The organism is Paraburkholderia piptadeniae (assembly GCF_900007165.1).
GTDB lineage: Bacteria > Pseudomonadota > Gammaproteobacteria > Burkholderiales > Burkholderiaceae > Paraburkholderia > Paraburkholderia piptadeniae.
In genome coordinates this window covers 1-50,421 of sequence record NZ_CYGY02000051.1, presented here as the reverse complement: position 1 = coordinate 50,421, position 50,421 = coordinate 1, and the positions used below count along the sequence as shown (strand labels likewise).

Below are 50,421 nucleotides of genomic sequence, written 5' to 3'. Positions count from 1 at the left end.
GGTCATGTCCTGCGGGCCGCTGGCCGTCTGGGTTGGGGTCTTTTCGCTCATCAACTGTCTCCGGTTATCGTTTGACGGAATGCCGTATCTCGAATGCTATTCGGTGCCCCATGCGGGTCAAGGGATACCGTCTTCGTTGCATGAATTTGAAATGAAATGGAACGTTTTGTTTCAAAATGACCGGCACTGGCAACCGCCGATGCACTCGGGTCAGGCGGGCTGCTGAAAAAGCCGGTGCCGTCCGTCAAACGAGAAGTCGCGCGCGGCACGGTATATCGACACGTTAGGTTTTGCCCGTCGAAGGCGGTAGCACCAGTGCAAAGCTTTCGCCTGGGCCAGCACGCGGATCGTTCTGCAAAGACTCAGCCAGGTTGCTGTTGCCGCACGACCCTGCGCGCACGCAAGTCGGGTCCGTCATGACGAAATCGCGCGTCTGTGCGAGTTCAGGAGCGCCCGGCGGTGCCTGGTCGGCATGGTGGCGGTGGTTGGGACGGGTGGCTCGGCGTAACGAACAGGTAATCGCAGCGAGCGAGAGAGAGTCGCAAAACTGTACACGATCCCATCGCCTTCGATCGGCGATCGAGAAGAACGATTGATCGACCTGGCCGTAGATGAAGGAATATGCGTAGTTCTGCAAATTGGCGGGACGTTTGTGAGACTGGTTATCGGCCAGTCAATCAACGCCCGGTATTCAATACCAGCCGCCCGAGTCGCTCAGGTAAATTTCAGACTGACTGTTGGCGATGAGACAGTCCGTACAGCAGCTTCGGGAACAAGCTCAACACGAGCGCGGGCGTCGTGCCCTTGCTGCGGGCAGCGCGGCCGTCGAAATAATCGGAAGAAACCGGGCTGGGTTTCCCGCGACACCGCGAATGACCAAGAACGATGCTCATCGGGCACTGGACCCATCGGATCTTCTCGCCTGGTACTACCCCCCGCTTTATTGATTGAGAATGCTTGACTTAACGAGCGAGATCGCAAGTGCGAAATGCGAGAAGCTGAAATCTGTCCTGGTAGCCGCTGACTATACTTGAGACGGAACCAAAACAGGACGCGGAACTTCAAGTTGCCGATCGGCAGTTCAACGCCGAAATCGTACGCCGCGCGTGCGAATTGGGTGACAAAGGGCGTTCCTTGGCGTGCTCATTGTTTTTCAACTTGAGGAGACGGCGGTGAGAGCCTTACCCAGACTAGCAAGGACGATGAAGCATCCCGCTGACTCGACAATCGAGCCGGTGATCAAGATCCGCCGCGACCGCGGGAAATGGAATTCGTACTGGTTGACGACTGCCGTACTCGTAGTATCCGTCATGCTTTGGCAGGCGGTATCGATGGCGGGAATCTTCCCTGCGTTCGCGCTGCCCTCGCCGGTGGCGGTGTGGCAGGCCTTCGTCGAAATTGTCCACAATGGATATGGCGGGCAGACGCTCATTAGCGACGTTCTGATTAGTTGCTTTCGCATCGTCATCGGCTTCGTTGGCGCGATTGCGATCGGCGTTCCCATTGGACTCCTGATGTCGCGGAACAAGATCATTTTCGACATCATCGATCCCTTGCTGCAGTTCGTCCGGCCAGTTCCGCCGCTCGCCTATATCCCGCTGCTGGTGGTGTGGTTCGGCATCGGCGAATTGCCTAAAGCCATCCTGATTCTCGTTGGCACGATTCCGGTCATCATCATCGGCACCATGTCGGGCGTGAAAAGCACGCCGCCTTTGCGCATCTCGGTCGCTCGAACGCTCGGTGCGAGCAACGCGCAAATCTTCCGCAAGGTCGTGCTGCCTTCCGCGATGCCGGAGATCTTCACCGCGATGCGCGTGGGGATCGGCGTGGCCTGGACGTGTCTTGTTGCCGCGGAACTGATCGCGGCGAGCAGCGGGCTGGGCTGGCTCGTGCAGTTCGCCGGACAGGCGCTGCAGGTCGGCATTGTGATCGTTGGCATCGTGATCATCGGGTTGATCGGGTATGCAATGGAGCTGGTGATTCGCAAGATCGAGAATGTGGTCGTTCCCTGGCGCGGACATAACTGATCGGGTTATCGGAGGAGACGAAAAATGAAAAAGATGCAATGGGTCTATGGTGTCACCGCGGCTATGCTTGCCGGCAGTTGTCTTGTTTCGGGCGCGGCTTACTCGCAGAACAAGCCCGAGGTCATCATCGGCTACGAGGATAACGGCGCCGATCCGTACATGGTGTCAATGGCCGAGCATATGTTCGAACACCAGATGAACGCTGACGTTCAGTACAAGCTCTTTAGTTCGGGCCCGGCGGCGATGAGCGCGTTGGCGTCGAACAGTCTCACGTTCATGTGCGGCCTCGGCGTTCCGCCGCTCGTCACCGCGATCGCGCAGGGCTTGCCGATGACAATCGTGTACAACCAGGAGCGCTACACGGACGCGGCCGGCATCGTGGTCAAGCCCGACAGCGGCATCCATGATGTCGCTTCACTGCAAGGCAAGAAGATCGCGATCGTGGCCGGCTCGCAGGCCTCCTTCGAACTGGCGACTTTCCTCGCGGCTGCGCATGTGCCGTATTCGTCGGTCACGCAGATCAACATGGCGCCGCCGCAGATGCGTACGTCCTGGGTGACGGGCGCGATCGATGCGGCGATCGTCTGGGACCCGGTATTCAGCGCGCTGCGCGCGGCGGGCGGCAAGGCAATCAAGACCGATGGCGATCTGCCGCGAGAAGCCTCGAGCTACAACGTCTGTATTGCCAACTCGGAGTGGGCGAAGGCGCATCCGGATCTGGTCCGCGGTTTCGTCGCGGCTCTCGACCAGGGCTATCAGGTGACGATGAAGAATCGGGACCAGGCGCTTGCTGAAATGGCGCGCGCGACGGGCGTAACCGTGCCCGTTGCGACGAGTGAACTTGCCGGTTACGAGCTGTTCTCCGGCGCCGACCAGACCACGCCGAAAGTGATGGGCCTCGACGCAGGCGTCAAAACCTCCGCAACTTATCTGACGCTGGTGAATACAGCCAAGGTGCTCAACATGATAGGCCGCATTCCGTCAGTGCCGGCGAACTTCGACTCGAATGTCGCGCCACAGTACTCCAAATCTTTCGCACATTGATCCATTGACAGTCTGACCTTCAAGCAGGAGACGAACTTGAACATCGTCATCGATTCCCTGTACAAGACATTCGGTGCCACGTCGGCACTGGAAAACATCAATCTGCAGTTTCGGGGCGGCGAATTCGTCACCGTGCTCGGCGCCTCCGGCTGCGGAAAAACCACCTTGCTGCACCTGCTCGCCGGTCTGACGTCACCCACGCGGGGCAACATCTATATCGATGGCGAGATCAAGGACCAGCCTGGTGCCGACCGCGTCGTGGTGTTTCAGCAGGCCGGTTTGTTTCCGTGGCTCAGCGTCCAGGAAAACATCGAGTTCGGGCCGTCACTGCATTCGGTGCCCAAGACGCAACGCCGAAAGGACTCGGCCGACATCCTGCGGATCATCGGCCTCGAGTCTTTCGCCCGGCACAAGACCTATGAACTGTCGGGTGGCATGCAGCAGCGCGTGGCGATCGCGCGGGCACTCGTCATGAAGCCGAAGGTGCTGCTGATGGACGAGCCCTTCGGCGCATTGGATGCGCAGACGCGCAGTTCTATGCAAACCTTTCTGACGGAGCTGTGGGATCAGCTCCACTGCACGGTCGTGTTCATCACCCATGACATCGACGAAGCGATTTTTCTCGGTACACGTCTTGTCGTGCTTTCGGCGCGGCCGGGGCGAGTCGCGCTCGATGTGCCCATCGAACTGGAACGGCCGCGCACGCCGAAGGTCGCATTCGAACCGCACTTTCTGGAGCTGAAAAAGCGCGCGATGGGCATTCTCGCGCATTGATCTCAGGCGCGAAGGGCGTTGTCATCGATGGCAGCAGGTTGACTGTGTGGTGCAAGAATGGTTATTCGTATCAGGTAATTGCATCGACTGCGGAAGAGACAGTTCAACCATGCTCTATGTGCCGAGGCATTCTTTGAGTATGGCGGGGTGTCGTGCAGTTGCAGCGTTCATCCGATGTCTGGAAAGCGCGATGTGCTGACCAGATCGGGCCGAAGCATGAAAGCAATGCCTGCGTGCGACGCGCATCGCGAAAGCCGGACAACTCGCGTCGCACCTGCGGGTCAGTTCGTGGCGTTCTCGGCGCGGCTATCTTTCGGATGTTTTCGATCTGTTTCACGTCGGACATCTGAACTTGCTGCGAGCTGCGAGGAGTCGCTGTGATCTCCCGATCGCGGGGACCCGATCCGACGATTCAGTTGCTCGACCACGCACACTGTCAGTTCAGCCGGAAGATCGATACAGCGTTGCGCAACACATTCGCCTGGTCGTCGAGTGACGCCGCGGTTGCGGCCGCCTCTTCTACCAGCGCAGCGTTCTGTTGCGACACTTGATCCATCAGTGACACGGCGACGCTAACCTGTTCGATGCCATCGCGCTGTTCGTCGGACGCGTTTGCGATTTCCCGCATGATCGTCGCGACACGCGTGATCGAATCGCTAATCTCCTGCATCGTCTCGCCCGCGACCTTGACGAGTTTCGAACCCGAAGCCACGCGCTCGGCCGAATCGTCGATCAGTGTTTTGATTTCCTTTGCGGCTGTACCCGCGCGCTGCGCGAGCGAACGCACCTCGGAGGCGACCACGGCGAAGCCGCGTCCATGGTCACCGGCGCGGGCGGCTTCCACTGCGGCATTGAGCGCGAGAATGTTAGTCTGGAAGGCGATGTCTTCAATGACGCCAGTAATCTCTCCGATCTTCTGCGAGCTGCGGTCGATTTCCGTCATCGTATTGACGACATCGCTCACGACCTTCGAACCGCGCGCGCTCATGTTATGCGCGGATTCGGTCAGCGTTTGCGCGGTGCGCGCGTTGTCCGCGTTCTGCCGGACTGTCGCGGTGAGCTGTTCCATGCTGGCCGCCGTTTCCTGCAGCGATGCCGCCTGCTCCTCGGTGCGCTGTGAGAGGTCGTTGTTGCCGGCCGCAATCTGGCGTGTGGTGGTGGCGATGGATTCGGCGCCGCGCGCGACCTGCCGCACCGTCGCGTCGAGGCCGTCCTGCATCTGTTCGAGTCCTTCGACGAGCTGTCCCATTTCGTCGCGCGTGCGCGCCTTCAGCGGCACAGTCAGATCGCCTCGCGCGATGCGCTGGAGCGCAGCAAGCAGGCTGGCGAGCGGCACCGCGATCGAACGGCGCAAGCCGTACGCGCAGCCCACGCAGACGATCAGCCCGAATGCGATCAGCGCCACGCCAGCGAGACGCAGCCGCGCATTGAACTGCTGCGCGGCGGCAAACGCCAGCTTACCGTGCTCGTTCTTCCAATGATCGAGCGCGTCGGTAGTCGTCGAGAGCACAGTCGAGAGCGGCGACATCGTCTTCGTTGCGATCCTGTCCGCCGTCTCGCGGTCGCCCTGCTTGAGCGCATTGGCCAACGGCACGATTCCACGTTGTGCCAGCGCAGAGCGCGCTTCATCGACGCGGTTGGCGAGTACCTGCTCGTCGGGCGCAAGCTGGATGGCCCGATAGGTGCGCCACGCGCGATCCGAGTTCGACAGATGGCCGAGCGCCTTCGCGACTGCCTCCGACACCTCGGGGGCCTCGGGGTGCATCAGCGCGCGATCCAGCACCACGCGCGCGATCTCCAGCTCCAGATTGGCTCGCCCCACGGCAATCGATGCCGCCAGCTGGTTCGAGTAGGCGTAGTCCATCGCATCGTTCGAACGCTCGATGGCGAGCTGGCCGAGTATGCCGATCGCGAGGATGAGCACGCCCAGCACGCCCATCACGGCAGACAACCGGCTGGAAATGGAGAGACGAGAAAACATGTTGCCCCCGATGTTTCAGTCTGGTTCTGAAAGACTTTTTTATCGTGCTGCGAAAGCTTAGCTATCTACCCGATCAATGACGCTGCATGACGGCGCAGCTTGTCTGTTCATTCATCGCGATATCCAGCGTCGCTTTAGCTTCTTCAACCCGGAATTCGTTCGGCAACGCCACGCCGTTCTTGACCGCCGTGATCTCGGCAAGTATCGACACGGCGATCTCCGGCGGAGTACGACTGCCGATATAAATCCCGACTGGCCCGCGCAACCGGACGAGTTCGCTTTTGTCGAGATCGAAATGCTTTTCGAGCCGCTCGCGTCGTGCGGCATTGTTCCTGCGCGAACCCAAGGCGCCGACGTAGAACGCCGGCGTTCCGACCGCCTCCATCAACGCGAGGTCATCGAGCTTCGGATCGTGCGTCAACGCAATGACGGCGCAGCGCTCGTCGAGCTTCATGTCGAGCACGGTGTCGTCGGGCATCGTCCGCACGAGCGTCGTGCCCGGTACGTGCCAGGTGTCGGTGTACTCCTCTCGCGGATCGCAGACAGTCACTTGATAGTCGAGCCCGAGCGCAATCTGACAAAGATAGGTCGAGAGCTGACCGGCACCGATCACGAGCATCCGGTAACGAGGGCCGTGAACGGTCAGCAGCCGGTCTCCGTCGAAATCGACGCCGTCGGTCGCGTGCGCGGGCACGAGTCGCGCCGCGCCGCTCTTCATGTCGAGCGAACGTGCAACGAGCTGCCCGGCACCGACCCGGCGACACAGCTCGTCGATGCCGCTCGCGCGCGTCAGCGGCTCGAGTACCAGTTCGATCGTGCCGCCGCACGGCAGTCCGAAGCTATGCGCCTCTTCGGCCGAGATGCCGTACTTCATGGCTTCCGGGCGCGTCTGCTCGATACCGAGCTGGCGCACGCGGTCGATCAGATCGTCCTCGATGCAGCCGCCGGATACCGAGCCGACCACCGAGCCGTCTTCGCGGATTGCGAGCATCGCGCCTTCGGGCCGCGGCGACGAGCCCCACGTCTTGACGACGGTGACGAGCAGCACACGACGTCCGCTTTCGATCCAGCGAACGCTCGCTTTCAGCACTTCGAGATTGACGCTATCCATAAAACATCGAGGGGTTGCCTGAGCATGATGTGGGCTTCGGAAGAAGTCCGTTAATGGCGCGATAGCGCCGAGCGCAAGGACATTTCTCGCGCTGCTTCCGGCGTGATAGCCCTGTTGAGCATGAAGCAGGCAACACCGGCCGCCAGCAACGGCAACGCACCGAGAAGAAAGATCGTCCCGATCGGCGTTCCGATGGCGATCAGGACACCGGCGAGCAGCGGGCCGACGATAGCGCCGATCCGCGCTACCGCGAAGGACGCGCCGGTCGCTGTCGAGCGGATGAAGGTCGGATAGATCATGCTCGAAATTGCATTGAGGCCGATATTCCCACCCAGAACGAGCAGACCCGAGAGCAGCGCCATCGACATGGTGAGACCGGCGCCCGTGCCGACGGCCAGCCCGAGGGCCGCCACAGGAACCGCGCCGAGGATCATTGTCAGCGTCATCACCGATACGCCCTTCTTGTCGATCATCCAGCCGAAGAACCAGCTGAAGCCGGCACCAAGCTGGAACAGTGCCTGGCTGCGGGCTGCATTGGCATAGCCAATTTGATCGGTCAGCAGCGTCGTCATCCACTGCGACAGGAAGAAGTGCGTGACGAAGGAAAGACCGAGCCCGAGCCACAGGAAGGCGGTCATGGCCGAACGGCCCTCGGTGAAGAGGTGCCTCACGGGAACACCCGTGCGAGCCTTCTCCTGGATGATGAAGCGCGTGTCGTCCGCGAATTGCGCGCCAGGCTTCAGCCTGCGGGCATAGCCCAGGATGCGTTTGCTGGCAGGGTTGCGCAGCGTCAGGTAGCGGATCGATTCAGGCAGGCCCGCGAACAGGATGATGCCCACGACCACGGCGCCCGCGCCGCCCACGTAGAAGACCGAACGCCAGCCATAGGCCGGGATGATCTCTGCCGCGAGCAGGCCGCCGCCGGACGAGCCGGCGGTGTAGCCGAGGTAGAGGAGGGTAATGATCAGCCCTCGCTTACCCGAGCGGGCGTAGTCCGTGATCAGCGAGACGGCCATCGGCATACCGCCGCCGATGCCGAGCGCCGCGCAGAAACGCAGGATCGACAGTTCGACCAGGTTATGGGCGAAGGGCACGGCGAAAGTGAAGACGCCGAACAGCGCGGTCGCCAGCAGGATCGCGCGCCGTCGGCCGATACGGTCGGCCAGCATGGCGAAGACGACGGACCCCACCATCCAGCCGACGATGCTGATGTTGAACACAGGCGTCATCAGGGCCCGGTTGATGCCCCATTCCTTGATGATGCCGGGGGCGGCGTAATTCAAAGCCTGGTTGTCGAAGCCGTCCGCCAGCATCACGAGGGCGCACAGAATGAAGAGGCTCACAGTGAACCAGCTTCGCTCCTGCGTCTCGACGACCTGGGCGATATCGACGGTATTGTTTTGAGTCATGGACGTCTCCAAATGCCTCTGCTCCACGGGTTGTTGACTTTCGGCGAGCGCGTTCGCGCTTATTCGCCGTGACCGCCCGAGGCATCGCGCACCGGCGTTTCCGGCTTTACGCCGCCGCGCCGGTTGGCCCACGTACGTTCACCCGTCTCGCGCCAGCCGCCCGAGGTCGCCGCGTCTGCATACTCATCCCAGCGCTTGTCCCAGTCGCCCAGGTGATAACCGTGCCATGGCGGCTGCGGCGTGAGGCTCGGAAGCTTCAGCTCTTCCCAGATCTTGCGTGCCGCGGTCATGTATTGCTCCTTCGGCAGCGCCAGCGGCGGCATCGCGTGCTTCAGCGTCGCGTCGATCAGCAGCGTGCTTTCGAGCGGCGCGCGACCGGACTTGGGACCGTGGCCGCTGGTGCGATAGGGCGTCACATGCAGGTCGTGCGTGAAGTCGGAGCGATAGGCCAGCGACCAGAAAATCGCATCGGCATTTTCCGGGTTGATGTCCTCGGAAACCGCGATGACGAGCTTGCCGCACTGCGCCTGCAGCGTCGCGGCGCCTTGCAGGCCGCGCCAGACTTCCGCCTGCTGCGTGCCGCGCGCAAACTGCAGGAAGATCACCTTGCGCAGGTTGGTCAGCGGCTCGTGCATCACTACGCGCTTGATGCCGCGCACGCCCATCACCTTGCTCAGATGTTCGAGATACAGGGGCTCATAGGCAACCTTCTTCAGCACTGAGCTTTCGCTGGGCGTCACCTGGCTGATGATCGAGACGAAGACGGGCTTCTTCTTCATCGTGATCGCGGTGACGTGCATCGACATGTTGTAGTCTTCGAGCGCGATGTGGCCGTGGCTTTCACCGAACGGGCCTTCGGGTTCCAGCGCATCGGTGTCGATCAGACCTTCGATCACGATCTCGGCATCGGCGGGAACGACGAGATCGATGGTCTTGCAGCGCACCACTTCGACGGGCGCGCGCATCAGGCCGCCCGCCACTGCCATTTCATCCTGATCGATCTGCAGCTTCTGCGGGCCGGTGAACAGCACGGCGGGCGCGCAGCCCAGCACGATCGCGCAGGGCATCTTCTCGCCCTTGGCGCGATATTTTTCCCAGTGGAGATAACCGCCCGCACCCGACAAACGGCTCGCCATGCGCACACCTAGCCGGTTCTCCGACTTCAGCGCGGCGCGGTACGTACCCATGTTCTGGACGCCGCTTTCGGGATCTTTGGTCACGCAGAGCGTCGCGGTCAGATAGGGCGCCGCGTCGAAGCCGGGCGTGGAAACGGGCACGGGCAGTCGCGACAGGCCTTTTTCCTTCAGCGTGTCGCCGCTGATCACCACTTCCTGGCAGGGCGCCTGTTCGACCATGACGGGCGGAACCGGCTCGGCGATCGCCTCTGTCCATGCCTTTCCGATCTGCTCGACGGGCAGACCCAGGCCGGTAGCGTAGATTTCCGGCGAAGCGGCGAGACCGCCGATCAGCACCGGGATGTCATAAGTCTGGCCGTCGCCGTCGACCACGTTGGTGAACAGGAAAGCGCGGCGCTGATCTTCGTGCAGCCCGCCCTGGAACTGCCAGCGCGCGAGCGGGTGCAGCTCCGTATCCTTGTTGATCGGCCGGTCGATGCGGGTCAGCAGCCCCTTGGCCTCCAGCCGGGCGATATGGTCCTGCAAGTCGCGCGGCGCGCCGTCGGCGGTTGCCGTTCGCGAACGATCGTGAGGAGTTGATGACATTCCGTCTCCTAAATGTGAGTCCCAGCGGTTGGGTAAATCGGTGTGATTGTATGATTGCATGTCAATATTACGACTGTCAACGCGGCTTTACCGACTCACGCACAGCGCCCTGGTGCGTCCGGATGCCGTCGAACAACGGCTGGGCGTCGGGTTTGACGCGATGAATCCGGCTGGAGCCGGCTACTGAAGGGGCATCATTCAGATGCCGCCCATGCACAGGTATTTGATTTCGAGATATTCCTCGATGCCGTACTTCGAGCCTTCGCGACCGAGAGCGGATTGCTTTACGCCGCCAAACGGCGCGACTTCATTCGAGATCAGGCCGGTGTTGATGCCGACCATGCCGTATTCGAGCGCCTCGATACGCGCCAGATCCGGCCGATATCGCGGCTATAGAAGTAAGCGGCGAGACCAAACTCGGTAGCGTTTGCGGCCGCGATGGCCTCCTGCTCTTCGTGGAAGCGGAAAAGCGGGGCGACGGGGCCAAAGGTTTCCTCCGTCGCGAAGCGCATCGACGCCGTGACGCCGTCCACCACTGTCGGTTCGAAGAAGAGCTTGCCGGCCGCATGACGTTTGCCGCCCGTCAGCACGCGCGCCCCGTGAGCCACGGCGTCGGCGATATGCGCCTCGACCTTCTCGACGGCGGCCTCGTTGATGAGCGGGCCTTGCGTGACGCCGCTCTCGAAACCGTTGCCGACCTTGATGCGGGCGACGGCTGCCGTGAATTTCTCGGCGAACGCGTCGTATACACTGTCCTGCACATAGAAGCGGTTCGTGCAGACGCAGGTTTGACCGGCATTCCGGTACTTCGAGGCGAGTGCACCCTCGACTGCGGCATCGAGATCGGCATCGTCGAACACGATGAACGGCGCGTTGCCGCCGAGTTCGAGCGAGAGCTTCTTGATGGTCGGCGCGCATTGGCTCATCAGCATGCGGCCGACGGGCGTCGAGCCCGTGAACGAGAGCTTGCGCACGATCGGGTTGCTGGTCATCTCCGCGCCGATCGAGCGCGGATCGCCGACCACGACGCTGAACACCCCCGCCGGCACGCCCGCGCGATGCGCGAGCTCGGCCAGCGCGAGCGCCGACAGCGGCGTGGCTTCGGCGGGCTTCACGATCATCGAGCAGCCTGCGGCGAGCGCCGGTGCGACCTTGCGCGTGATCATCGCAGCCGGGAAGTTCCACGGCGTGATCGCAGCGCACACGCCGATCGGCTCCTTCGTCACCAGCATCCGCTTGTCGGCGGCGGGCGACGCGAGCACGTCGCCGTCGATCCGCTTCGCCTGCTCGGCGAACCATTCGATGAACGACGCCGCATAACCGATCTCGCCTTTTGCTTCGGCGAGCGGCTTGCCTTGTTCCGCCGACATGATCGTCGCGAGATCGCCGGTGTTCGCGATCATCAGCGCGTGCCAGCGCTTCAGAATGGCAGCCCGCTGTGCTGCCGTGAGCGCGCGCCAGCCACGCTGCGCGCGTTCGGCGGCTTCGATTGCGCGGCGCGTTTCGGCGCCCGTCATGAGCGGGACGTCGGCGATCTTCTCGCCGGTGGCGGGATCGTTGACAGCGAAGGTGCGCGCATCGTCGGCGCCGCACCATGCGCCGTCGACATAGGCGAGCGTGCGCAACAGGCTCGCGTCCGCGAGCCGGGAAAGCAGGTTGGATTCGGTCATGGTCATCGCAATAGCGGGCAATAGGCGGCAAAGGGCGGTCCGCCGCGCTTGCGTCGCGGCAGACCTGAGGAGGGTGAAAGCGGAACGGCGCGCGCGTTATGACTCTTGCGGCTCTTGCGGCGGCTCTTTCCAGCGCTTGACCACGCCCGTCTCGATATCGAACAGATCGAGCATGCGGCCAATGGTGTGATCGACGATGTCGGCGATCGTCTGCGGCTTCGAGTAGAACGCAGGGACGACGGGCGCGATGATCGCGCCCATGTCCGACAGCTGCACGAGCGTGCGCAGATGCCCGCCATGCAGCGGCGTTTCGCGCACGCCGAGCACGAGACGCCGGCGCTCCTTCAGCACGACGTCGGCGGCGCGGCTGATCAGCGAACTCGTGATGCCCGTCGCGATCTCGCTCATCGAGCGCACCGAGCACGGCACGATCAGCATGCCTTTCGTCTTGAACGAGCCCGACGAAATGGCCGCACCGATATCGCCCGCCGCATACCACTTCGACGCACGCGCTCGCAGGTCGACCGCGCGGAAGTCGGTTTCGTAGGTCATCGTCAGCTCGGCGGCCTTGCTGATCACGAGATGCGTCTCGACGCCCGCCTCGGCGAGCAGTTCGAGTGCGCGAATCCCGTAGATCACGCCCGACGCGCCGGTGATGCCGACGATGATCCGTTCCGGAGTCCTGTTATTCGTTGCCACGATCGCTCTCGACGCCACGTACCGGCGAATTCGGCTCGACGCCGCTACGGCGCCGAGCATGGTAGGACGCGTCGCGCTGCATCCATTCGCCGCGCGTCGCCTGCTCGGCGTTGCGGTCCCATTCTTCCGTCCAGTCGCCGAGCGAGTAGCCGTACCACGGCGACTCCGGCTTCAGCTTCGGCAGGCCGAGGCGTTCCCACAGCGCCTTCGCGTTCTCCATGTATTCCTTCTTCGGCAGCGCGAGCGGTGGCATCGGCGCTTTCATTGTCGCGTCGATCAGCATGGCCGAATCGAGGCCCATATCGTGGTCCGAGCGCGGACCGTGGCCGTGCTCGCGGTACGAAATCAGCTTCACGTCCTCGACCGGGTTGCAGCGATAGCCCATCGCCCAGAACACGGCGTCGGCGTTGTCGGGATCGATGTCGTCGTCGATCGCGATCACGAATTTGCCGATTGCAGCCTGCAACGACATCGTGCCGTACAGCGCCCGCCAGATTTCGGTCTTCTTCGAACCGCGCTCGAACTGCAGGAATACGAACCGACGCAGATTCGTGAGCGGCTCGTGCAGCGACACTTTCTTGATGCCGCGAATGCCGAGTTGGTCGCGCAGATGGCGCAGGAACATCGGCTCATACGCGAGACGTTTGATGACGCTCGATTCGGACGGCGTGACCTGCGAGATGATCGACGTCAGCACGGCATCTTTGCGGCGCGTGATGGCCGTGACTTCGATCGAGAGGTTGTAGTCTTCGAGCGCGACGTAACCGTGGCTTTCGCCGAACGGACCTTCTGGTTCGAGGTATTGCGGATCGACGTAACCTTCGACGACGACTTCCGCTTCGGCGGGCACCAGCAGATCGACCGTGCGGCCCTTGACGACGCGGATCGGCGCACCGGCGAGGCCGCCGGCGACACTCAGTTCATCGACGTTCGGGCGCAGCTTTTGCGGGCCCTGGAACGCGACGAGAGGCGGTGCGCCGAGCACGATGGCGACGGGCATCTTCTCGCCCTTCGCCGCGTACTTGCGCCAGTGATCGAGACCGCCCGCGCGCAGGTTCACGAGCATCATCATGCCGAGGCGCGTGGCCGACTTCAGGTGGCCGCGATACGTGCCCATGTTCTGCACGCCCGTTTCCGGATCGCGCGAGATAACACCCGTCATCGTCATGTACGGCGCGGCGTCGAAGCCCGGCGTCGAGATCGGCAGCGGCAGCGATTCGAGGCCGTTGCCGGGACCTTCGAGGTCCTTGCCTTCGATCACGATGTCATGCACGGGTCCGCTTTCGACCACGACGGGCGGCACGGGATTGTCGATCGCGCGATTCCAGGCGTCGCCGATATCGTCGAGCGACGAAACGTTCATGCCGATCCGGTAGATCTCCGGATTCGCGGCAATGCCGCCCACGATCACGGGGATATCGTACTTGCGGCCCTTGCTGTCGACGATATTGGTGAAGAGGAACGCCTTGCGATCGGCTTCGGGAATGCCGCCGCGGAACTGCCAGCGCACGAGCGGATGCATCTCGGTGTCCTTGTTGACCGGTTCGTCGATCCGGTACAGCAAACCTGCCGCTTCGAGGCGTGCGATGTGTTCGTGCAGGTCCGCGTAATCCTCGTTCGCGGAAGACCTGGAAGTGATGTCTTGATCAGCCATGGCTAGAGTCCCGTGAAGCGCCGCGTTGCGCGGCGCCCTTATTGCTTGAAGTGTTGCCCGACGCGCGCGAGGCGCGATACGTCGGTGATGTACAGCGTGCAGCGGTGATGTATCAACGGCGCATCGACGTCATCGCGTTCGCGAGCGACGCACCCGCGACTTCGCTCGCGAGCGAGAAGTCGGGGATCGTGATCTCGCGGAAATATGTTTTCAGCGTCGCGATGGCGATCCGGTCGCGTGTGCAGATCGAAGCGACCATCGCGTCCGCACGCTCGGCCAGTTTTGCAGCCGGCACGACTTCGGCGACGATGCCCCACTCGCGCGCATTCGCGGCGTCTATCGTCTCCGTCAGGTAGACCATGTGCGCGGACGCCTTCGGCGGCACTTTGTGGCGCAGCACCGACAGCACGAGCGTCGGCGGGAGGTTCTTCTGCAGCTCGGGCAGGTTGAAGCGTGCACTGTCCGACGCGATGGCGAGATCGCATGCGGTGACGAGCGCGCAGCCAAACCCTTCCGCATCGCCTTGCACTTCGGCGAGCAGCGGCACTTCGCTTTCGTGCATCGCGCGGTAGACGTCGAGAATCGGATCAGCGACGTTGCGGCGGAACTGTGCGGACGTCGGCGGCGTGGCCGGCGGCGCGCTGACCGCGCGGCCGCGGCAGAACGCAGGACCGGACGCGCGGATGCGGATGATCTTCACGTTGGTGTCGCGGCCGGCCTTGCGGATGTCGGCGGCGAGCGCGCGCATGGCGTCGAGCGTCAGCGTGTTGCCGAGGTCCGGCTGGGAGAGGGTGATCCGGTATTCGGATTCGTGGAGCGCCGTGGTGAATTCGGTCGTCATGGAGTAAAGGTCCAAACAATGAAAACAGGGAAGGGGCGCCCGCGCTGAGCGGGCGCCTGCGCAGGTCAGCGCGCGTAAGCGCCCGCCTCCTTGAGCTTCTGGAACACACGCTGCGGTACGAGCGGTGCTTCGGTGAATTCGACGCCGTATTCCGAGAGCGCGTCCTCCATCGCCGCGACGATCGCCGCTGCGGCCGGAATAGTGCCGCCTTCGCCCGCGCCCTTGACGCCGAGCGGGTTCAACGGCGACGGCGTTTCGAGGTGCACGATGTCGATGTTCGGCACGTCGGTCGCCATCGGCAGCAGGTATTCGCCGAAGTTCGTCGTGGTCGGTTGCGCGTTCTCGTCGTATTGCATCCATTCGAGCGTTGCGTTGCCGATGCCGTGCGCGATCGAGCCGATCACCTGGCCATCGACGATCATCGGATTGATGAGCTTGCCCGAATCGTGTGCCATCACGTAGTTGAGGATCGTGATGTGGCCCGTCTCGCGATCGACTTCGAGTTCGACGACAGCGGTGCCATTGCAGTACGTCGACTGTGCGGGCGAGAAGTATTTCGTTTCCTCGAGGCCGGCGGTGAGGCCCTCAGGCATCGTGAAACCCGGCATGCCTTGCGAGATCTTCGCGAGCTGGCCGTAGCTCATGCGCTGTTCGATGCCCGAGCGTCGCGCCACATGGCCCTCGACGAGCACAAGGTCGGCGGGTTCGCACTTCCACAGATGGGCGGCGAGCGTGAGCATCTTTTCGCCCACGGCCTGAGCGGCAATGTAGACCGAGTTGCCGGCATTGACCGTCACGCGGCTGGCGAACGTGCCGACACCCATCGAGATGCCGCCTGTATCGCCCGTAATGACGTCGATCGTTTCGAGCGGCACGTTCAGCTGTTCGGCGCAGATCTGTGCGAAGGTCGTCTTGTGGCCCTGGCCTTGCGGCGAGGCGCCCGTGATCACGACGACGCGGCCGTTCGCCTGCACGCGCACCGTGGCGCCCTCGAACGGTCCCATGCCGGTGCCTTCGACGAAGCTCGCCATGCCGATGCCGATGAAGCGGCCTTCGCGGCGTGCCTCGGCTTTGCGTTCGGCAAAGCTCGCGTAGTTCGCGCGCTCGAGCGCGGCTTTCTGGCAGGCGGGATAGTCGCCGCTGTCGTAGCGCAGCGGACTGCCGTCGCGATAGATGAAGCCCGCGTCATAGGGCATCTGCTCCGGCTGGATCAGATTGCGCCAGCGCAGCTCCGCGCGATCCATGCCGAGTGCGCGCGCGGCCTTGTCGAGAATCCGCTCCATCGCGAACACCGCCTGCGGACGGCCTGCACCGCGCACGGGCGAGGTTGCGCACTTGTTCGTGTAGACGACATCGAGCTTCGCGGCCATCGCGGGGATCACGTAAGGGCCAGGGGTCGTCGTGATCGAGATGTACGGCGTGATGATGCCCCACGGCAGGAACGCGCCGTTGTCGTGCACCATCTCGAGTTTCACGCCCCGAATCTTGCCGTCGTTTCCGAGCGCCATGCGCACGCTCCACCACTGGTCGCGCTCCTGCGTGACGGCGAGGAAGTGCTCGCGCCGGTCCTCGATCCATTTGACGGGACGCTTGAGCGCAACCGCTGCGATCGCGACGAGCGCTTCCTCCGGATAGAACGGCAGCTTTGGACCGAAGCCGCCGCCGACGTCGTTCATCAGCACGCGCAGCTTCTCGGCATCCCATTCGAGCAGTTCGACGAGGTTCTTCTTCTCGTGGTGCGGTGCCTGACCCGACGACCAGACGGTCAACTCGCCGTTGGTCGCGTGGTATTCGGCGAGATAGCCGCGCGTCTCCATCGGATGCGCGGACCCCCGGTTCTGCCAGTACGTTTCCTCGACGACGTGCGGCGCATCGTTGAAGGCGGCGTCGATATCACCGAAACCCATTTCGATATGCGCGACCACATTGTCTTTTGCGTCGGTGTGGCAAAGCGGCGATTCGGGACGCAGTCCGTCGCGGCAATCGGCGACGGCGGGCAGCGGGTCGTATTCGATCTCGATCAGACCACATGCGTCTTCTGCGATATAGCGGTTGTCCGCGACGACGAACGCCACCGCTTCGCCCGCGAACGTCACTTCCGTCGACGCGAGCAGTTCCTGGGTACGCTCGAAGCGGATCGCCGGATTCGGCAACATCGACGGCGCACGGCCGCGTGCGCGGCCGCTGAGATCCGCGTGTGTGTAGACGGCGTGCACGCCCTTGAGTTCGCGGGCCGCAGTGCAGTCGATCGAGACAATCTTGGCGTGCGCGTGCGGGCTGCGCAGCACCGCGGCTTGCAGCATGTTCGGCAGGTGCACGTCGTCCACGTAGGAGCCCTGGCCCTGCAGCAGCTTTTTGTCTTCGGTGCGCGCGACGCGCTTGCCGATGTAGCGCTGGTCGGTGGGTGCACCCTTCAGGTCGGAAATTTCCATCGTGTTACTCCGTAGCGTGTGCTGCCGGTGCCGCCGGCGTAGCAGCACGCTGATCGCGAATGCGCTGTGCAGCGAGCAGGGCGGCAGCCACGATCGGCTGATAGCCCGTACAGCGGCAAAGATTGCCCGTGATCGCTTCGCGGATTTCGGCTTCCGTCGGCGAGTCCGTTTCGTTCAGCAGTTCGGTCAGCGTCATCAGCATGCCGGGCGTACAGAACCCGCATTGCAGCGCGTGCGTTTCGCTAAAGGCCTTCTGCAACTCGTTGAGCGTGCCATCGGCGTGGGCGAGCCCTTCGACGGTGGTCAGCGAGCGGCCGTTCACCTGGGCGGCGAGGGTCAGGCAGGCACGCGCGGTGCGGCCTTCGATCAGCACGGTGCAGGCACCGCATACGCCGTGCTCGCAACCGTAGTGCGTGCCGGTGAGATTGAGGTCGTGACGCAGGAAATCACCGAGCATGCGGCGCGATTCCACCTCGTGCTCATAAGCGGTGCCGTTGACGACGACTCTGACGATACGAGTCTCCATGTCCATCTCCTCTGTCACTCTACGATTGTCTTGCGACGCGCGAGAACGCCCGTTTCAGCGCTCTTTCGGTCAGGACGCCGGCGAGATGCTGGCGGTAGTCGGTACTCACGTGCGCGTCGGTCATCACGTCGAGCGCGCGGGCGGCGTCGCTCGCGATACGCAGCGCGCTTTCGTCCATCGGGCGTCCACGCAGGGACGTCTCGACCTCTTGCATCCGTACGGGGCCGGGCGCAACACCGCAGATCGTCAGCGATACGCGGTCGAGGCGTCCTTGCGCATCCGCGGTGCAAAGCGCCGCGACACCGACGATTGCGTAATCGCCATGGCGCCGCGCGAACTCTTCGAATGCATAGCCATGACCTTCGGGCCAGATATCGAGCGAGATGCCGGCGAGCAGTTCGCCTTCTTCGAGCGCGGGAGTCATGTACATCAGCGCCCAGTCGGACATCGGCAGCTCGCGGCGCTTGACTGCGCCGTCTTCGTAGCGGGCGATCGTCAGCACGCCGTCGAGCGCGGCGGTGAAGCACGGCTGCTCCGACGACGGATCCAGCTGGCACAGGCTGCCGCCGAGCGTGCCGCGGTTGCGGATCTGCTTGTGGCTGACGAGCTGGTATGCCTCGCGGATCAGCGGTGCGCGCTTCGTGACGAGCGGCGACAGTTCGATGTCACGTTGCCGTGCCATCGCGCCGATGTGAAGGCGGCCATTGCGCTCTTCGATGCGGGTCAGTGCCTCGACGCCGTTCAGGTCGATCAGGTGACTCGTCATCAGATACCGGAAGTTCATCATCGGCATCAGCGACTGGCCGCCGGCGAGCACTCGCGCGTCCTCGAGCGTCCCGAGCAACCGCGCGGCTTCGTCGACGGTGGTCGGCGCGTGATACTGGAATTCACTGGGTTTCATGCGTGCTCCGATAGTGCGGCGGTGACTTCTTCAGTGATGCTGCTTGACCCCGAAGAGCCGCGTGAAGAAATTCCGGATCGATTGCCACATCGCCTTGCGCATGAGTGCGCCGGCGTCCAGCGGCGCGACGGGTGCCGGTGCGGGCGGCGGGCGGCGCGCTTCGGTGGCCGGCCTGGGCGCATCCGGTGCCGCTGCAGTGGCGGCGGGCGCACCAGGCTCGCTCGCGGTCTCCTGTGCGGCGGCGGGAGCGGCCTGTGCGGCCTGGGCGGCGTGCGCGGAGTCCGCTTCGATGAGGGCGGCAAGGTTCTTCGCGAACTGGTTCAGCAGTTGCTGCGAGAGCGCCTCGATCATCCCGGCGCCGCGCCCGTACTGCGCGACCGTGCCCGACAGATTGACGTCCGACACGACGTCGACTTTCGTCTTGCCGCCGCCCGCGTCGGCGACGGCTGCGTTGATCTGCGCTTCGGCGCCGCCGCGGCCTTTCGTGTCGGTGCCACTGGCGGACACCACGACCGCGTGGTCGGCGTCGTTCTGTTCAGCAATCTTGAATTTGCCCGCGAACTTCAGCGTGAGCGGGCCAAGCTTGACGGTGAAGCCGCCCTTGTAGCTGCCGTCGGGCTGCTGTTCCTTGAGTTCCGCGCCCGGAAAGCACGGTGCGGACCGTTCGATGTCGATCATCGTTGCCCACACATCCGTGGGCGGTGCATCGACCGTGAAAGACGATCGGATTGTGATTGCCATGGTGCCTCCTGGGAGCGATCGGCCCGTGCGGGCGCCGCTCCATTTATCTGGTCACTACTGAGCCGCGTGGCGCGTGAAACTGTCCCAACGCTCGGGCGAGCTCGCGTTTCATTTCATTCAGTGAGCGTCGACAGAAAAACGTCGAATATCGCTGCGAAGACTGCGTGCATGTCGAACGCACCAAAATGCGCGGCACCCGGCACCACGACGAAACGGCTGTGCGGCAGCGCGTCAGCGATCTTCTGCGATACGGCCGGCGGAATGCTCGCATCGGCATCGCCCGCGACGACGAGCGCCGGTGCGGCCACGCCCGGCAGTTCGCCGAGATTGTCGAGCAGCGAGATGGCCTGCCAGTTCGCGCTCCAGCTGTACCAGTCGTCCGCGGCGAGCCGCTCGCGACACTTCTGGACGAGGTCGGGGCGCGGCGTGTCCGTGAGGAACCAGCGCGTGATCGTTTCGTCGATCACTTCGGTCATCGAACCTTGTCGGCTCATGTCGCCGCGCGCGAGAATGCGCGGGCGCACTTCGTCGGGAAAGCCACCCGCTGTTCCGCAGAGAATCAGCGCGCCAACGAGCGCAGGGAACTGGATCGCAACACGCTGCGCAATCATGCCGCCCATCGATACGCCAATCAGCGTGGCGCCCGTCAAGCGTTCCTGGCGTAGCACTGCGGCGACGTCGGCCGCGTGATCGGCAATCGTGATGGGGGCGGTGACGGCGCTCGAATGACCGTGACCGCGAATATCGATCGAGACGACGTCATATGATGCGGCCCAATGCTCGACGTACTCGTCCCACCAGCTTCGGTCGACGCCGATCGGATGAAGCAGAACCAGCGGCCGGCCCGACCCGCGACGGGAATAGGCGATGCGGCCGGCTGGGATTTCGCAGAAAGTTGAATGAGACATGGCTTGAACGGGGAAGGCGCGGGGTACGACAGGTGAATCGTGCGATTGGCTACCGGCTCGGCAACCCGCAGCGCGAGACACCTGCATCCCCTGAACTACCAGGCATGCGCGCCTGGGATGAGATGCCGGGTCGCCGGGCGACGTCACGAACCGCAAGCTGTCTTCAGGCAGTCGCCGCGGCTTTCGCCTTCAGGTCGAGTACGACCGCCTTCGCGCGACGCAACCCTTCAGCCGCAACGGGAATGCCTGCATAGACGCCTGCCTGCAGCACTACCTCGGCGATTTCCTCTTCCGTCACACCGTTGTTCACTGCACCGCGGGTATGAACTTCGAATTCGTGCCAGCGCCCGAGCGACGCCAGCATCGCGAGGTTCAGCATGCTGCGCGTTGCGCGCGTGAGACCCTGGCGGTTCCACACATTGCCCCAGCACACGTCTTCCGTGTATTCGCGGAAGACGGTGTCGAAAAGATGGGGGTCGGCGTCGCCTGCAGTGTGGCTCGCGCCCAGCACTTCCTTGCGAATCTGTGCGCCGATGGCACGACGTTCGGACAGCGTGATGTCTTCCATGATTATCCTTCGGGTTGGTTCAGCAGTTGTAGGATTGTATAATTGGAAGACAGTATCGGAGCTTCGTTTTCGAATGTCAATATGATTGTATTACGAAGTTTTGGCGGAGATCTTCTCAATTCATACGACAAAGGGATGGAATGAATACCAACAGACTGGTAGTCCGACCGGTAGCAACGCTGCGCCAGCAGGTGATCGACAGCTTGCGAGGGTGCATCAGCGATCTTACTTTCAAGCCGGGTGACCGCCTGGTCGAGCGCGAACTGTGCGAAATGTTCGGTGTGAGCCGCACGCTCGTTCGAGAGGCACTGAGTCAGTTGGTGGCCGAGGGACTCGTGCAGATCATTCCGCACAAGGGCCCGATCGTTTCCGTCATGACGGGCGAGGAGGCGAGAGGGCTTTATGAAGTGCGCGCGGTACTCGAGGCGCTAGCGGGCCGCCAGTTCACCGAGCGGGCAACGGACGAGCAGCGCAACGTGCTGAAGCAGGCGTTGAGCGAACTTGCGTCGCTACGGCACATGCAGGGGCCGGACGCTACGATGCGGTTCCTGAAACAAAAGGCGCAGTTCTACGAGGTGATGCTCGAGGGCGCCAGCAATCCAGTGCTCACGGAGATGCTGCGTCTTGTTCATACGCGGGTGATGATGCTGCGCGCGACGACGCTCTCGCAAGAAGGGCGTCTGCCGCAAAGCTATGACGAAATTGCGACGATCGTCGACGCAATTATGCGAAACGACGCCGATGCGGCGGCAGCGGCGTGCAAGCGCCATGTGGAGCAAGCGGAAAGGCTGGCCGTTCAAGTGCTTGCCGTAGCGGCCAACAGTTAGTCGACTGAAACGCCACTCCTCCCGGTTTCTTCCGCACCCGATACGTTTGCCATAGCCTGGAGGGTTCGCATCGCGGCGTGTCGGGTTGTGGATCGTCCTGTCAACAGACCTGGTCTTCCCTCATCGACGGGCCGCCGGAAGTGTCTGTCTCATTGTGCGTCAGACGCTGCCAGGCGGACTCCGATGTTTAACGCATCGAGTCGTAATACAATAATCTGTATTGCAATCTAATTGCATTACGCTATACTGCGCCCAATGACAAAACGGGCACCACGACCCGTACCAATCAAAATCGCCCGCTTTCGCGGCGAGAGATCAGGAGACGGGACAATGGGCACAACGCAGTGCGCGAAGCCGGCGTCGGCGGCTTCGGCCGAGCCTCAAGGATTCAGGTTGTCGCGCTATCAGTGGCTGGCGCTGATTTCGGCGTTCCTCGGCTGGATGTTCGATTCGATGGATCTGAATCTCTTCACGCTCGTGCTCGTGCCGAGCGTCGGCCAGCTGCTGCATAGCACGGATGCGACCGAGATCAGCAAGATCGGCAGCTACATCATTGCGGGCAAGCTGCTCACGTGGGGCATCGGCGGCGTGCTGTTTGGGGTGGCCGCCGACCGCTTCGGCCGCTCGCGCGTCATGGGCTGGACCATCCTCATCTACGCGGCCTTCACGCTGCTGAGCGCCTTCTCAAGAACATGGACGGAACTCGCTGTCGCGCAGGCGATGGCCGGTTTCGGCATCGGCGGCGAATGGGCGGCAGGGGCCGCGCTCGTCGCCGAATCGTGGCCGGGCCGGCAACGCGCCCGTGCGATGCAGATCATGCAGATGGCGTTCGCGTTCGGCTTTCTCGCGGCGGCGCTCGACAATCTGCTGCTCGGCCGCTTCGGCTGGCGGGTCGTGCTCGGCGTGGGCGCCGCGCCCGCGCTCGTCACGATTCTCGTGCGCCGCTTCGTCCCCGAGCCGCAACGCTGGGTGCAAGTGCGCGACAGCGTCATCGCCGAATCCGCGATGCAAACTTTCACCGCCATCTTCGCGCCAGGACTTCGCCGCAAGACGATCATCGGCGTGGTCGTCTCGTCGGCGGCCATGCTCGGCTGCTGGGGCGGTCTCACGTTCCTGCCGAGCTGGATTCATCAGCTGTCGGTCACGGCTACCGATCATCGCGACATCGGCACGACGGTCAGCTACGCGTTCATTCTCATGATGATCGGCGCAACGCTCGGCTATCTGTCGCTGATCTGGATGCTCGATGCACTTGGCCGCCGAATGTCGTATTTCATCTTTTCGGCAGGATCGCTCGTGATATCGCTGGTGCTGTTCATGATGGTGCATGACATCGGCGGGGTGCTGTGGCTGATGCCCGTGTACGGTTACTTCGTGATCGGCGCGTTCGGCACATTTGCTGCCTATCTGCCCGAACTTTTCCCGACCCGCGTGCGTGCGACGGGGCAGGGCTTTTGCTGGAACATGGCCCGTGCGCTGACAAGTATTGGTCCCATCGCCGGCAACGCCGTGGTCGCGAAGTTCGGTTCGTTTCCGGCAGCATCGGCGGCGGTGTCGCTGCTCTTTATCGTCGGCATGGTGTCGGTCTGGTTCGGTCCCGAGACGAAGGGCATTCCTCTCGATAACTAAGGATCACTGAAGACACGGGCGGCGAGCTGTCTGTCACGGAAATACAGCTGTTTCCTTCGTGCGATGGCGTATGAAGGGAAAGGGTGCGATGCGGCCATGGTCTGCTTCGCCGGACAGGATTTCGTATTTGATCAATGGAACACACCTTGAGCACAAACATACCGAAACCCGGCGCTGCGATCCGGGAGGCCGCCGCAGAGCATGCGTCTGCGCGCGTCTTCGACGTCGGAATCAACGAGCGGTTGCCACTCTCGCAACTGGTCGTGCTTGCGCCGCAGAACGTTTTCGGCATGACGGGCATGTTTGTGTTCCCGGGAATCCTCGGCCGCGCATTTCATCTGCCCGATCCGCAGATCGCGTACCTGTACGGGATGACCTTCATGTCGTGCGGGATCGTCACGATCCTGCAATCGGTGCTGCTGTTGCGTTTGCCCGTCGCGCAGGGCCCTTACGCGGGCAGCTTCGGTGCGCTGCTGACGGTCGGGCATTTGCAGTCAGGCGGGCTCGGCACGGCGTTCGGATCGTTCTTCGCCGCTTCGCTGATCTGGTGTCTGCTCACGGCGCCGATCCGCGGACGCAGCGTGGCGGGCATGTTCGCGCGGCATCTGCGCCTGCCCATCATCTCCGGGATGATCGTGATGCTGATCATGGTGCAGATCTCCAGCGTCGCGCTGCCGACCTGGATCGGCAGCCCTAAAAGCCCCGGCTTTCCGGTCGTGAACCTGCTGTCCGGCGCGGTCGCCGTGGCGGGTATCGTGTTCGCGATGCTGTGGGGCGGCCGCCGGTTGCGCCGCGTTGCGATCCTGCTCGGCCTCGCGCTCGGCACGTTGGCCTACACGCTGTTCCAGCCGGTGTCGTTTGCGGCGGTGGCGGCCGCGCCGTTCGTCGTCGAACCGCACGTCTTTCCGTTCGGCTTCGGCGTGCGCCCCGATCTCGTTGCGGTGTTCCTGCTCGTGCTGATTCCGGCAGGCATGGGATCGATGGCCCTGTACCAGACAGTCGCTGAGTGGGGCCAGGAGACGCTCAGTCCGGGCCGCATGTCCGAAGGTCTCTTCGGCGTGGCGATCGGCTCGGTTGTCGCGGCAATGTGGGGTGGCTTCAGCACGATCGCATATCCAGACAACATCGGCATTCTGCGTGCGACGCGTGTCGGTTCGCGCTACGTGACGCTCGCGGCAGGCATCCTGCTGATCGTGCTCGGTGGCTGCGTGAAGTTCGACATGCTGCTCGTCGTCGTGCCGATCCCGGTAATCTCAGCGGCCGCGACGCTGCTCTTTGGCATCGTCTTCATGCACGGCGTGCACATTCTCGCGCAGGTCGAATGGGACGATCAGCGGCTGATCGCAGCGGGACTCGCGTTTCTCGTTGGCCTCGGTGGTCTCTTCATCTCGCCTGAGGTCATTCATGCGATGCCGCTGATGCTGCAGCTCGTGCTTCAGCAGCCGGTGATCTCCGGTGGTCTTACGCTGGTGGTACTGCACACGCTGCTTTGCTCGAAGCAGCAGCCGAAAACATCGGCGGCCGCGCACGCCCGCGCGCAGAACCAGGCTTAAACAAGGCCGTAAAACCTGTCCGGGCGGGCCGCCCACCCCGGACCTTTCGACGCTCTGCCGTTTCTGAAGATCGTGCACAGACATCGATAAAGTGTGTCAATACAAATTTGATATTTTGCACTGCGAATTAACAATGCGATGGGCCGCACGGGTTTCCCGTATGAGATCGCCGCCCGCTGATCGGGCTGGATCTTCGTGCATTCAAGGTTGACGGCACGGGAAGGGTGCGCATTGGCGCATATTCCCCGTCCTACAAATTGAACGATGTTAATGGAGGAGATATGTTGAAGACTGGAGGAGCAGGTGGCGGTGCATGCAGGATTGGCCTGTGGCGTTCGCTGGCAGCCATGACCTTGTTGGGGCTTTCGGGCGGTGTGGCTCACGCACAAAGCAGCGTTACGTTGTACGGCTCGCTGGACGGCGGGCTGCGCAATCTCGTGAACGGTACGAAAGCAGGCGGTGCGGCGCTGACGATGGCATCGAACGGCGTCTTCAAATCGAATCGATGGGGCTTTTTCGGCGTCGAGGACCTGGGCGGTGGATACTTCGTCCGCTTCGATCTGGAAGCGGGGTACATTCTGTCGACGGGCGCCAACAGCAGCACGACCAATCAGTTGTTTCAACGTAATTCCACGGTCGGGTTCGGCGGACCGTTCGGCCAGGTCGACATCGGCCATCAGTTCACGCTGCAACACCGGCTGATCAGGGACTTCGAACCGTTCAACCTGCGCTATCTGGGCATTACCGAAGCGGCGGCGATTTCGGGCGGCACCAGCGGCCGCGACGACAACGCGATCCATTACCACGGCGATTTCGGTCCGTGGACGGCGCGCGCGGTCTACGCACCGGGCGGCATCGCAGGCAGTCTTGCCAGCGGGACGATGCTCGCGGGCGGCCTGAATTACCACACAAAAATGTTCAAGTTCGGTGCAGGCTACACGCACCGCTCGAACCCGCTTTCGACCACGGCGGCCACGACCCCGTATTTTGCCAACAATCAGTACACGGCAGGCGGTGCCGTTTCGCTTGGTCCCGTCGAAGTCATGGGCGGATATTCGCTTGCCATGCAATCCGTTCCCTCGACGGTGCACGGCGCGACGCGCAACCAGTACTTGTGGGGCGGTATGCGCTACGAGGCGACGCCGTTCTTGAATGTAACGGCCGCGTACTACGACAACAAAAACTCGACGGCCGGCGTGGACGGCCGGAAGGACGTGGCCATTCTGGGCGTTACCTATGCGCTATCGAAACGGACCCTGCTTTACGCTGACATCGACTACACGCATTTCACGGGCGTCTACGTGAGCAATGCCACGCTGAACCCGTCCGGGCACGAGAAACAGACGGGCGTCTCGTTCGGTATGAACCACGATTTCTAAGACTCGCTGACACACGCTGCACGAGGGGGCGCAGACGCGCGCCCTCACCGCTTTGAAGAAGATTCCGGCCGGAAGGCTCGATCGAATCGAGGGTGGCACCGTCAATCTCAGGATACGTACGCACAGTTGCGATCTGCAAAGAGGGTTGGCAAAGCTTTACATAGCGACCCGCACCAGCCCTCGCGGACGCGTCACCGCGTCAGCTTCGCAAGGCGAGGGAGCAGTTCGAGTGCACTGTCGCGGTTGATCGCCGCATGCTGTTCTGAGGATAGCCCGCCGTAGGCATCAAACATCGCGGTGAACGACGCGCCCACCGACGCCGGCGCATAGGGATAGTCGCTGCCATACAGGATGTGTCCAGGTTTCGCGAACGTCGTGAGGCTCGGCAGCGCCGCCGGACTCGAAGACAACGCCGTGTCGAAATAGAAGCGCTGAAAGAGCACAAGGAGGTCATCCGTCAACGGCACGTCCACACGCACGCCCGGCGCCAGTTCGGCGCAGCGGTATGCCACATACGGCAGGAAGCCGCCCGCGTGGGACAGGATCACGCGTACGTTCGGATAACGGCCAATCACGCCGTTGAGCACGAGCTGGACCGCGGTGCGCGTCGTGTCGAATGGATAGTCGAGCATCGGTCCGGGCATGCCCCTTAGCGTCTCGATGCCCGGCTTGGCCGGGTGAACGAACACGACAGCATGGCGCCGGTCGAGCGCGGCCCACATGGGTTCGAATGCGGGATCGCCAAGATACTGGCCACCATAGTTGCTGAGCAGGACGACGCCGTCGGCGTTCAGCGCGTCGAACGCATGATCGATCTCGAGCAGCGCGCCGGTCATGTCCGGGAGCGGGATGGTGACGAAATGGCCGAAGCGCGCCGGATATCGGGCGACGATGTCGGCCGTGTATTCGTTGACTCGGCGCGCGATGTCACGCTTCTCATGGGCGGCCCATCCCTGCACGCCAGGTGCGGTCAGCGACAAGACGCCGGTGGCGATCTGCAGCTTGTCCATGAACGCGATAGCGCTGTCAGGACTCCACGTAGGCATATGCCAGCCGGAGGGATCGCCACCGTGCGACGGCAGCGTGTCGGCCCAGAACGGCGGGACGACATGTTGGTGGACATCAATACGGTTTTTCGCGGTCATGGTCGGTTCCTGTACGAATAACACTGGGGGTAGCGTCGTGAGATCAGGATGCGCCGACTTGTGTTTTCATTCCGATAGATTAAAGTTCGAAATTAGTCACTTTCAGTAATCAATCGATCCACATGGACCTGCGTCATCTGCGCTACTTTCTCGCAGTCGCCGAAGCAGGGCATTTCGGGCGGGCGGCTGAGAGGCTGCACATCGTGCAGCCCGGGCTGAGCGTCCAGATCCGCGCGCTAGAGGAAGAACTGGGCGCCACGCTGTTCGTGCGAAGCACGCGCAAGGTGGCGCTGACAGACGCCGGCAAGCTGTTTCTGGTCGAGGCACGGCGGACGATTGAGCAAGCTGAGCGGGCCAAGCGCCTGGTCCAGCGCGCAGCGCGCGGGGAGACTGGTGTGGTACGGATCGGCTTCGTCGGCAATGCGGTTGCAGCAGGGACCTTGTCCGACGACTTGCTCGCGTTTCATGGCGCATGGCCGAACGTCGCGCTCGAACTGCACGAGATGGCACCCGCTGCCCAGCAGGAAGCGATCCTCGCGGATCGCCTCGACATCGGCTACTGCCCGGCGTTCGGCGTCGAATTCGATGCGAAGCTCGCGGTGCGCCTGATCGGAAGTTGGACATGGGAGGTCGTGATGAACAGCAGTCATCCTTTCGCCAACCGACGCTCCCTGTCCCCCGCCACGCTCGCTGACGAGCCGTTCATCCTCTATGCAGCCGATGGGGACGACGAAGGTCAGCTCACGATCCTGCGTCAGGTGCTGGGAAAGGAACCTCGTATCGCACACAAGGTAAGCAGCACGCTGTCCGTCCTGGCACTGACGGGTGCGGGACTCGGGCTGGCACTCGCGCCCGCGCCGCTGAGCAGGATCGCGGCCCCGAATGTGGTCTACCGGAAACTTGCGGGGCGTGGCCTGAAGGCGGAACTGGTCGCGATCAGCCGGATCGGTGGAGAGTGGGGAGCCGTTCAGCGCTACCTCGAGATGCTGGGCAATCGTGCCGCGTGACCATCACCTCGCTGCGCTGATTGTCGTCACCAGCGAGCGATCGTCGTCGACGTGCGGATAAAGACTGGTTTTGCTGAGCGACGCATGCCCGAGGTTGGCGCACACTTCGAATGCCGCGCCGGGTTCGCACGGTCGTACCGGCCGCGCCGACGAGACATCCTTGACGATCGTGTGCAGCGCGGCCCGCGTCAGCGGCTGATACGAGGAGCCCCCGGATCTTTGCCGCTCCTCTCCGTTGTCCCGGGGCCGTGCCGCTGCCCTTCCTGCAGTCTGTCGCGCCGTGGTGCGCGCTGCACGCGGGGTGTCCTGCGGCATCGGCGCGACGTAATCGTTGACCTCCTGCCAAAGGCCGGGCTCGAGATAGCGGGTGATTGCGGTACGGGCTTGCAGGTGCGCTGGGCACTCGGTCAATGTGGCGCTGGTGCGGCACGGCGCGGACATCTGGCATGTAATGCATCTAAGCCGCGTGACGATTTCATCAAACTCGAACGGCCAAACGCGCCGTGCCTGCGGAGAAAGCTTTCGTTCCGGCATAGAGCAAGGCCTTTGCAACGAACTCGCGTCCACGCTGCGCGAGGCTCGTCAATCGCTCGATCTGGCCGCTGCGGCTTTCGCCATACAGACACCACGCGCAAAAGTGCTCGCAATTGTTGGTCATCAGCCGGTAGCGGTCTTCGCCGAGACGCTGATAGGCGCGGCGAACTGCATCCGCGCCGGCATAGCGCGCGTCGGGCGCGCGTTCGACCCACATCGCGTGACCGCCGGCGAACTCGTCGCACGACACTTCTTCGACGGGCGCGCGCCGCAGCGAACGTGAAAGGCCTGCATAGTGAATCACCTTGCCGTTGCCCGCATAGATGCCGTGATGCGTATACCAGCGGCGTTGCGCGACGACGTGAGCACCGATGACGAGGCCGGTATCGTCAGCCTGATCGAGTGTTTTCGTGGGGTCCGTCATCGCGCTCACCGCAGCCGTAGCCAGTTTGCGCGTTGCTCTGCATGAGCGGTGCCAATGGGCGTCCATCAAGCGTGAGCGCCCGATGCGGGCGATTCTGCTGATCCGTTTGCCGAGGCCACGTGGCAGCCGGTTTGATCATTTGATCAAGCGGCGCGTGGTTCATGAGATCGTGAACGCAAGCCCGGCTTGTGAGCGAGAGGCGCACCCGATCTGACGAAATCGTTGAATCGGTTGGGGCGCTTTGATCAAATGGTTAAACGCGTCTACGTGTAAACACCGAGCAGACCGTGCAGGGGCGTTGAAGAACATCAGGCGTGCCCGCGCGAAAGCAGTTCGGCACAGACCTTGCCTACAATAGGCGTTAAAACGATTACTCGATCCAATAAGGAGACGTCGTGGGAGACAGCACCGCCCGATTTTCGGCGAGCATGCGCGAAGGTCTCGACAACCTGTCGCGTCGCCTGAAGTTCGTCATGCAGGAGGGGCATATCTGGCTCGACGAGAACCGTATGATCCTGCTTCATACGGCCGCGCTCGGCGCGTTGCGCAAGGAACTCGTCGATACACTCGGACTCGAGCGCACGCGCGGCCTGTTCGCGCGAATGGGTTTTCAGTCCGGCGCGCGCGACGCCGAACTCGCGCGCAAGCTGCGTCCAACGGCGAGCGACTTCGGCTTGCTCGAAATCGGTCCATGTCTTCACGTGCTCGAAGGCAATGTGCGCGTGACGCCAATAGATGTTCATATCGACATCGCGAAAGGCGAGTACTACGGCGACCATCTGTGGGAAGACTCGTTCGAAGCCGAAGTACACCGGCATCTGTTCGGTGTCGGCGACGAGCCCGTGTGCTGGATGCAAGTCGGCTACGCGAGCGGCTATACGTCGTCGCTGATGGGGCGCACGATTCTCTACAAGGAAACGGAGTGCGTCGGTTGCGGCGACCGCAATTGCCGTATCGTTGGCAAGCCGGTCGAGGACTGGCCCGACGGCGAAGAGATGCTCAAGCTCTATCAACCCGACCCCTTGTTCGATACGCTGCTTCAGTTGCAAAGCGAAGTCGAGAGCCTGCGCTCGATGCAGGACGACACGGGGCAGCCCGAAGATCTCGTCGGCATCTCCGATGGTTTTATCGAAGCGTGGCGACTCGCGCAGCGGGCCGCGCCGAGCGACGTGACGGTGCTGCTGCTCGGCGAAACGGGCGTCGGCAAGGAACGCTTCGCGCGCGGTTTGCATCACGTGAGCCGCAGACGCGACAAACCATTCGTCGCGATCAATTGCGCGGCGATGGCGGAAGAACTGATCGAAGCAGAACTGTTCGGCGTGGAGCGCGGCGCGTTTACGGGTGCGCATCAGAGCCGCCCTGGACGCTTCGAGCGTGCCGATGGCGGCACGCTCTTTCTCGATGAAGTAGGCGAGCTTTCGGCGAATGCGCAGGCCAAGTTGCTGCGCGTGTTGCAGGAGGGCGAGTTCGAACGCGTCGGTGATACGCATGTGCGGCGCGTCAATGTGCGCGTGGTGGCCGCGACCAATGTCGATTTGAACGATGCCGTGCGGCGCGGGACATTCCGCAAGGACCTGCTGTACCGGCTCAACGTGTATCCCGTCACGATTCCGCCGTTGCGAGAGCGCTGCGACGATATCCCGTTGCTCGTCGAGCGCTTTATCGCGAAGTACAGTGCGCGGCATGGCAAGCGCGTGCTCGGGCTGACCGATCGCGCGATAACGACATTGCGCGCTTATACGTGGCCCGGCAATGTACGCGAACTGGAGAACGTAGTCGAACGCGGTGTGATACTCGCCGCGCCTGGCGTTCGCATTACCGAGTGCGATCTGTTCGCTTCGCCGCCCGCGGAAGTGGAGTGCGATACGGCTTCGCTCGATGCGAGCGGTCGTCCTTTGCGCCAGAACGCCAGTGCCGCCGATGCGCTCTTCGATCATATGGCGCGTGAGGGCATTCCGCTCGATCGCATTGAGAACATGCTGATCGAAACCGCAGTCGAGCGCGCCGCGGGGAATCTGAGCCAGGCGGCACGGATGCTGGGGATCACGAGACCGCAGTTGGCGTATCGGTGGCGCAATCGCGATAAGGCATCGGCTTCGGCCGACGAGTAACCGCTTATTTCGCTTGATCCCGTCATTCAGGCCGGTCCACGGGCGCCGGCCAATATTTCTTCAAGTGCTCGGGCATGCCTCTTTGCCACGCGGTAACAACCAGCACGTCATCCCTCGCAGACATAAAGCCCGAGCGGCGCGTTTGATCTTTTCATCAAGCGTATCTCCCCGCATCTTCATTTCACCACGCGCTAAACGGCCGTTGCGCCGCTCCGGCTGCACGGCATTCGAATCCAATTGATCAAACAATGAAGCACACCTCTCGCGCTTGATGATTTGATCAATCAAAAAAGCAAAAAGCCTCGAAATACACCGCTATTAAAGATGCCGACTTCCTGTCATGGCCGAAAAGACGTGCATGGCATACCTCCTGCAATAAAGGCTGCAACAGGAGGCCACGATGAATCATCCCCAACCGCTGTTCTCGAGTACTCGACGCTACGTGCGTATCACGAGCCGGCGCGACGACGGCTATGTCGAGTTCGACTTCTCTGTCGGCGATGCGGATCTCGCCGTCGAACTCATCATGAACGACACGATGTTCGAGCACTTCTGCCGCATCAACGAAGTACAGACACTCGATGCCGACGAAAGCGGCTTCGAACGTTCGAGAGAACGCTGGCGCTTCGGAGGCTGAAGCCAAAAACAAACACCGCATATCAAGCGGATTCATTCGATATAGCACTGACAACACGGAGACAGTTTCATGCAGATCGAAATCAGGACGCTCAAGGTTCAGCCGTTGCGTCAAACCTATGGCCACGTCGCGCGCCGCTTCGGCGACAAGCCTGCGTCGCGCTACCAGGAAGCCACCTACGACATCCAGCCGACCGCGAACTTCCATTATCGCCCGACATGGGCGCCCGAGTTTCAGTTGCACGACACCGCTCGCACGCAGATCGTGATGAGCGACTGGTACGCGCTCAAGGACCCGCGCCAGTACTACTACGGCGCTTATGTCACGGCGCGCGCGCGCCAGCAGGAAGCGGCTGAGACAGCATTCGATCTGGCCGAGCGGCGCGGCCTGCTGACGGGTCTCGCGCTCGAATGGCAAGAGCGGCTGATTGCCGGGTTGTTGCCGCTGCGTCATGTCGAGTGGGGCGCCAACATGAACAACATGCTGTGCGCCGATTACGGCTATGGCACCGCGATCACGCAAGCCTGCACGTATTGCGCGATGGACCGCCTGGGCATCGCGCAGTACATCTCGCGCATCGGCCTCGCGCTCGACGGCAACACGGGCGTAGCGCTAGAACGTGCGCGCGTCGCATGGCTCGAAAGCGAAGCGTGGCAACCGATGCGCAAGCTGGTCGAAGACATTTTCGTCGTCACGGACTGGTTCGAAACTTTCGTCGCGCAGAACCTCGTGATGGACGGCCTTGTTTATCCCCTCGTCTATCAGCACTTCGATGCGCGCGCGGCACGTGAAATCGGCGCGAATCTCGCGATGCTCACCGAGTTCGAGCAGCAATGGCAGAACGACCACGTGAAGTGGATCGATTCGGTAATCCGCACGGCGACAGCAGAATCGCCCGCCAATCAGCAAAGTATTGCGGATTGGACCGCGCATTACCAGGCACGCACGATCGAAGCGCTGCGCCCTCTCGCGGCCACGCTGCTCGATGACGACGCCGGGCGGGCAATCGATGAAGTCAGCACGCAATTCACCACCCGTCTCGCGAAACTCGGCGCCGTGCCGGTTAGCGCATAACCGATTCGAGCCGTCATGCAGAACGTCTACATCGCATTGCAGAACACCGACGAAACGCGCGCCATCGTCGCCGCCATTACTTCGCAAAACCCTCAGGCCGCCGTCACCGAGTACCCGGCGATGGTGAAGATCGACGCGCCAGGCAAGCTCGTGATCTCGCGCGAACACGTATCCGAAGAAATGGGCCGCGACTGGAACATCCAGGAACTGCAACTGAACCTCATCTCGCTGTCGGGAAACATCGACGAAACCGACGACGCCTTCACGCTGCACTGGCACGTCTGAGAACACCAGGAGACATACGATGGACGCACGCAAGAAACTCAATCTGAAAGAGAAGTACGCGCTGATGACGCGCGATCTCGGCTGGCAAACCACGTATCAGCCAATGGACGAAGTATTTCCGTATGACAAGTACGAAGGCATCGTGATTCACGACTGGGACAAGTGGGAAGACCCGTTCCGCATGACGATGGACTCGTACTGGAAATACCAGGCAGAGAAAGAACGCAAGCTGTACGCGATCATCGATTCGTTCGCACAGAACAATGGCCACATGAACGTTTCCGATGCGCGTTATATCAACACGCTCAAGCTTTTCCTGACGGGCGTCACACCGCTGGAATATTCGGCGCATCGCAATTATGCGCATCTTGGCCGGCATTTTCGCGGCGTCGGCGCGCGCGTCGCGTGCCAGATGCAATCGATCGACGAATTGCGCCACTGCCAGACACAGGTGCATACGCTGTCGCTCTACAACAAGTACTTCAACGGCTTTTCCGAGTGGCCGCACATGCACGACCGGGTCTGGTATCTGTCGGTGCCGAAGTCGTACTTCGAAGATGCAGCAACGGCCGGCCCGTTCGAGTTCATCACGGCCATCTCGTTCTCGTTCGAGTATGTGCTGACCAATCTGCTCTTCATGCCGTTCATGTCGGGCGCGGCCTATAACGGCGACATGGCGACCGTCACATTTGGCTTCTCGGCGCAGTCCGACGAATCGCGCCATATGACGCTGGGTCTCGAAGTGATCAAGTTCCTGTGCGAACAGGACCCCGTGAACGTGCCTATCGTCCAGCGCTGGCTCGACAAATGGTTCTGGCGCGGCTTCCGGCTGCTGACGCTGGTCGGCATGATGATGGACTACATGCTGCCCAAGCGCGTGATGTCGTGGTCCGAGGCATGGAAGATCTATTTCGAGGATGCGGGCGGTGCGCTCTTTCAGGATCTCGAACGCTACGGCCTGCGTATGCCGAAGTATCACGAGATCGCGACGCAAACCAAGGACCGCATCACGCACGAAGCCTGGGGCACGTTCTACAACTACGCAGGGGCGGCGGATTTTCATACGTGGGTGCCGTCGGACGAAGAACTCGACTGGCTCTCCGCAAAGTACCCGGAGCATTTCGACCGGCTCTACCGGCCGCGTCTCGAGTACTGGCGCGAACAGCAGCAAGCGGGCAAGCGCTTCTACAACACGAATCTGCCGATGCTGTGCCAGACCTGCCAGATTCCATTGACCTTCAGCGAGCCAGACGATCCGACGAAGATCGCGTATCGCGAATCGACATATCACGGCATGAAGTTCCACTTCTGCTCGGACGGCTGCAAAGACATCTTCGACGGAGAGCCCGAGAAATACGTGCAGGCGTGGCTCCCAGTGCATCAGATCTATCAGGGCAATTGCGGCGGCGCGACGCTCGACGACGTGCTCGAGTACTACCACATCCGCAACGGCCATGAAAACCTCGATTTTGCGGGCTCGCCCGATGAGCGCAACTGGAATGCATGGAAGGGCGCGGGGCAAGAACAGGTCGAAAGCTGAAGCACTCAATGCAAGGCATCAAGCACGATATCCAATGAAGGAGACATGACATGGCGACGATCGCCCTCAAACCCTATGCATTCGAGCCCGCCGATGCCGAAGCGAGGTTTAACGGCAACCGGCTGCTTTATATCGGCTGGGAAGACCACCTGATGTTTGCATCGCCGTTTTGCATTCCCGTTTCGCCGGACATAACGTTCGGAGCACTCGTCTCCGATGTGCTGCCCGGTCTGTACGGCGTGCACCCGGACTTCGCGAAGATCGACTGGGACGACGCGCAGTGGCTGCGTTCGGGGAAACCGTGGCAACCCGATTCAGCGTTGTCGCTCGCCGATAACGGTCTCGTGCATAAGGATGTGATCCGTCTGCGCACGCCAGGGCTCACGGGCATCAACGGTTCATACAGCTAGCAGGAGGCAGCGATGGACTACACCGTTCGTATCGAACCGCTCGGCCAGACTATCGACATCGCAGCGGGGCAGACGCTGCTCGATGCGTGTCTGCGTCAGGGCGTGTGGCTGCCGCATGCGTGCTGTCACGGCTTGTGCGCGACGTGCAAGGTGCAGGTCGTGGATGGCGAAATCGATCAGGGCAGTGCGTCGGATTTCGCATTGATGGACTTCGAGCGTGAGGAGGGCAAGTGTCTCGCCTGTTGCGCCACGCCGATGTCGGACCTCGTGATCGAAGCAGACCTCGAAGAAGATTCCGATGCGCAGAATCTGCCCTTGCAGGACTTCAAAGGCACCGTCACCGCAATCGACGACGTGACGCCGACCATTCGCGTGATCCGTATGGCCGTGCAAACAGCGCACCCTGTCCAGTTCCAGGCGGGCCAGTACCTGAACCTGAAGGTGCCGGGCTGCGACGATGCACGCGCGTTTTCGATCGCCAATGCGCCGCATGACGGCGAAATCGAACTGCATGTCCGGCGTGTGCCTGGCGGCGCGGCGACGGGCTGGCTGCATGACGAGTTGCAGCACGGCGCGCAACTCGAATTCTCAGCGCCATTCGGCCGCTTCTTCGTGCGAAAGCAGGCACAGGTGGCGACCATTTTTCTCGCGGGCGGATCAGGCCTATCGAGTCCGAAGTCGATGATCGTCGATCTGCTGCATGAAGGCTCGACGCTGCCGATCACGCTGATTCAGGGCGCGCGCAATCGCGAAGAGCTGTACTTTGCGGACTTCTTCGAAGCGCTCGCGCGACGGCACCCGAACTTCCGCTATCTGCCGGCGTTATCGGATGAACCGCAAGACAGCGAATGGTCCGGCCCGCGCGGCTATGTCCATGAAGTACTGAAGCAGCAATTCACCGATGCAGCCGGTGTCACGGATTTTCGTGGACATAAAGCCTATTTGTGCGGACCGCCGCCGATGATCGAAGCGTGCATCAAGACGCTGATGCAAGGGCGCCTGTTCGAAAAGGACATCTATACGGAGAAGTTCCTGTCGGCGGCCGATGCAGGCGAAGCAGCAAAGAGCCCGCTGTTTCGCATCTGACGTCGTGGCGACCCATTGAACGGAGCGGACGACATGACCTATCGGATCGAAGTCGAAAACACGGGCGATGCATTCGGCTGCGACGCGGATGCGACGGTGCTCAAGGCAATGGCGGCAGCGGGCGGGCGCGGCATTCCCGTCGGCTGTAGAGGTGGCGGATGCGGCGTGTGCAAAGTGCGGGTGCTCAGCGGCCGGTATCACGCCTGCAAGATGAGCCGCGCGTGCGTGAGCGCCGACGACGAGGAACAGGGCACGGTGCTCGCCTGCCGTATCACGCCGTTGTCGGATCTGTCGCTGCGTGTAGTCGGAACGATGGCCCGCTGTATCGAGAAAGCCCGCGCGAATGCACACATGCAAGCGCAAGCCCAAGCCCAGGCGCAGTAGACGGATCACAAACCCCAGGAGACACATCATGGCATTAGAAGGCGTGCTGAGACCCGGCCATATCGCGCTGCGGGTTCTCGAACTCGAACCAGCCGTGCGTCACTACACGGAAGTGCTCGGCCTGCATGAAACGGGACGCGATGCAAATGGCCGCGTCTATCTGAAAGCGTGGGACGAGCACGATCATCATAGCGTCGTGCTGCGCGAAGCCGATGAGCCCGGCATGGATTACATCGGCTTTCGTGTCGACGGCCCGGCGACGCTCGACAGGCTCGCAAGCGCGGTGAAGGATTCGGGGCTCGTCAGCGATTGCAAATGGATCGAAGCGGGTGAGCATTTGCAGACGGGCATGCGCTTTCGCTTCACGGTATCGACGGGGCATGCGATCGAACTTTTCGCGCACAAGGAGAAGATCGGCACGGCAACCGGCGATGTCAATCCCGACCCGTGGCCCGATGGATTGCGCGGCATGTCACCGAGCCGCTTCGATCATTGCCTGCTGTATGGCGACGGATTCGACGATACCGTGAAGCTGTTCCGCGAAGTGCTCGGCTTCTCGCTCACGGAACAGGTGGTTACGCCTGACGGCTTGCAGATTGCCGCGTTCCTCACATGCTCGAACAAGGCGCACGACATCGCATTCATCCGGCACGGCGAAAAGAACAAGTTTCACCACGCATCGTTCGTGCTCGATTCGTGGGGCGACGTGCTGAGGGCAGCCGATCTGATTTCGAAGCACGACGTCGCGCTCGATATCGGGCCGACGCGTCACGGCATCACGCGCGGCGCGACGATCTATTTCTTCGATCCATCGGGCAATCGCAACGAGGTATTTGCGGGCGGCTACATCCATTACCCGGACAAGCCTGTCATCACGTGGCACGAAAAGGAGCTGGGGCGCGCGATTTTCTATCACGACCGCAAGCTCAACGATGCGTTCCTCACGGTGTTGACCTGATCTGCCGCCTCCTTGCGCACAACCTTTTGACAGCGGTGCATCCATGACTGAATTCAAGAACTTCATTGACGGCGAATGGCTCGCGACAGGCCGCACGTTCGAGGACCGAAATCCCGTCGACAACAGCGTGATCGGCCTCGTCCACGAAGCGGGACAGGCAGAAGTCGATGCCGCCGTGCGTGCGGCGCAAGCGGCGTTGCATGGTCCGTGGGGCGGTTTCACGGTGCAGCAGCGCGTCGATCTGCTGTATGGCGTAGCCGACGAAATCAATCGCCGCTTCGACGATTTCCTCGCTGCGGAGATCGCCGACACGGGCAAACCGCATTCGCTCGCAAGCCATGTGGACATTCCGCGCGGCGCGGCCAATTTCAAGGTATTCGCCGACATGATCAAAAACGTGCCGACGGAAAGCTTTTCGATGGAGACGCCCGACGGCGGACACGCGCTGAACTACGGCGTGCGCACGCCGCGTGGCGTGATCGCGGTGGTGTGTCCATGGAATCTGCCGCTGCTTCTGATGACGTGGAAGGTCGGGCCTGCGCTTGCGTGCGGCAATACGGTGGTCGTGAAGCCTTCCGAGGAAACGCCTGCGACGGCCACGCTGCTCGGTGAAGCGATGAACAAGGTCGGCGTGCCCAAAGGCGTCTACAACGTCGTACATGGCTTCGGACCTGACTCGGCGGGCGCGTTCCTCACCGCGCATCCCGGCGTGAATGCGATCACGTTCACCGGCGAGACGCGAACGGGCGAAGCGATCATGAAAGCGGCCGCCAACGGCGTGCGCCCGGTGTCGTTCGAACTCGGCGGCAAGAACGCGGGCATCGTGTTCGCGGACTGCGATTTCGATGCGGCTGTCGCGGGCATCGCGCGCTCCGCGTTCGAGAACACGGGACAGGTGTGTCTCGGCACAGAACGCGTCTATGTGCAGCGGCCGATCTATGAGCGCTTCGTCGATGCGCTGGCGGTGCGTGCCCGTTCGCTGCGCCCTGGACGGCCGCTCGATGAAGGCACGACGTTCGGCCCGCTGATTTCACAGGAGCATCGAAGCAAGGTGCTCTCGTACTACGAGAAAGCGCGTGCGGAGGGCGCAGTCGTCGTGACGGGCGGCGGCGTGCCGGACATGCCCGCCGGTCTGGAAGCGGGCGCGTGGGTCGAGCCGACGATCTGGACAGGCTTGCCGGAAACGTCGCCCGTGATACGCGAAGAAATCTTCGGACCGTGCTGCCATATCGCGCCATTCGACACGGAAGCCGAAGTGGTCGCCAAAGCGAACGACACACCATACGGACTCGCCGCCACCGTATGGACGCGCGATGCAGGTGTCGCGCATCGGATGGGCCGGGCGCTCGACGTGGGCATCTGCTGGATCAACGCATGGTTCCTGCGCGATTTGCGCACTGCATTCGGCGGCGCGAAGCAATCGGGCATCGGTCGGGAAGGCGGCGTGCATTCGCTCGAGTTCTACACCGAACTGCGCAATGTCTGCGTAAAGCTGTGAGGAATGCGATGACGACACAACTGAAATCAACGCTGACGCCCGCCGCCATCGAGCGTTACGGCGACGAGTTCTATCGCGCGCTGCGTGAAGCGCAACCCGTCGAGCCGCTGTCGGCGCGCGAGCCCCCGATCACCATCGACGACGCATACGGTATCCAGCTTCGCATGATCGAGCGGCGCGTGACGCTGGACGGCGAGCGCGTGATTGGCAAGAAGATCGGCGTGACGAGCCAGGCGGTGATGGACATGCTCGATGTACGGCAACCGGACTTCGGCCATCTGACTTCGGCGATGGTGTTCGATGACGGCGCATCGATCGGTCTTTCTTCGCTGATCGCGCCGAAAGCAGAGGGCGAAATCGCGTTCGTGCTGAAGCACGACCTCGCTGGCCCTGGCGTGACGAATGCCGACGTGCTGCGCGCGACGCAAGCCGTGTTGCCTTGCTTCGAGATCGTCGACTCGCGCATCCGCGACTGGAAGATCCGCATTCAGGATACGGTCGCTGACAACGCTTCGTCGGGCGTGTTCGTGCTCGGAGACAACGCGGTCGATCCGCGTGAACTCGATCTCGCGCTCGTCGGCATGACGCTCGAAAAGAATGGCGAGATTGCCGCGACGGGTGCGGGCGCGGCGGCGCTCGGTCATCCCGCGAATGCCGTTGCGTGGCTCGCGAATACGCTGGGCCGCCTCGGCATGACGCTCAAGGCGGGCGAGGTGATTCTGTCGGGCTCGCTTGCCGCGATGGTTTCCGTGCAGGTGGGCGATGTGTTGAGGATGAGCCTGGGTGGCATCGGCGGCGTGTCGGTGCGCTTTGTCGAAGGAGAACGGTGATGACGCTGAATGACGCAACGATTGAACGCCTTGCAGCGCGGCTCGATGATGCCGAATTGCATCGCAACGCCATCGTCAAGATTACCGACGAGCATCCTGAGCTCGACTGGGCCGATGCGTACGCGATTCAGGATGCGCTGCGTGCGCGCAAAACGGCGCGCGGCATGAAAGTGGCCGGGCTGAAGATGGGACTGACATCGCACGCGAAGATGCGGCAGATGGGCGTAACCGACCCCGTCTACGGATTTCTTACCGACTACGGTGCGTGCATGGACGGTGCCGCGATCGACACGTCCTCGCTGATTCACCCGAAAGTCGAAGCGGAAATCGCCTTCGTGACGTCGCGCGAACTGACGGGCCCGGGTTGTCATATCGGCACCGTGCTGGCCGCGACAGATTTCGTCTTGCCCGCCGTCGAAGTGATCGACTCGCGCTACGAGAACTTCCGCTTCGACCTGAAGAGCGTGATCGCCGACAACACGTCGGCGGCGCGCTATGTGATCGGCGGGCGGCATCGAAGCGCGCAAGGCATCGACCTGAAAAACCTCGGCGTCGTGATGGAGAAGAACGGCGAAATCGTCGCGACGGCGTCGGGCGCGGCCGTGCTCGGCCATCCCGCGGCGAGCGTCGCAATGCTCGCGAACATGCTGGGCGCGCGCGGCCAGTCGATTCCGGCGGGCACGCTGATTCTGACGGGTGGCGTCACCGAGGCCATCGCTGTCCATGCAGGCGACGCGGTGGCGGTGCGCTTTCAGCACCTGGGAAGCGTATCGATGCGCTTCATCTAGACACGGAGACGAACATGCCCATCATGAACGTTCATCTGCTCGAAGGCCGCACCGACGAACAGAAGGCACGCCTGATCGAAGCGCTGACCGAGGCCGCGATGAACGCCATCGACGCCCCGCGAGAATCGATCCGCGTCCTGCTGATCGAAATACCGAAGACCGACTTCGGCATTGGCGGCAGGACCGCACAAGCGCTCGGGCGCTGACTGGCTACGCATATCGACCTCGAAAAGGAAACATACATGACAACCTTGTCAAACGATAACGGGCCGCTAAAGGCGGCCATCATCGGCTCCGGCAACATCGGCACTGACCTGATGATCAAGATCTTGCGCCACGGGCGGCACGTCGCGATGGGCGCGCTCGTCGGCATCGATCCGCAATCGGATGGCCTTGCACGCGCGCAACGGCTCGGCGTGGCCACGACGGCGGGCGGTATCGACGGATTGCTGGCGTTGCCGGGCTTCAGCGACATTCGCATTGCTTTCGATGCGACATCAGCGGGCGCACACCGACGGCATAACGAAGTGTTGCAGGCGCACGGCCTCAAGGTGATCGACCTGACGCCCGCAGCAATCGGCCCTTATGTGATTCCTGCCATCAACCTCGACGCCGAACTCGACGCGCCGAACATCAACATGGTCACATGCGGCGGACAGGCAACCATTCCGATGGTGAAGGCGGTATCGAATGTCGCAAAGGTGCACTACGCGGAGATCGTCGCATCGATTTCGAGCCGCTCGGCAGGACCCGGCACGCGCGCGAACATCGACGAGTTCACGGAGACGACCTCGAAAGCAATCGAAGTGCTGGGCGGCGCGACGCGCGGCAAGGCCATCATCATCCTGAACCCCGCTGAACCGCCGCTGATGATGCGCGACACCGTCTTCACGCTATCCGATCCCGCCGATCGCGATGCAATCGAAGCGAGCGTCAATGAAATGGCCGCGCGTGTGCAGCGTTACGTGCCTGGCTACCGGCTCAAACAGCGCGTGCAGTTCGATGTGTTCGACGAGCGCAATCCGCTCAACGTGCCGGGGCTTGGATGGATGACGGGCCTGAAGACGTCGATCTTTCTCGAAGTGGAAGGCGCGGCGCACTACCTGCCTGCGTACGCTGGCAATCTGGACATCATGACGTCGGCGGCTCTCGCGTGCGCCGAACGTATCGCTGAAACGCGGCTCGCGCCGCTCGCCGTGTGAGGGGCACGAGATGAACGACCGCAAACTCTATATCTCCGATGTCACGCTGCGCGATGGCAGCCATGCGATCCGTCATCAGTACAGCATCGCCAATGTGAAGGCAATTGCGAAGGCACTCGACGATGCGCGCGTCGATTCGATCGAAGTCGCGCACGGCGACGGTCTGTCGGGTTCCAGCTTCAACTACGGGTTCGGCGCGCATAGCGATATCGAATGGATTGCCGCCGCGGCGGAAACGGTGGTGCACGCGAAGATCGCGACGCTGCTGCTGCCCGGCGTCGGCACCGTGCACGATCTGCGCAATGCGTACGATGCGGGCGCACGCGTCGTCCGTGTCGCGACGCATTGCACGGAAGCCGACGTGTCGAAGCAGCACATCGAATACGGGCGCGAACTCGGCATGGACACAGTCGGCTTTCTGATGATGAGCCACATGACGACGCCACAAGCGCTCGCGCTGCAGGCAAAGCTGATGGAGCGATTTGGCGCGACGTGTGTGTATGTGGTCGATTCGGGCGGCGCGTTGTCGATGGAGGACGTGCGCGAACGCTTCCGCGCATTCAAGGATGTGCTGGATGCGAACACGCAAACGGGCATTCACGCGCACCACAATCTGTCGTTGGGCGTCGCGAATTCGATCGTCGCCGTCGAGGAGGGTTGTGACCGCATCGACGCGAGCCTCGCTGGCATGGGCGCGGGCGCGGGCAATGCGCCGCTCGAAGTGTTCATCGCGGCTGCCGACCGGCTCGGCTGGAACCACGGCTGCAATGTGTACGGCCTGCTCGATGCCGCCGACGATATCGTGCGGCCGCTTCAGGACCGCCCTGTGCGCGTCGATCGCGAAACGCTTGCGCTCGGTTATGCCGGCGTCTATTCGAGCTTTCTGCGTCACGCCGAAGCGGCCGCGGCGAAATACGGCCTGAAGACGGTCGACATACTCGTCGAACTTGGACGCCGACACATGGTTGGCGGACAGGAGGACATGATCGTCGACGTCGCGCTCGACCTCGTGAAGTGATGCGCTAAAGCGCGGTATCTCTCACCAGAACAAATACCCGGAGACGTCAAATGAAATTTCGAATCGCCGTCAGGCGAGGGACGCTGCTTGCCTGCGCGTGCGCAACCGCGATGTTCTGCGCGAGCGCGCGGGCCACGGAAGGCGGCAGCGACACGATCGGAGAAGGTGCAGAAGGCTTTTTTGCGGGCGCACTGCCGCCCGCAGGGTTCTACGGCCTGCTGTATTACACGCACTATCACGCGAGTCAGTTCAACGATTCGCACGGCAACAGTTCGATACCCGGATTCAAGCTCGACGCCGATGTGCTGATTCCGCGTCTGATCTATATGTCGAACCTGTCGGTGCTCGGCGGCCGATATGGCGCGTACGCATTGCTGCCGATGGAGCGTCTCTCGCTGGATGCAGGCGGTTCGTCGTTCGACCGGACCAATCTCGGCGACCTGATTGGAAGCCCCGCGATGATCGCCTGGGGTGAAGGCTCGCTGCGCGCGGTAGCCGCGCTCGAATTCGTTTTTCCAACCGGACAGTACGACAGGAATTCGCCGCTGAATACCGGCAAGAACTACTTCACGATCCGGCCTATTTTCGGCGTGAGCTGGTTTCCGTATCCGGGATTCGAAATGTCGGCGAAGTTCACGTATAGCTTCAACACGACGAACACAGCTACCGATTACCACTCGGGACAACTGTTTCACTTTGACTATGGCGCGAGCTATGCGGTGACGACGTCGGCGCGTATCGGCGTTGCAGGCTATTTCGTCAAGCAGACCACTAACGACGTGCAGAACGGACAGCCCGTGAATGGCGATGGATTTCGCGGGCAGGTCTTTGCGATCGGTCCTGGCTTTCGCTATGAGTTCAAGAAGGGCAGCATCGACATTCGCGTCGTGAAAGAACTGTTGGTGCGCAATCGCCCTTCAGGTGAAGCGGTCTGGGCACGCGCGGTGATTCCTTTCTGATCTGGATATAGAAGCGGCCGGCGCTCATGCGCGGCTGCGATGGAGCCTGTTGACATGACACAGCAGAACGACCCGGAACTCGGCCAGCGCATTCAGGCAGCGGGCCTCGATACGAACTATCACGACCTCGGCAGCGGCAGCCCTGTGCTGCTCATACACGGTTCAGGGCCGGGCGTGACGGCGTGGGCGAACTGGCGTCTCACGATGCCTGCTCTCGCGCATACCCGGCGCGTCATCGCGCCCGACATGGCGGGCTTCGGTTATACGGAGCGGCGCGCGGGCGTGCACTACGACATGGATTTTTGGGTCACACATCTGATCGGGTTGCTAGATGCGCTGGAGATCGAACAAACCGATCTGATCGGCAATTCATTTGGAGGTGCATTGGCGCTCGCGATGGCCGTGCGTTATCCACACCGCGTGCGCAAACTGGTGCTGATGGGGGCGGCGGGCGTGAAGTTCGAATTGACTCATGGGCTCGATGCGGTATGGGGCTATGAGCCTTCCGTCGAGAACATGCGCGGCATCATGGATATCTTTGCGTTCGACCGTTCGCGTATTACGCGCGAGCTTGTCGAATCGCGGTATCGCGCGAGTGTGCGGCCCGGATATCAGGCGTCGTTCGCGTCGATGTTTCCTGCGCCGCGCCAGCGCTGGATCGATGCGCTTGCATGCGACGAAGATGCGCTGCGCCGCATTCGGCATCCAACGCTGATCGTGCATGGACGCGAGGACCGTGTCATTCCGCTAGAGAATTCGCTGCGGCTCAATCAGCTCATCGGGCCTTCGCAATTGCACGTATTCGGACAGTGCGGGCATTGGACGCAAATAGAACATGGCGACGCGTTCAATCGCCTCGTCGATAATTTTCTTTGAAGCTCGATAGAGCGCTTGCAGTTATACGCAAGCGCTCGCTGCCGAGGTGATTTTCCTAACGCCCGGCACTGACTTCGGGCATTGCTGATTCTTTCGCGTGATTCACGCATTTCAGCGTAACCGGAGCTCACAGCGTGACGAGCCCAACCTGGCGCATGTATAAACCATTCCGACGCTATGGGCCGAATGTCAAGCCGCCATCGGCGTCACGCGCGATGGCCGTCGGGCCGGGGAACGCGACTAACAGTCCTCCGGAATTTCGCCCCCAACCTCCTCGCGTTTGACCCATCCAGCTGCGTCTGCGGCGTGCAGCCGATCCTCAGTGCAATCGATTCGACTGCCGCCAACATCGACAGGTGTTCGCTACGCTGCTCGCGTACCAGGGGCACTGCGCGCTCTCTGACTTCCGGGGAAAACTTGCTCGGCTTCTTGTTCATGGCTCCATTCTCTCAAGAGTTGGAGCCTCCACAAAACCCGGGGCGGTTCATAACGGATACATCCACCGCCCTTTATACGCTGGCGTGATCTTTAATACTTAGCGGGCGCCATGGTTAAAGCCGGGCGCCGCCCGTCGCGTCGATCACCTGTCCCGTAGTCCAGCGTGCCTCATTCGTGGCCAGGAAGGTGATGACGTCGGCCACGTCGTCAGGTTGACCCACACGCGAGAATACCGACATGGCCTCCGCGTTGGCACGCGCCTCCGGCACGGTTATCCACGCCGCGTTCATGTCAGTTTCCGTCACACCCGGCATGACCGTATTGACCGTGATGCCGCGACGGCCGAACTCAGGGGCAAGCGCCAGTGTGAGGGTCTCAAGGGCACCTTTCGATGCGGCGTACGCAGGATGCGTTGGAGCGGCGACACGCGTAAAGCCCGTCGAAACGTTGATAATTCGTCCATCGTCGCGGATGTGATCGGCAACAGCCTGGATCAGAAAGAACGGTGCCTTGAAGTTAATCGTCAGGACCTCGTCGAAGGCGGACTCACTGGTCTGAGACAAGGGAATCGCCGGTGCCACTCCAGCATTGTTGACTAGAATGTCAAGCCGAGGCTCGCCCGTGGCGGCAATCGCGGCCGCCCTGAACTGCTCCCAGATACTGTCCGTTGCTTCCTTCCCGCGACTCAAGTCCGCTTTGATGGCGACGGCTTTTGATCCGAGGGCCTCGATCTCGCGGACGGTGGCGTGAGCGGCATCCGCGTTGCTGGCGTAGTGGATGCCGATGAGCGCGGCTCCTTCTCTCGCGAAGGCTCGTGCCACAGCACGGCCGATACCACGCGAGCTTCCCGTTACGATTGCCACCTTGCTTGAAAGTTTTCCAGACATCAAACACTCCTTTTCGAATGAATTGAATAGTGATCCATATATTAATAACGCTGGCGCCCGCTAACCCGTTCCCCGTCTTGACGCGAGGTTAGGCGTTTGCCTGTTTCGGCCGCCACCGATTGCCTCCCTCTGGTCAAGTCAGCGCGCGCCACAGCATGCACAGGCTTTTGACCGATTGTGTAAAGGCGACGGTACGGTTGTCCGGTAAATCAGACGTGCTGACCTCCGTTGATGTGAATCTCGGTGCCGGTGATGTAAGACGAAGCCGGCCCACAAAGGAAGTGGATCGTCTCCGCCACCTCACGAGGGTCGCCCAGACGATGAAGCGGAATCTCATTGTTAACTATATCTTCGGTACCTGGTGACAGAATTGAGGTATCAATCTCGCCGGGAGCAATCGCATTGACACGTATGCCGTCCGGCCCAAATTCGTGAGCCATCTCTCGCGTCAGGGCGAAAAGTGCGGCTTTGGACGCTGCATAAGCAGTACCCGCAAATGGATGGACCTTGAAACCGGCAATAGAGGTGACATTGACAATTGCGCCCTTAGCACGTGCAAGTTCAGGAAAAAGAGCCCTGGCGAGCAAGGCGTTGGAGATGAGATTAACGTTGAGGACGGTCGACCACGTGTGGATGTCGCTCTTGAGTACGCCAAGTCGTGTTCGGTTCTTGCCCTTAGGTGAGATTCCTGCATTGTTAACGAGCGCGTGCAGTTTGCCGTGCGGAAGTCGCCGCCGCACCTCTTTGGCAATCTCCTCGACGGAATTCAGATCGGCAAGGTCTGCCTGGATATGCGACTCGCGCGCGGCCGGCCACTTGCAGTCTTCGGAAAAGGGCTGTCGCGAAACAGTGAAAACCTTCCAGTTGTGCTTCTGGAACAGTTTTACGGTCGCATGCCCGATCCCGCGACTGGCACCGGTAAGCAACATATAGCGGGTTGACTCTTCCGTGTGTGGCGATTCGGAAAGTTGACTGATTGATGCAGTTACCAGGTTCATTTTTAGCCGGCGATAGCGCCGTCCTTAAGACGTTGGGCCCTACTACGCAGCCGCTCGAGTAAAAGAGGAATCAAAACAGAGGGTAGCTATAGCCGCTATTTCCCGTCCTATGTTTTCGGAGAATCCGGCAACTTCTGACGTGATAAGGATGACCGTTCAGGGCGCCAGCGAGATGATCGACGCGCCGGCCGGGGTACCTTTGATTTTGGTGCATTCGGTCGTTTTCTCCCGAAGCTGCGCAAACGGTTTTTCGACGCCATCGTTGCTATATGCCGCTCGTCACGCTGCAAGAGGAGGCAATCTGAACAGCGAAACCTCAATGCGTCGTTTCTGCCAGCAGTAGTGCAGCCAGGTCCTCCGGACGATCCAGCATGATGGAGTGTCCACACGGAATGGCGTGGACCTTCCATCGGGGGGCATCCTTCAATCGGGCATACGTCTCGACAAACCAATCCCCTCCGTTATCGCTCGCGAATACATAGGTGCGGTTGGCAACGGGTGCCGAATCCACTCCTGCCCGAACGCCTTGAACGAACGTGGCCAGCGGCTGCGGCCCCGACATCCTGTCGACCCAAGCGGCGTCTGCTTCATTGACATTGAATAAGGCAGCTGGAATAGGCGGAATCATTCCGTCGCATTGGCCCGCCTGCGCAAGGAAAGCCAGTGCGGTCTCGGCGCCAGTAATATCGACAAGTGACTGCCCATCGGCTGGCGCATAGGCGTCAAGATAGAAAAGCGTGCGGATGCGCTCCCCGATTTCATGCGCTACGCCAGTTATGACCAGGCCGCCATACGAGTGACCGCACAAGATTGCGTCGGTGATGTCCTCATACTTGAAGACGTTAACAACGTCCTGAATGTGCGTGTCCAGGTTGATCGCCCGGTCGGCCAGGTGAGAGCGTTCTCCGAGGCCGGTCAGCGTGGGAGTGTAGACATCATGTCCCGCCTCGCGAAGCTTGCGGGCGACTCTTGCGTACACCCAGCCGCCCTGAAAAGCACCATGAACTAGAACGAATTTCGCCATGACTATTTGTTCCTTCAGTTTGCGGTAAAAAATGCGTGGCGCCTTTTCGAGCAATTCACTGCGCCCCGTCTCCAGTGCGGAGCCGGGTGGAGATCGGCCACTGGCTGAGCGTGACTCCCAAAACGCAGATAATGGCGCCCAAAATCAGCGTAAAGGTAATGGGTTCATGCCTGAAGGCGACGCCAGCACCAATCGCGAAATGATTGAAGCAAGGCGTAGGGGGCAATCCGAGCCATCGAGAATCGGGCTGTAAGCCAGAACCAGATGGTAAATGCGGCGATACTGCCGAGCATGACGGTAAAGGCGAAAGCCAGCCACTCAGAACTCGACGCCCTCTGAAGCGCCTCAATCCGCCCCCTCCACGATTATCGAAAGTCCAAGAAGCTGGAATGCCGTGAAGAACGACACCCAGGCGAAGAGCATCACATGGTCGAAAGGGCCGATTTTCTTGATCAGTACGAGAACGTGTCACGGCGCACATGCCTCCGCCGCATGAATCATTGCCTGGAGGCTCGTCTGCACATCGGCGTCAGTGGTGGCCCAACTGGAGACGCTGATTCGCATGGCGACGCGGCCCTGCCATACTGTGCCGCCACACCAGCAAATCCCGTCGGCCTGAAGACGGTTAATTACGGCCCGCGTCATCTCCGGGGTACCAAATGAGACGAGCACCTGGTTGAGCGCGACATGATTCAGGACTTCAAAGCCGCTGGCTTCGAGACCTTGGGCGAAAATTCCGGCATAGCGGCAAGTACGTTCGATGAGCCCTGCAACGCCATCCCTGCCCAGGTTAAGAAGCGCGGCCCAGATATCCACACCACGCGCTCGTCTTGAGGATTCCGGAGTATAGTGCGACGGTTCCCGGTCAGTCACATCTCCCTCTGCCAGGTACGCGGCATTCAACGACATTGCCGCACGCAGAGTGGCAGCCCTGCGCACTAGAACGATGCCATTGTCATACGGTACGTTGAGCCATTTATGCCCATCCGTCGCCCAAGAGTCGGCTTCGGCCACGCCATCCGTCAGGGTGTCGAAATCACGGTTTGCAAGCGCCCATAGTCCGAATGCACCATCAACATGGACCCAAGCCCCGGCTTTCCTCGCAAGTCGGCATATCTCGCGCGCGGGATCGAAATCACCGGTATTCACGTTGCCTGCCTGGATGCACACGATCGTTTGCTCGTCGAGTTCCGGAAGCTCGCTGACTCGCATCCGGCCCTGTTGATCTGTTGGCACTACGATGACCCGCTCGCGTCCGAGACCTAACATCGACAACGCCTTGGAGACGGTAACGTGAGTCTCTTTACTGACAACTACACGGAGTTCCGGCGCGCCGTAGAGTCCCTTTGCCTCCACGTCCCAGCCCAGGCGGGATAGCAGAGCGTGGCGTGCTGCTGCCAGCGCCGCAAAGTTCGCCAATGAGGCACCTGTAACGAAGGCTCCTCCAATGTCGTCCGGCAAGCCGAACAGATCGCCGATCCAGCGTAGCGCAACTTCCTCGAGCGCTGCCGCGATCGGCGAAGTCCACCGAAAACACGCGTTTTGATCCCAGGCGGTCGCGAGCCAGTTCGCGGCGATGGTTGCGGGCATCGCGCCGCCGATCACCAAACCGAAGTACCGTCCGCCCGTTGTCGGGACGGTAGCTGGTGACCCAGCCTCGTCGAGGCGGCGCAAGACTTCATGTGCATCCAGCCCGGCGTGTGGCAGTGAGTGCCGGAATTCATTCAGGCCTTGCAATGCCTGGGTAGAAACGTTCACAGGCCTGTCATGCACAGACTGAACGTAAGCGAGCGCACGTTGCGCGGCGTCCTGCAGCAGGTCAGCGGTCGGCGTCAATCCGGCTGCTTTTACACTTTCGTCGAGTTTCATATGGTTCGTCCCGGAGGTTTCACTAAGAACCTTTAACAAAATGA

At 61.8% G+C, this 50,421-nt stretch carries 47 protein-coding genes and 2 pseudogenes; 27 read left to right on the top strand and 22 right to left on the bottom strand.

The annotated features are described in order from the left end of the window. The 5 genes from BN2476_RS47745 to BN2476_RS49740 all read left to right on the top strand — a co-directional run. Nucleotides 1-226, top strand: a 226-nt coding sequence (locus BN2476_RS47745; RefSeq protein ID WP_218274546.1) for a hypothetical protein, incomplete at its 5' end; no start/stop codon positions are given. A gap of 1,009 nt (nt 227-1,235) precedes the next feature. Continuing rightward, nucleotides 1,236-2,027, top strand: coding sequence for an ABC transporter permease (locus BN2476_RS26500; protein WP_235850970.1), 792 nt, complete (start codon nt 1,236-1,238; stop codon nt 2,025-2,027). A gap of 24 nt (nt 2,028-2,051) precedes the next feature. After that, nucleotides 2,052-3,071, top strand: coding sequence for a taurine ABC transporter substrate-binding protein (locus BN2476_RS26495; RefSeq protein WP_087737167.1), 1,020 nt, complete (start codon nt 2,052-2,054; stop codon nt 3,069-3,071). A gap of 36 nt (nt 3,072-3,107) precedes the next feature. Then, complete coding sequence (locus BN2476_RS26490) at nt 3,108-3,845, top strand: ABC transporter ATP-binding protein (RefSeq protein WP_087737163.1); 738 nt, start codon at nt 3,108-3,110, stop codon at nt 3,843-3,845. 352 nt (nt 3,846-4,197) lie between these two features. Next, a complete protein-coding gene (locus BN2476_RS49740) occupies nt 4,198-4,341 on the top strand; it encodes a hypothetical protein (RefSeq protein WP_218274545.1) in 144 nt (47 codons plus the stop codon). Here the strand turns inward: BN2476_RS49740 and BN2476_RS26480 are convergent. The 14 genes and pseudogenes from BN2476_RS26480 to BN2476_RS26415 form a co-directional block, all read right to left on the bottom strand. Next, nucleotides 4,282-5,826, bottom strand: a complete 1,545-nt coding sequence (locus tag BN2476_RS26480) for a methyl-accepting chemotaxis protein (protein WP_087737159.1) — start codon at nt 5,824-5,826, stop codon at nt 4,282-4,284. The genes BN2476_RS49740 and BN2476_RS26480 overlap by 60 nt on opposite strands. A 73-nt stretch (nt 5,827-5,899) precedes the next feature. After that, nucleotides 5,900-6,937 carry an XdhC family protein gene (locus tag BN2476_RS26475; protein ID WP_087737158.1) on the bottom strand — a complete coding sequence of 346 codons (1,038 nt, stop codon included), beginning with the start codon at nt 6,935-6,937 and terminating at the stop codon, nt 5,900-5,902. A 50-nt stretch (nt 6,938-6,987) separates the two neighbouring features. Then, nucleotides 6,988-8,346 (bottom strand): MFS transporter, encoded by a 1,359-nt coding sequence (locus tag BN2476_RS26470; RefSeq protein WP_087737157.1) that lies wholly within the window; start codon nt 8,344-8,346, stop codon nt 6,988-6,990. 59 nt (nt 8,347-8,405) lie between these two features. After that, the gene (locus tag BN2476_RS26465; protein WP_087737156.1) at nt 8,406-10,067 is read right to left on the bottom strand and encodes a UbiD family decarboxylase; all 1,662 of its coding nucleotides are present in this window, start codon (nt 10,065-10,067) and stop codon (nt 8,406-8,408) included. Nucleotides 10,068-10,265: 198 nt separating this feature from the next. After that, nucleotides 10,266-11,737: pseudogene (locus BN2476_RS26460) on the bottom strand (NAD-dependent succinate-semialdehyde dehydrogenase). Between the two features lie 96 nt (nt 11,738-11,833). Further along, complete coding sequence (locus BN2476_RS26455) at nt 11,834-12,436, bottom strand: UbiX family flavin prenyltransferase (RefSeq protein WP_087737155.1); 603 nt, start codon at nt 12,434-12,436, stop codon at nt 11,834-11,836. Next, a complete protein-coding gene (locus tag BN2476_RS26450) occupies nt 12,423-14,090 on the bottom strand; it encodes a UbiD family decarboxylase (RefSeq protein ID WP_087737153.1) in 1,668 nt (555 codons plus the stop codon). Before BN2476_RS26450 ends, BN2476_RS26455 begins: the two co-directional genes overlap by 14 nt. A 112-nt stretch (nt 14,091-14,202) precedes the next feature. Next, a complete protein-coding gene (locus tag BN2476_RS26445; RefSeq protein ID WP_087737151.1) occupies nt 14,203-14,931 on the bottom strand; it encodes an enoyl-CoA hydratase/isomerase family protein in 729 nt (242 codons plus the stop codon). Between the two features lie 65 nt (nt 14,932-14,996). Further along, on the bottom strand, nt 14,997-17,363 hold the full coding sequence (locus tag BN2476_RS26440) for a xanthine dehydrogenase family protein molybdopterin-binding subunit (RefSeq protein ID WP_087737149.1): 2,367 nt from the start codon (nt 17,361-17,363) through the stop codon (nt 14,997-14,999). Between the two features lie 4 nt (nt 17,364-17,367). Further along, nucleotides 17,368-17,889, bottom strand: a complete 522-nt coding sequence (locus BN2476_RS26435; protein ID WP_160111756.1) for a (2Fe-2S)-binding protein — start codon at nt 17,887-17,889, stop codon at nt 17,368-17,370. A gap of 19 nt (nt 17,890-17,908) precedes the next feature. Beyond that, nucleotides 17,909-18,790 (bottom strand): FAD binding domain-containing protein, encoded by an 882-nt coding sequence (locus BN2476_RS26430; RefSeq protein WP_087737146.1) that lies wholly within the window; start codon nt 18,788-18,790, stop codon nt 17,909-17,911. Between the two features lie 30 nt (nt 18,791-18,820). Continuing rightward, nucleotides 18,821-19,531, bottom strand: coding sequence for an SRPBCC family protein (locus BN2476_RS26425; RefSeq protein ID WP_087737145.1), 711 nt, complete (start codon nt 19,529-19,531; stop codon nt 18,821-18,823). Nucleotides 19,532-19,644: 113 nt separating this feature from the next. Next, nucleotides 19,645-20,439 carry an alpha/beta fold hydrolase gene (locus tag BN2476_RS26420; RefSeq protein ID WP_087737143.1) on the bottom strand — a complete coding sequence of 265 codons (795 nt, stop codon included), beginning with the start codon at nt 20,437-20,439 and terminating at the stop codon, nt 19,645-19,647. A 163-nt stretch (nt 20,440-20,602) separates the two neighbouring features. Next, a complete protein-coding gene (locus tag BN2476_RS26415; RefSeq protein ID WP_087737141.1) occupies nt 20,603-21,007 on the bottom strand; it encodes a carboxymuconolactone decarboxylase family protein in 405 nt (134 codons plus the stop codon). A gap of 140 nt (nt 21,008-21,147) precedes the next feature. Here BN2476_RS26415 and BN2476_RS26410 point away from each other — a divergent pair, with 140 nt between their 5' ends. The 4 genes from BN2476_RS26410 to BN2476_RS26395 all read left to right on the top strand — a co-directional run bounded on the left by BN2476_RS26410 (nt 21,148) and on the right by BN2476_RS26395 (nt 26,395). Beyond that, nucleotides 21,148-21,834: a GntR family transcriptional regulator gene (locus tag BN2476_RS26410; RefSeq protein WP_087737139.1), complete on the top strand. Its 687-nt coding sequence runs from the start codon at nt 21,148-21,150 to the stop codon at nt 21,832-21,834. Nucleotides 21,835-22,164: 330 nt separating this feature from the next. Further along, nucleotides 22,165-23,463: an MFS transporter gene (locus BN2476_RS26405; protein ID WP_087737137.1), complete on the top strand. Its 1,299-nt coding sequence runs from the start codon at nt 22,165-22,167 to the stop codon at nt 23,461-23,463. Nucleotides 23,464-23,609: 146 nt separating this feature from the next. Next, nucleotides 23,610-25,016, top strand: a complete 1,407-nt coding sequence (locus BN2476_RS26400; protein ID WP_235850969.1) for a uracil-xanthine permease family protein — start codon at nt 23,610-23,612, stop codon at nt 25,014-25,016. 281 nt (nt 25,017-25,297) lie between these two features. Further along, nucleotides 25,298-26,395, top strand: a complete 1,098-nt coding sequence (locus tag BN2476_RS26395) for a porin (protein ID WP_087737134.1) — start codon at nt 25,298-25,300, stop codon at nt 26,393-26,395. 191 nt (nt 26,396-26,586) lie between these two features. Here BN2476_RS26395 and BN2476_RS26390 read toward each other — a convergent pair whose 3' ends face one another. After that, nucleotides 26,587-27,540 (bottom strand): amidohydrolase family protein, encoded by a 954-nt coding sequence (locus BN2476_RS26390; protein ID WP_087737132.1) that lies wholly within the window; start codon nt 27,538-27,540, stop codon nt 26,587-26,589. Between the two features lie 122 nt (nt 27,541-27,662). On the opposite strand from BN2476_RS26390, the gene BN2476_RS26385 reads away from it, so the two are divergent. After that, nucleotides 27,663-28,547 carry a LysR substrate-binding domain-containing protein gene (locus tag BN2476_RS26385; RefSeq protein WP_087737131.1) on the top strand — a complete coding sequence of 295 codons (885 nt, stop codon included), beginning with the start codon at nt 27,663-27,665 and terminating at the stop codon, nt 28,545-28,547. A gap of 3 nt (nt 28,548-28,550) precedes the next feature. Here the strand turns inward: BN2476_RS26385 and BN2476_RS26380 are convergent, their stop codons facing one another. After that, nucleotides 28,551-29,081 (bottom strand): hypothetical protein, encoded by a 531-nt coding sequence (locus BN2476_RS26380; RefSeq protein ID WP_143811048.1) that lies wholly within the window; start codon nt 29,079-29,081, stop codon nt 28,551-28,553. Beyond that, a complete protein-coding gene (locus BN2476_RS26375) occupies nt 29,026-29,505 on the bottom strand; it encodes a lecithin retinol acyltransferase family protein (RefSeq protein ID WP_087737127.1) in 480 nt (159 codons plus the stop codon). Before BN2476_RS26375 ends, BN2476_RS26380 begins: the two co-directional genes overlap by 56 nt. 395 nt (nt 29,506-29,900) lie before the next feature. Here BN2476_RS26375 and BN2476_RS26370 point away from each other — a divergent pair, with 395 nt between their 5' ends. From BN2476_RS26370 to BN2476_RS26290, 17 genes are all read left to right on the top strand, one after another. After that, nucleotides 29,901-31,616, top strand: a complete 1,716-nt coding sequence (locus tag BN2476_RS26370) for a sigma-54-dependent Fis family transcriptional regulator (RefSeq protein WP_087737125.1) — start codon at nt 29,901-29,903, stop codon at nt 31,614-31,616. Nucleotides 31,617-32,016: 400 nt separating this feature from the next. Continuing rightward, nucleotides 32,017-32,253 (top strand): phenol hydroxylase subunit, encoded by a 237-nt coding sequence (locus tag BN2476_RS26365; protein WP_087737122.1) that lies wholly within the window; start codon nt 32,017-32,019, stop codon nt 32,251-32,253. A gap of 69 nt (nt 32,254-32,322) precedes the next feature. Then, complete coding sequence (locus BN2476_RS26360) at nt 32,323-33,327, top strand: aromatic/alkene monooxygenase hydroxylase subunit beta (RefSeq protein WP_087737121.1); 1,005 nt, start codon at nt 32,323-32,325, stop codon at nt 33,325-33,327. 15 nt (nt 33,328-33,342) lie between these two features. Then, entirely contained in the window at nt 33,343-33,612 is a 270-nt protein-coding gene (locus tag BN2476_RS26355) for an MmoB/DmpM family protein (protein ID WP_087737119.1), read from the top strand. A gap of 19 nt (nt 33,613-33,631) precedes the next feature. After that, nucleotides 33,632-35,152 carry an aromatic/alkene/methane monooxygenase hydroxylase/oxygenase subunit alpha gene (locus BN2476_RS26350; RefSeq protein ID WP_087737118.1) on the top strand — a complete coding sequence of 507 codons (1,521 nt, stop codon included), beginning with the start codon at nt 33,632-33,634 and terminating at the stop codon, nt 35,150-35,152. 50 nt (nt 35,153-35,202) lie between these two features. Beyond that, a complete protein-coding gene (locus BN2476_RS26345; protein WP_087737116.1) occupies nt 35,203-35,562 on the top strand; it encodes a phenol hydroxylase subunit P4 in 360 nt (119 codons plus the stop codon). 12 nt (nt 35,563-35,574) lie between these two features. Continuing rightward, nucleotides 35,575-36,648, top strand: a complete 1,074-nt coding sequence (locus tag BN2476_RS26340) for an NADH:ubiquinone reductase (Na(+)-transporting) subunit F (protein ID WP_087737114.1) — start codon at nt 35,575-35,577, stop codon at nt 36,646-36,648. Between the two features lie 33 nt (nt 36,649-36,681). Next, nucleotides 36,682-37,032: a 2Fe-2S iron-sulfur cluster-binding protein gene (locus tag BN2476_RS26335; protein WP_087737174.1), complete on the top strand. Its 351-nt coding sequence runs from the start codon at nt 36,682-36,684 to the stop codon at nt 37,030-37,032. 28 nt (nt 37,033-37,060) lie between these two features. Further along, nucleotides 37,061-37,990, top strand: coding sequence for a catechol 2,3-dioxygenase (locus BN2476_RS26330; protein ID WP_087737113.1), 930 nt, complete (start codon nt 37,061-37,063; stop codon nt 37,988-37,990). A gap of 43 nt (nt 37,991-38,033) precedes the next feature. Then, entirely contained in the window at nt 38,034-39,488 is a 1,455-nt protein-coding gene (locus BN2476_RS26325) for a 2-hydroxymuconic semialdehyde dehydrogenase (protein WP_087737112.1), read from the top strand. Between the two features lie 8 nt (nt 39,489-39,496). Further along, a complete protein-coding gene (gene dmpE, locus BN2476_RS26320) occupies nt 39,497-40,318 on the top strand; it encodes a 2-oxopent-4-enoate hydratase (RefSeq protein WP_087737110.1) in 822 nt (273 codons plus the stop codon). Beyond that, nucleotides 40,318-41,106 (top strand): 2-oxo-3-hexenedioate decarboxylase, encoded by a 789-nt coding sequence (gene dmpH, locus BN2476_RS26315; RefSeq protein ID WP_087737108.1) that lies wholly within the window; start codon nt 40,318-40,320, stop codon nt 41,104-41,106. Before dmpE ends, dmpH begins: the two co-directional genes overlap by 1 nt. A 14-nt stretch (nt 41,107-41,120) precedes the next feature. Then, nucleotides 41,121-41,312: a 2-hydroxymuconate tautomerase gene (thmT, locus tag BN2476_RS26310; protein ID WP_087737106.1), complete on the top strand. Its 192-nt coding sequence runs from the start codon at nt 41,121-41,123 to the stop codon at nt 41,310-41,312. A gap of 36 nt (nt 41,313-41,348) precedes the next feature. Beyond that, nucleotides 41,349-42,308 carry an acetaldehyde dehydrogenase (acetylating) gene (locus BN2476_RS26305; protein WP_087737104.1) on the top strand — a complete coding sequence of 320 codons (960 nt, stop codon included), beginning with the start codon at nt 41,349-41,351 and terminating at the stop codon, nt 42,306-42,308. Nucleotides 42,309-42,318: 10 nt separating this feature from the next. Next, nucleotides 42,319-43,326 (top strand): 4-hydroxy-2-oxovalerate aldolase, encoded by a 1,008-nt coding sequence (dmpG, locus tag BN2476_RS26300; protein WP_087737102.1) that lies wholly within the window; start codon nt 42,319-42,321, stop codon nt 43,324-43,326. 50 nt (nt 43,327-43,376) lie between these two features. Then, nucleotides 43,377-44,285 carry a SphA family protein gene (locus BN2476_RS26295; protein ID WP_235850968.1) on the top strand — a complete coding sequence of 303 codons (909 nt, stop codon included), beginning with the start codon at nt 43,377-43,379 and terminating at the stop codon, nt 44,283-44,285. 54 nt (nt 44,286-44,339) lie between these two features. Beyond that, nucleotides 44,340-45,161: an alpha/beta fold hydrolase gene (locus BN2476_RS26290; protein ID WP_087737098.1), complete on the top strand. Its 822-nt coding sequence runs from the start codon at nt 44,340-44,342 to the stop codon at nt 45,159-45,161. Between the two features lie 267 nt (nt 45,162-45,428). Here BN2476_RS26290 and BN2476_RS48450 read toward each other — a convergent pair. From BN2476_RS48450 to BN2476_RS26260, 5 genes and pseudogenes are all read right to left on the bottom strand, one after another. Beyond that, nucleotides 45,429-45,598 (bottom strand): annotated as a pseudogene (locus BN2476_RS48450) (IS3 family transposase); the annotation flags it as partial. Nucleotides 45,599-45,712: 114 nt separating this feature from the next. Next, complete coding sequence (locus tag BN2476_RS26280; protein ID WP_087737094.1) at nt 45,713-46,486, bottom strand: SDR family oxidoreductase; 774 nt, start codon at nt 46,484-46,486, stop codon at nt 45,713-45,715. Between the two features lie 209 nt (nt 46,487-46,695). Continuing rightward, complete coding sequence (locus tag BN2476_RS26275; RefSeq protein ID WP_087737092.1) at nt 46,696-47,484, bottom strand: SDR family oxidoreductase; 789 nt, start codon at nt 47,482-47,484, stop codon at nt 46,696-46,698. A gap of 316 nt (nt 47,485-47,800) precedes the next feature. After that, entirely contained in the window at nt 47,801-48,508 is a 708-nt protein-coding gene (locus BN2476_RS26270; protein WP_087737173.1) for an alpha/beta fold hydrolase, read from the bottom strand. Between the two features lie 468 nt (nt 48,509-48,976). After that, nucleotides 48,977-50,377 carry a pyridoxal phosphate-dependent decarboxylase family protein gene (locus tag BN2476_RS26260; protein WP_087737170.1) on the bottom strand — a complete coding sequence of 467 codons (1,401 nt, stop codon included), beginning with the start codon at nt 50,375-50,377 and terminating at the stop codon, nt 48,977-48,979. Between the last annotated feature and the right edge of the window lie 44 nt (nt 50,378-50,421).

What these genes read in the sequence shown, in the direction of transcription:
- BN2476_RS26280 (WP_087737094.1), bottom strand. Translation starts at nt 46,486, where the DNA reads ATGTCTGGAAAACTTTCAAGCAAGGTGGCAATCGTAACGGGAAGCTCG.
- BN2476_RS26480 (WP_087737159.1), bottom strand. Translation starts at nt 5,826, where the DNA reads ATGTTTTCTCGTCTCTCCATTTCCAGCCGGTTGTCTGCCGTGATGGGC.
- BN2476_RS26380 (WP_143811048.1), bottom strand. Translation starts at nt 29,081, where the DNA reads ATGCCGGAACGAAAGCTTTCTCCGCAGGCACGGCGCGTTTGGCCGTTC.
- BN2476_RS26470 (WP_087737157.1), bottom strand. Translation starts at nt 8,346, where the DNA reads ATGACTCAAAACAATACCGTCGATATCGCCCAGGTCGTCGAGACGCAG.
- dmpG (WP_087737102.1), top strand. Translation starts at nt 42,319, where the DNA reads ATGAACGACCGCAAACTCTATATCTCCGATGTCACGCTGCGCGATGGC.
- thmT (WP_087737106.1), top strand. Translation starts at nt 41,121, where the DNA reads ATGCCCATCATGAACGTTCATCTGCTCGAAGGCCGCACCGACGAACAG.
- BN2476_RS26345 (WP_087737116.1), top strand. Translation starts at nt 35,203, where the DNA reads ATGGCGACGATCGCCCTCAAACCCTATGCATTCGAGCCCGCCGATGCC.
- BN2476_RS26305 (WP_087737104.1), top strand. Translation starts at nt 41,349, where the DNA reads ATGACAACCTTGTCAAACGATAACGGGCCGCTAAAGGCGGCCATCATC.
- BN2476_RS26330 (WP_087737113.1), top strand. Translation starts at nt 37,061, where the DNA reads ATGGCATTAGAAGGCGTGCTGAGACCCGGCCATATCGCGCTGCGGGTT.
- BN2476_RS26365 (WP_087737122.1), top strand. Translation starts at nt 32,017, where the DNA reads ATGAATCATCCCCAACCGCTGTTCTCGAGTACTCGACGCTACGTGCGT.
- BN2476_RS26275 (WP_087737092.1), bottom strand. Translation starts at nt 47,484, where the DNA reads ATGAACCTGGTAACTGCATCAATCAGTCAACTTTCCGAATCGCCACAC.
- BN2476_RS26375 (WP_087737127.1), bottom strand. Translation starts at nt 29,505, where the DNA reads ATGACGGACCCCACGAAAACACTCGATCAGGCTGACGATACCGGCCTC.
- BN2476_RS26335 (WP_087737174.1), top strand. Translation starts at nt 36,682, where the DNA reads ATGACCTATCGGATCGAAGTCGAAAACACGGGCGATGCATTCGGCTGC.
- dmpE (WP_087737110.1), top strand. Translation starts at nt 39,497, where the DNA reads ATGACGACACAACTGAAATCAACGCTGACGCCCGCCGCCATCGAGCGT.
- BN2476_RS26415 (WP_087737141.1), bottom strand. Translation starts at nt 21,007, where the DNA reads ATGGAAGACATCACGCTGTCCGAACGTCGTGCCATCGGCGCACAGATT.
- BN2476_RS26360 (WP_087737121.1), top strand. Translation starts at nt 32,323, where the DNA reads ATGCAGATCGAAATCAGGACGCTCAAGGTTCAGCCGTTGCGTCAAACC.
- BN2476_RS26435 (WP_160111756.1), bottom strand. Translation starts at nt 17,889, where the DNA reads ATGGAGACTCGTATCGTCAGAGTCGTCGTCAACGGCACCGCTTATGAG.
- BN2476_RS26445 (WP_087737151.1), bottom strand. Translation starts at nt 14,931, where the DNA reads ATGACGACCGAATTCACCACGGCGCTCCACGAATCCGAATACCGGATC.
- BN2476_RS26260 (WP_087737170.1), bottom strand. Translation starts at nt 50,377, where the DNA reads ATGAAACTCGACGAAAGTGTAAAAGCAGCCGGATTGACGCCGACCGCT.
- BN2476_RS26390 (WP_087737132.1), bottom strand. Translation starts at nt 27,540, where the DNA reads ATGACCGCGAAAAACCGTATTGATGTCCACCAACATGTCGTCCCGCCG.
- BN2476_RS26410 (WP_087737139.1), top strand. Translation starts at nt 21,148, where the DNA reads ATGAATACCAACAGACTGGTAGTCCGACCGGTAGCAACGCTGCGCCAG.
- BN2476_RS26350 (WP_087737118.1), top strand. Translation starts at nt 33,632, where the DNA reads ATGGACGCACGCAAGAAACTCAATCTGAAAGAGAAGTACGCGCTGATG.
- BN2476_RS26425 (WP_087737145.1), bottom strand. Translation starts at nt 19,531, where the DNA reads ATGGCAATCACAATCCGATCGTCTTTCACGGTCGATGCACCGCCCACG.
- BN2476_RS26495 (WP_087737167.1), top strand. Translation starts at nt 2,052, where the DNA reads ATGAAAAAGATGCAATGGGTCTATGGTGTCACCGCGGCTATGCTTGCC.
- dmpH (WP_087737108.1), top strand. Translation starts at nt 40,318, where the DNA reads ATGACGCTGAATGACGCAACGATTGAACGCCTTGCAGCGCGGCTCGAT.
- BN2476_RS26475 (WP_087737158.1), bottom strand. Translation starts at nt 6,937, where the DNA reads ATGGATAGCGTCAATCTCGAAGTGCTGAAAGCGAGCGTTCGCTGGATC.
- BN2476_RS26340 (WP_087737114.1), top strand. Translation starts at nt 35,575, where the DNA reads ATGGACTACACCGTTCGTATCGAACCGCTCGGCCAGACTATCGACATC.
- BN2476_RS26440 (WP_087737149.1), bottom strand. Translation starts at nt 17,363, where the DNA reads ATGGAAATTTCCGACCTGAAGGGTGCACCCACCGACCAGCGCTACATC.
- BN2476_RS26290 (WP_087737098.1), top strand. Translation starts at nt 44,340, where the DNA reads ATGACACAGCAGAACGACCCGGAACTCGGCCAGCGCATTCAGGCAGCG.
- BN2476_RS26450 (WP_087737153.1), bottom strand. Translation starts at nt 14,090, where the DNA reads ATGGCTGATCAAGACATCACTTCCAGGTCTTCCGCGAACGAGGATTAC.
- BN2476_RS26385 (WP_087737131.1), top strand. Translation starts at nt 27,663, where the DNA reads ATGGACCTGCGTCATCTGCGCTACTTTCTCGCAGTCGCCGAAGCAGGG.
- BN2476_RS26405 (WP_087737137.1), top strand. Translation starts at nt 22,165, where the DNA reads ATGGGCACAACGCAGTGCGCGAAGCCGGCGTCGGCGGCTTCGGCCGAG.
- BN2476_RS26270 (WP_087737173.1), bottom strand. Translation starts at nt 48,508, where the DNA reads ATGGCGAAATTCGTTCTAGTTCATGGTGCTTTTCAGGGCGGCTGGGTG.
- BN2476_RS26355 (WP_087737119.1), top strand. Translation starts at nt 33,343, where the DNA reads ATGCAGAACGTCTACATCGCATTGCAGAACACCGACGAAACGCGCGCC.
- BN2476_RS26395 (WP_087737134.1), top strand. Translation starts at nt 25,298, where the DNA reads ATGTTGAAGACTGGAGGAGCAGGTGGCGGTGCATGCAGGATTGGCCTG.
- BN2476_RS26325 (WP_087737112.1), top strand. Translation starts at nt 38,034, where the DNA reads ATGACTGAATTCAAGAACTTCATTGACGGCGAATGGCTCGCGACAGGC.
- BN2476_RS26295 (WP_235850968.1), top strand. Translation starts at nt 43,377, where the DNA reads ATGAAATTTCGAATCGCCGTCAGGCGAGGGACGCTGCTTGCCTGCGCG.
- BN2476_RS26420 (WP_087737143.1), bottom strand. Translation starts at nt 20,439, where the DNA reads ATGTCTCATTCAACTTTCTGCGAAATCCCAGCCGGCCGCATCGCCTAT.
- BN2476_RS26465 (WP_087737156.1), bottom strand. Translation starts at nt 10,067, where the DNA reads ATGTCATCAACTCCTCACGATCGTTCGCGAACGGCAACCGCCGACGGC.
- BN2476_RS26430 (WP_087737146.1), bottom strand. Translation starts at nt 18,790, where the DNA reads ATGAAACCCAGTGAATTCCAGTATCACGCGCCGACCACCGTCGACGAA.